Annotated in this window: 54 protein-coding genes, 1 tRNA gene and 5 pseudogenes (2 of these 60 running past the window's edge); 29 read left to right on the top strand and 31 right to left on the bottom strand. The window is 35.1% G+C overall.

Annotation, left to right across the window (positions count from 1 at the left end; all coding sequences use genetic code 11):
• The 4 genes from BW942_RS12760 to BW942_RS12745 form a co-directional block, all read right to left on the bottom strand.
• Nucleotides 1-481 carry the 5' portion of a biotin--[acetyl-CoA-carboxylase] ligase gene (locus BW942_RS12760; protein WP_001181792.1) on the bottom strand. It extends 278 nt beyond the left edge of the window, so only the first 481 of its 759 coding nucleotides appear in the window; its start codon is at nt 479-481; its stop codon lies beyond the left edge, outside the window.
• Nucleotides 482-1,580: 1,099 nt separating this feature from the next.
• Nucleotides 1,581-2,096, bottom strand: a complete 516-nt coding sequence (locus BW942_RS12755; protein WP_000468132.1) for a hypothetical protein — start codon at nt 2,094-2,096, stop codon at nt 1,581-1,583.
• Between the two features lie 95 nt (nt 2,097-2,191).
• The gene (locus BW942_RS12750; protein WP_000778965.1) at nt 2,192-3,517 is read right to left on the bottom strand and encodes a thiolase family protein; all 1,326 of its coding nucleotides are present in this window, start codon (nt 3,515-3,517) and stop codon (nt 2,192-2,194) included.
• A gap of 36 nt (nt 3,518-3,553) precedes the next feature.
• Entirely contained in the window at nt 3,554-4,414 is an 861-nt protein-coding gene (locus tag BW942_RS12745) for an acyl-CoA thioesterase (RefSeq protein ID WP_000559672.1), read from the bottom strand.
• 77 nt (nt 4,415-4,491) lie between these two features.
• Here BW942_RS12745 and BW942_RS12740 point away from each other — a divergent pair, with 77 nt between their 5' ends.
• Nucleotides 4,492-4,692: a hypothetical protein gene (locus BW942_RS12740; protein WP_000885367.1), complete on the top strand. Its 201-nt coding sequence runs from the start codon at nt 4,492-4,494 to the stop codon at nt 4,690-4,692.
• Entirely contained in the window at nt 4,673-5,287 is a 615-nt protein-coding gene (locus BW942_RS12735; protein ID WP_000856975.1) for a TetR/AcrR family transcriptional regulator, read from the top strand. Before BW942_RS12740 ends, BW942_RS12735 begins: the two co-directional genes overlap by 20 nt.
• Here the strand turns inward: BW942_RS12735 and BW942_RS22130 are convergent.
• Nucleotides 5,283-5,348: pseudogene (locus tag BW942_RS22130) on the bottom strand (pilus assembly protein); the annotation flags it as partial. The gene BW942_RS12735 and the pseudogene BW942_RS22130 sit on opposite strands and share 5 nt — an antisense overlap.
• A 1,071-nt stretch (nt 5,349-6,419) precedes the next feature.
• Between BW942_RS22130 and msrB the strand changes: the two are divergent.
• Together msrB and BW942_RS12715 are read left to right on the top strand one after the other, a co-directional pair.
• Complete coding sequence (msrB, locus tag BW942_RS12720) at nt 6,420-6,815, top strand: peptide-methionine (R)-S-oxide reductase MsrB (RefSeq protein ID WP_002070109.1); 396 nt, start codon at nt 6,420-6,422, stop codon at nt 6,813-6,815.
• A 115-nt stretch (nt 6,816-6,930) separates the two neighbouring features.
• Nucleotides 6,931-7,842: an esterase/lipase family protein gene (locus tag BW942_RS12715; RefSeq protein WP_000997772.1), complete on the top strand. Its 912-nt coding sequence runs from the start codon at nt 6,931-6,933 to the stop codon at nt 7,840-7,842.
• A 725-nt stretch (nt 7,843-8,567) separates the two neighbouring features.
• Here the strand turns inward: BW942_RS12715 and BW942_RS12710 are convergent.
• From BW942_RS12710 to BW942_RS12700, 3 genes are read right to left on the bottom strand one after another with little or no spacing between them, the layout of a single operon-like run.
• Nucleotides 8,568-9,134, bottom strand: a complete 567-nt coding sequence (locus tag BW942_RS12710; RefSeq protein WP_000698127.1) for an RsmD family RNA methyltransferase — start codon at nt 9,132-9,134, stop codon at nt 8,568-8,570.
• A complete protein-coding gene (locus tag BW942_RS12705; RefSeq protein WP_000799361.1) occupies nt 9,131-9,706 on the bottom strand; it encodes a hypothetical protein in 576 nt (191 codons plus the stop codon). Before BW942_RS12705 ends, BW942_RS12710 begins: the two co-directional genes overlap by 4 nt.
• Nucleotides 9,703-9,903: a hypothetical protein gene (locus BW942_RS12700; RefSeq protein WP_001146757.1), complete on the bottom strand. Its 201-nt coding sequence runs from the start codon at nt 9,901-9,903 to the stop codon at nt 9,703-9,705. Before BW942_RS12700 ends, BW942_RS12705 begins: the two co-directional genes overlap by 4 nt.
• 95 nt (nt 9,904-9,998) lie before the next feature.
• Here BW942_RS12700 and BW942_RS12695 point away from each other — a divergent pair, with 95 nt between their 5' ends.
• The 4 genes from BW942_RS12695 to BW942_RS12680 all read left to right on the top strand — a co-directional run bounded on the left by BW942_RS12695 (nt 9,999) and on the right by BW942_RS12680 (nt 14,649).
• Nucleotides 9,999-11,006, top strand: a complete 1,008-nt coding sequence (locus BW942_RS12695) for a hypothetical protein (protein ID WP_000966831.1) — start codon at nt 9,999-10,001, stop codon at nt 11,004-11,006.
• Nucleotides 11,007-11,029: 23 nt separating this feature from the next.
• Complete coding sequence (locus BW942_RS12690; RefSeq protein WP_000931449.1) at nt 11,030-11,452, top strand: LIC12806 family lipoprotein; 423 nt, start codon at nt 11,030-11,032, stop codon at nt 11,450-11,452.
• A gap of 659 nt (nt 11,453-12,111) precedes the next feature.
• Nucleotides 12,112-12,813, top strand: coding sequence for a response regulator (locus BW942_RS12685; RefSeq protein WP_000244073.1), 702 nt, complete (start codon nt 12,112-12,114; stop codon nt 12,811-12,813).
• Nucleotides 12,814-14,649, top strand: coding sequence for a sensor histidine kinase (locus tag BW942_RS12680; RefSeq protein ID WP_000458679.1), 1,836 nt, complete (start codon nt 12,814-12,816; stop codon nt 14,647-14,649).
• Nucleotides 14,650-14,828: 179 nt separating this feature from the next.
• Here BW942_RS12680 and BW942_RS12670 read toward each other — a convergent pair whose 3' ends face one another.
• The 6 genes and pseudogenes from BW942_RS12670 to BW942_RS12645 all read right to left on the bottom strand — a co-directional run bounded on the left by BW942_RS12670 (nt 14,829) and on the right by BW942_RS12645 (nt 19,137).
• Nucleotides 14,829-15,074, bottom strand: a complete 246-nt coding sequence (locus tag BW942_RS12670; protein ID WP_000498075.1) for a hypothetical protein — start codon at nt 15,072-15,074, stop codon at nt 14,829-14,831.
• Nucleotides 15,044-15,211, bottom strand: a pseudogene (locus BW942_RS12665) (PIN domain-containing protein); the annotation flags it as partial. The pseudogene BW942_RS12665 and the gene BW942_RS12670, both read right to left, overlap by 31 nt.
• The gene (locus tag BW942_RS12660; protein WP_000361891.1) at nt 15,208-16,125 is read right to left on the bottom strand and encodes an energy transducer TonB; all 918 of its coding nucleotides are present in this window, start codon (nt 16,123-16,125) and stop codon (nt 15,208-15,210) included. The gene BW942_RS12660 and the pseudogene BW942_RS12665, both read right to left, overlap by 4 nt.
• A complete protein-coding gene (gene ruvB, locus BW942_RS12655) occupies nt 16,100-17,125 on the bottom strand; it encodes a Holliday junction branch migration DNA helicase RuvB (RefSeq protein ID WP_001129835.1) in 1,026 nt (341 codons plus the stop codon). The genes BW942_RS12660 and ruvB overlap by 26 nt, the downstream gene beginning before the upstream one ends.
• Nucleotides 17,126-18,292 (bottom strand): S1C family serine protease, encoded by a 1,167-nt coding sequence (locus BW942_RS12650; RefSeq protein ID WP_000798837.1) that lies wholly within the window; start codon nt 18,290-18,292, stop codon nt 17,126-17,128.
• A 221-nt stretch (nt 18,293-18,513) separates the two neighbouring features.
• A complete protein-coding gene (locus BW942_RS12645) occupies nt 18,514-19,137 on the bottom strand; it encodes a trypsin-like peptidase domain-containing protein (protein WP_001055381.1) in 624 nt (207 codons plus the stop codon).
• 109 nt (nt 19,138-19,246) lie between these two features.
• Here BW942_RS12645 and tmk point away from each other — a divergent pair, with 109 nt between their 5' ends.
• Nucleotides 19,247-19,861: a dTMP kinase gene (gene tmk, locus BW942_RS12640; RefSeq protein WP_000791380.1), complete on the top strand. Its 615-nt coding sequence runs from the start codon at nt 19,247-19,249 to the stop codon at nt 19,859-19,861.
• A 472-nt stretch (nt 19,862-20,333) separates the two neighbouring features.
• Nucleotides 20,334-21,053, top strand: coding sequence for a hypothetical protein (locus BW942_RS12630; RefSeq protein WP_001163268.1), 720 nt, complete (start codon nt 20,334-20,336; stop codon nt 21,051-21,053).
• A 146-nt stretch (nt 21,054-21,199) separates the two neighbouring features.
• Here BW942_RS12630 and BW942_RS12625 read toward each other — a convergent pair whose 3' ends face one another.
• The gene (locus BW942_RS12625) at nt 21,200-21,586 is read right to left on the bottom strand and encodes an LIC10421/LIC12816 family protein (protein WP_000868567.1); all 387 of its coding nucleotides are present in this window, start codon (nt 21,584-21,586) and stop codon (nt 21,200-21,202) included.
• 118 nt (nt 21,587-21,704) lie between these two features.
• Here BW942_RS12625 and BW942_RS12620 point away from each other — a divergent pair.
• Nucleotides 21,705-21,776: transfer RNA gene (locus BW942_RS12620), tRNA-Arg, on the top strand.
• Between the two features lie 469 nt (nt 21,777-22,245).
• Here the strand turns inward: BW942_RS12620 and BW942_RS12615 are convergent.
• The 5 genes from BW942_RS12615 to BW942_RS12595 form a co-directional block, all read right to left on the bottom strand.
• Complete coding sequence (locus BW942_RS12615) at nt 22,246-22,746, bottom strand: tetratricopeptide repeat protein (RefSeq protein WP_001068364.1); 501 nt, start codon at nt 22,744-22,746, stop codon at nt 22,246-22,248.
• An 18-nt stretch (nt 22,747-22,764) separates the two neighbouring features.
• Entirely contained in the window at nt 22,765-23,208 is a 444-nt protein-coding gene (locus BW942_RS12610) for a hypothetical protein (RefSeq protein WP_001118066.1), read from the bottom strand.
• Between the two features lie 43 nt (nt 23,209-23,251).
• Nucleotides 23,252-24,310 (bottom strand): PdxA family dehydrogenase, encoded by a 1,059-nt coding sequence (locus tag BW942_RS12605; protein WP_001079897.1) that lies wholly within the window; start codon nt 24,308-24,310, stop codon nt 23,252-23,254.
• A 57-nt stretch (nt 24,311-24,367) separates the two neighbouring features.
• Nucleotides 24,368-24,808, bottom strand: coding sequence for a bactofilin family protein (locus tag BW942_RS12600; protein WP_002969642.1), 441 nt, complete (start codon nt 24,806-24,808; stop codon nt 24,368-24,370).
• 119 nt (nt 24,809-24,927) lie between these two features.
• Nucleotides 24,928-25,695 carry a hypothetical protein gene (locus BW942_RS12595; RefSeq protein ID WP_001008019.1) on the bottom strand — a complete coding sequence of 256 codons (768 nt, stop codon included), beginning with the start codon at nt 25,693-25,695 and terminating at the stop codon, nt 24,928-24,930.
• 550 nt (nt 25,696-26,245) lie between these two features.
• On the opposite strand from BW942_RS12595, the pseudogene BW942_RS21800 reads away from it, so the two are divergent.
• Nucleotides 26,246-26,350: pseudogene (locus BW942_RS21800) on the top strand (VapC toxin family PIN domain ribonuclease); the annotation flags it as partial.
• A 129-nt stretch (nt 26,351-26,479) separates the two neighbouring features.
• Here BW942_RS21800 and BW942_RS12590 read toward each other — a convergent pair.
• Nucleotides 26,480-27,124, bottom strand: coding sequence for a hypothetical protein (locus tag BW942_RS12590; RefSeq protein ID WP_000720585.1), 645 nt, complete (start codon nt 27,122-27,124; stop codon nt 26,480-26,482).
• 243 nt (nt 27,125-27,367) lie between these two features.
• Nucleotides 27,368-27,913, bottom strand: coding sequence for a GNAT family N-acetyltransferase (locus tag BW942_RS12585; protein ID WP_000977284.1), 546 nt, complete (start codon nt 27,911-27,913; stop codon nt 27,368-27,370).
• Between the two features lie 195 nt (nt 27,914-28,108).
• Here BW942_RS12585 and BW942_RS12580 point away from each other — a divergent pair, with 195 nt between their 5' ends.
• The gene (locus BW942_RS12580) at nt 28,109-28,642 is read left to right on the top strand and encodes a DUF1564 domain-containing protein (RefSeq protein ID WP_002082509.1); all 534 of its coding nucleotides are present in this window, start codon (nt 28,109-28,111) and stop codon (nt 28,640-28,642) included.
• A gap of 328 nt (nt 28,643-28,970) precedes the next feature.
• Here the strand turns inward: BW942_RS12580 and BW942_RS12575 are convergent, their stop codons facing one another.
• Nucleotides 28,971-30,284: a hypothetical protein gene (locus BW942_RS12575; protein ID WP_002969629.1), complete on the bottom strand. Its 1,314-nt coding sequence runs from the start codon at nt 30,282-30,284 to the stop codon at nt 28,971-28,973.
• Between the two features lie 57 nt (nt 30,285-30,341).
• On the opposite strand from BW942_RS12575, the gene BW942_RS12570 reads away from it, so the two are divergent.
• The 7 genes and pseudogenes from BW942_RS12570 to BW942_RS12545 all read left to right on the top strand — a co-directional run bounded on the left by BW942_RS12570 (nt 30,342) and on the right by BW942_RS12545 (nt 38,517).
• Complete coding sequence (locus tag BW942_RS12570) at nt 30,342-32,591, top strand: lytic transglycosylase domain-containing protein (protein ID WP_000712694.1); 2,250 nt, start codon at nt 30,342-30,344, stop codon at nt 32,589-32,591.
• Between the two features lie 111 nt (nt 32,592-32,702).
• Nucleotides 32,703-33,992: a citrate synthase gene (locus BW942_RS12565; protein WP_000852462.1), complete on the top strand. Its 1,290-nt coding sequence runs from the start codon at nt 32,703-32,705 to the stop codon at nt 33,990-33,992.
• A 38-nt stretch (nt 33,993-34,030) separates the two neighbouring features.
• Nucleotides 34,031-34,615: pseudogene (locus tag BW942_RS22240) on the top strand (class I SAM-dependent methyltransferase); the annotation flags it as partial.
• A gap of 366 nt (nt 34,616-34,981) precedes the next feature.
• Nucleotides 34,982-35,650 (top strand): annotated as a pseudogene (locus BW942_RS22235) (class I SAM-dependent methyltransferase); the annotation flags it as partial.
• Nucleotides 35,628-36,575, top strand: coding sequence for a class I SAM-dependent methyltransferase (locus tag BW942_RS12555; RefSeq protein WP_000844813.1), 948 nt, complete (start codon nt 35,628-35,630; stop codon nt 36,573-36,575). The pseudogene BW942_RS22235 and the gene BW942_RS12555, both read left to right, overlap by 23 nt.
• Nucleotides 36,542-37,396 (top strand): RNA methyltransferase, encoded by an 855-nt coding sequence (locus BW942_RS12550; protein ID WP_000280345.1) that lies wholly within the window; start codon nt 36,542-36,544, stop codon nt 37,394-37,396. Before BW942_RS12555 ends, BW942_RS12550 begins: the two co-directional genes overlap by 34 nt.
• Nucleotides 37,393-38,517: a hypothetical protein gene (locus BW942_RS12545; RefSeq protein WP_000706058.1), complete on the top strand. Its 1,125-nt coding sequence runs from the start codon at nt 37,393-37,395 to the stop codon at nt 38,515-38,517. Before BW942_RS12550 ends, BW942_RS12545 begins: the two co-directional genes overlap by 4 nt.
• Nucleotides 38,518-38,735: 218 nt before the next feature.
• On the opposite strand, the gene BW942_RS12540 is transcribed toward BW942_RS12545, so the two are convergent.
• Both BW942_RS12540 and BW942_RS12535 read right to left on the bottom strand, forming a co-directional pair.
• A complete protein-coding gene (locus BW942_RS12540) occupies nt 38,736-39,779 on the bottom strand; it encodes an MBL fold metallo-hydrolase (RefSeq protein ID WP_000680449.1) in 1,044 nt (347 codons plus the stop codon).
• 412 nt (nt 39,780-40,191) lie between these two features.
• Nucleotides 40,192-40,710, bottom strand: coding sequence for a DUF5063 domain-containing protein (locus tag BW942_RS12535; RefSeq protein ID WP_002082510.1), 519 nt, complete (start codon nt 40,708-40,710; stop codon nt 40,192-40,194).
• Between the two features lie 640 nt (nt 40,711-41,350).
• Here BW942_RS12535 and BW942_RS12530 point away from each other — a divergent pair.
• The 6 genes from BW942_RS12530 (at nt 41,351) to BW942_RS12505 (ending at nt 46,035) form a co-directional block, all read left to right on the top strand.
• Nucleotides 41,351-41,671, top strand: a complete 321-nt coding sequence (locus BW942_RS12530; RefSeq protein ID WP_000999362.1) for a TM2 domain-containing protein — start codon at nt 41,351-41,353, stop codon at nt 41,669-41,671.
• Between the two features lie 60 nt (nt 41,672-41,731).
• The gene (locus BW942_RS12525) at nt 41,732-42,040 is read left to right on the top strand and encodes a DUF2752 domain-containing protein (protein WP_000911426.1); all 309 of its coding nucleotides are present in this window, start codon (nt 41,732-41,734) and stop codon (nt 42,038-42,040) included.
• A 356-nt stretch (nt 42,041-42,396) separates the two neighbouring features.
• Nucleotides 42,397-43,491, top strand: coding sequence for a fatty acid desaturase family protein (locus BW942_RS12520; protein WP_000075934.1), 1,095 nt, complete (start codon nt 42,397-42,399; stop codon nt 43,489-43,491).
• A 36-nt stretch (nt 43,492-43,527) separates the two neighbouring features.
• Entirely contained in the window at nt 43,528-44,454 is a 927-nt protein-coding gene (pyrB, locus tag BW942_RS12515; protein WP_001982280.1) for an aspartate carbamoyltransferase, read from the top strand.
• A 5-nt stretch (nt 44,455-44,459) separates the two neighbouring features.
• The gene (locus tag BW942_RS12510) at nt 44,460-44,825 is read left to right on the top strand and encodes a DUF2203 domain-containing protein (RefSeq protein WP_000440098.1); all 366 of its coding nucleotides are present in this window, start codon (nt 44,460-44,462) and stop codon (nt 44,823-44,825) included.
• Nucleotides 44,809-46,035 (top strand): LL-diaminopimelate aminotransferase, encoded by a 1,227-nt coding sequence (locus tag BW942_RS12505; protein ID WP_001284168.1) that lies wholly within the window; start codon nt 44,809-44,811, stop codon nt 46,033-46,035. Before BW942_RS12510 ends, BW942_RS12505 begins: the two co-directional genes overlap by 17 nt.
• A 1,793-nt stretch (nt 46,036-47,828) precedes the next feature.
• Here the strand turns inward: BW942_RS12505 and BW942_RS22230 are convergent.
• The gene (locus BW942_RS22230) at nt 47,829-47,966 is read right to left on the bottom strand and encodes a hypothetical protein (RefSeq protein ID WP_016689569.1); all 138 of its coding nucleotides are present in this window, start codon (nt 47,964-47,966) and stop codon (nt 47,829-47,831) included.
• Between the two features lie 551 nt (nt 47,967-48,517).
• Between BW942_RS22230 and BW942_RS12485 the strand changes: the two genes are divergently transcribed.
• From BW942_RS12485 to BW942_RS12465, 3 genes are all read left to right on the top strand, one after another.
• Nucleotides 48,518-49,663: an acyltransferase family protein gene (locus BW942_RS12485; protein WP_000428415.1), complete on the top strand. Its 1,146-nt coding sequence runs from the start codon at nt 48,518-48,520 to the stop codon at nt 49,661-49,663.
• 1,354 nt (nt 49,664-51,017) lie between these two features.
• Entirely contained in the window at nt 51,018-51,263 is a 246-nt protein-coding gene (locus BW942_RS12475; RefSeq protein WP_000575926.1) for a hypothetical protein, read from the top strand.
• 444 nt (nt 51,264-51,707) lie between these two features.
• Nucleotides 51,708-53,615 carry a DUF1561 domain-containing protein gene (locus tag BW942_RS12465; protein ID WP_001216424.1) on the top strand — a complete coding sequence of 636 codons (1,908 nt, stop codon included), beginning with the start codon at nt 51,708-51,710 and terminating at the stop codon, nt 53,613-53,615.
• 1,286 nt (nt 53,616-54,901) lie between these two features.
• On the opposite strand, the gene rplQ is transcribed toward BW942_RS12465, so the two are convergent.
• The 5 genes in view from rplQ to rpsM are tightly spaced (at most 22 nt apart) and all read right to left on the bottom strand, a layout consistent with a single transcriptional unit that may run on beyond the window.
• Nucleotides 54,902-55,417: a 50S ribosomal protein L17 gene (rplQ, locus tag BW942_RS12455; protein ID WP_001042619.1), complete on the bottom strand. Its 516-nt coding sequence runs from the start codon at nt 55,415-55,417 to the stop codon at nt 54,902-54,904.
• 1 nt (nt 55,418) lies between these two features.
• Nucleotides 55,419-56,396 (bottom strand): DNA-directed RNA polymerase subunit alpha, encoded by a 978-nt coding sequence (locus BW942_RS12450; protein WP_000054108.1) that lies wholly within the window; start codon nt 56,394-56,396, stop codon nt 55,419-55,421.
• A 22-nt stretch (nt 56,397-56,418) separates the two neighbouring features.
• Complete coding sequence (gene rpsD, locus BW942_RS12445; RefSeq protein WP_000135260.1) at nt 56,419-57,042, bottom strand: 30S ribosomal protein S4; 624 nt, start codon at nt 57,040-57,042, stop codon at nt 56,419-56,421.
• A gap of 11 nt (nt 57,043-57,053) precedes the next feature.
• Nucleotides 57,054-57,464 (bottom strand): 30S ribosomal protein S11, encoded by a 411-nt coding sequence (rpsK, locus tag BW942_RS12440; protein WP_000752686.1) that lies wholly within the window; start codon nt 57,462-57,464, stop codon nt 57,054-57,056.
• 2 nt (nt 57,465-57,466) lie between these two features.
• On the bottom strand, nt 57,467-57,671 hold the 3' portion of the coding sequence (rpsM, locus tag BW942_RS12435; protein WP_000090769.1) for a 30S ribosomal protein S13. The gene runs 173 nt beyond the window's last position; only the last 205 of its 378 coding nucleotides appear in the window; the start codon falls outside the window, past its right edge — the gene reads right to left on this strand; it ends in the stop codon at nt 57,467-57,469.

Genomic DNA, 57,671 nt, shown 5'->3' with positions numbered 1-57,671 from the left:
GATTTGGATTCGTATTTAAAAAACCCGCATCAGTAAGATGATTCGGAATCGATTCGTTTTTCCCATATAGGTTCAATCCAACTCCAATGATTAAAGTCATAAAAGAACCTTCGATTTCAGATTCTATTAGAATTCCTGCAACTTTTTTGTTGCCTCTATATAAATCGTTCGGCCATTTAATTTTAATTTCGCGAGTTAGTTCAGGATATACCGAAAGAATCGTTTTACAAACTGCAGTTCCTATAAAAAGAGAAAGTCCTGGTCCCGCGTCAAAATTCTCCAAACCAATTTTTCCAGAAAAGATCAAAGATTCTTCTCCAAAAACTTCCCAGGTTCGATCCTTCCTTCCTCTTCCAGCGGTTTGTTCTTCCGCTACAATCCAAGTCCCATGAGGAAATTCCTTACCTTTGATAACGGTGTTTGTAGAAGTTACGGAATCTAAAAAGATTCCTTTTTCAGGTTGAAGCAATACATTCTGCATGGCCAATACCTTTGTAGTAGCTTTGGATTGCGCAAGTAGAAAATCACTCTTATTTAAATCGTTATCTACAAAATGATAATTAGGTTGAAAACTTTGATTCTTTGAAAATTGTTTTTCATTTTGATTTTAAAACAAAGATTTTTGAAACACAAACGATTAGAGATACATATATTTCTAAAAAATTGAAGAACTACTTTCAATGAACTGATTCAATTGAATCAAAAGCTTTTTATAAATAAAGAATTCCTATTGAATCGAAAATAACAATCAATTATTTAAAATTCTATTTCAAACACGATCCTTAGAGAGCGTTCTGCTGAGTTTCAAACGTATCGATCCCTTTCGCGTTAACTCACGTTTATCTTATTTCTATTTCATAAAAACGGTTAATTGAAGCAGTTTTGTTAATCTGAACTTTTTCAACAATTCTATTTCCTAAGTTGATTTTTTCTAAACCTGTCTCAAAAACTTAAAAGAAATCTTATAATCATTTTAGTAAATTCATTATAAAACGTGGTAGTTCCCACAGAAACGGTTAATTGGCGATTTATGAATATCCGAACAGTTTTTCATGATTCTTAAACTCATAGGAGTTCCTAGAATCTTATGAACTAAAACAACACTGCTTCTATAGATCGCAATGTTAGGCTCTCAACATTTCACTCCCAGAACTCAGCATAACGCTTTCTATAATAGAGTTGTTGAAAATTTCTATAGTGGAGTTTAACAAAACTACTTCAATCGACAGTTTCCATACAACGGAAATCGATGGCGAATTAATTTTTCAACAACTCTAATGCTTATAAGATATTGATTTGGAGTTTTGGAACGGATCTAAAGTTTTGAGAGAGATCTTTTAATTAATTAACCTAAGTTCGGCGTAAAAAAAACGAGAAAGAATTTTCTAAAAGTATGAGTTCTTACAATTTTAGAATTTGTTCGTAAAATCGTGATTGGTGGTAGTTCCCACATTTTAGAAACCAAGATCACAACTTTTTTTAGAAAAATGAAGCATGGATTTCCTTACGTCGAGCCCATGTTAATTAGAAAAATAAAATGTACGAGTTCCGACTTTGAAAAATATGGGAGTTCCCACACTTTAAGTGTCACTATAAAATCTCAAAGTTTGCAGCAGCTCAAATCCTTGGACCTGATTGTAGTATCGTTTGACCACAATGGAACGTGAGTTTGGAACAAGACCGCATACATATGTCCATAACATTTCTGGAACACCAACTTCCACATCATCGAGATGAAAGTTGATACCAAGTGCAAGCTTACGCTGCTCCGTAGCCAAAAAAATACCTACGGGATACTGCTGCACATCAATTACCTCAAATATAACATGAATCGCACCTACCCGAAAAGGGTGAGAAATTATTCCGAACGTGCGTAGTTGGACTCCCGTTTGATCGTGATAGTCTCCTTCAATCACAATATCGTTTGCAGAACACATTCGTCGCAGGAACTTCTTATGCACGTCTACGTGCAATTGAAAGAATCCTACGTCAAATGAAAAAACAACCGTGTCGGTTAGCTCAAGCTCTTCGGCATCGAGTTGAACGAACACACGAAACACGTCCTGCAATTCATATTCAAGAAACACGCCAAACATGTGATCATACATTTTCGTTGTACTCCTCGCCGCCTTGTTTCATAAAATTCAGAGGCGAGGAGGGATTCACTTATTAGAATATTCTAAAAAACGAATTAACCCTTGTATCTTTCAATCAACATGGAACCAGCAATTCCACCGTGAGCACAAGCAGTAATCAGTACCTTATTTGCGGAAGAATCTTCTTTTAAATCCATAATCGCATTTGCAATCAAACGAATTCCAGTTGCTCCAAACGGATGACCAATTGCGATAGAACCACCATTCGGATTGATCTTCTTAGCATCAAAAGATTTTTCCCAATCCCAACCGGTATCCATTTTGATTTGTTCAAGTGCACCTACCGCAGTTGCGGCAAAAGCCTCATGAATTTCAACATAGTCAACGTCTTGAATTTTAATTCCAGTTTCGTCTAACAAAGCCTTGGTGGCAACAGCCTGTCCGATACCCATGTTATTTGGATGAACCCCTTTCATGTGCCAGCCGGAAACCACCGCTTCGATCGTAAGTCCGAGTTCTTTTGCTTTTTCAACAGTAGTAACGATAACACCTGCAGCTCCGTCGGAACGAGGACTAGCATTGAAGATAGAAACCGTAGGGCCATGAGACTTTTTAAGATCCTTGGAATATTTCGTTTTAAATTCTTCAAACTTCATACCAGGGTTATCGAACATAAGCATCGCTCTTCCCATACGAGTCGGGTTTTCTACCAGACCTTCACGAAGGCCAACAGCCTCGTCGATCGTAAGTTCGTTCCCTTCGTCGTCTTTCATAGGAATGATATATGGAGAGTATTTACCTGCTTTAGAAGCTTCTAATGCTCTTTTGAAAGACTCAAACGCAAGTTTATCTTGGATCTCACGAGAAAGACCATAATTCTGAGCAACAATTTCTGCGGTTACCTGCATACCGTAAGAAGTTTCTCCGTCACCAAGTCCGTCTTCCAATGTATCTCTGAGTTCAACTCCCTCGGGAAGATTATCCGGAAGAAGTTTCTTCAACTTATCCAAAGATCCCGCTTTTTTGTTCAAGCGAGCATTTTTAACAACAAAAGGCATAGAAGTTTGAGATTCTTCTCCGATCGCAAGAAAAACTTCTCCTTCACCTAACACGATTCTACGAGCCGCTTCCGCAACCGCTTCCATACCGGAAACACAATTGTTCGCAACGGTGATACAAGCGATTTCATCCCTCATTCCGACCAGGTTTGCAATCACTCTCGCAGAATTAGGAGCATTGCTAAATCCTTCTCCTACTACAACTCCATCGATTTGAGACGGCTTAAGTTTGCTTTTAGCAAGAATATCTTCTGCGACTATTTTTCCCAGGTGATGTCCAGGATAAGGTCCGAGAGCTTTCGCGATCTGAGCAAAAGGAGTTCTTCTTGGTGTACAAATTGCCAAAGGTTTTGTTAATTTCATTTTTTTTCTCCAAACTTAAAATTCTTAATCATAAATTCATTTTTTAGAATATTCAAAATTCTCCACATAGTCCCCTACCAGTTGTTGAAACTCATCAGGAGCTTTTTTAGGTCGAGACTTGGTAAGAGAAACTACTAACTGCTCATCCTGAACCGCAAAATATCTTAAACCAGTTTCAATGTCTGTAACCTCGTGTCTCATATAACTTCGAATCTTTTCAAAGGAATGAATCCAAGTACTTACTTTAATTTTTCTTCCCGCAGGAACCGGATGAAAAAATCGAAATACACCGCCCATAAAAAATAAAGTTGTATCCATTTCTACAAAACGGTCCAAGGTCAAACCGGTTTCTGTGGAAAAAAACCATCTGGAATCTTCCACTATCCTCCAAAGATAAGCCGGATTATACTCTCCAAATATATTTCTTTCGCTATAGAGAGTGATCATGGAAGTATCCACAGTTTTACAAGTTCCTCTAAAATCAGGAATCTGTGGAAATTGATCAAAACCGCTCATCTCCGTTTTCTCTAAAGGAAGAAGATCAATTGGATGCCCGTCCTTTTCTGAAAAGGTAAGAGTTTTAATTTCGGCCGCAATCGTTCCAGTATCCGATAAAACTTTTTGATCCCAAAAAATCTTACCATCTTTCAGAGGAAAAGCTTTCGTTTCCGTTTTTAAACTGGCTCCTTCCATTTGTTGAGCCAGAAATCGAATTTGAGACTCTAAAGGATGAATTTTTATCCCTTGAGATAGAATCTCCCGAATCGAAAAACCATTTTTTTCAAGAGTTCGAAATCTACCTTCCAGACAAAAATTCTCATAAGTCCTGCTGGTAACGTGTCTCTGAGTATCCAAATCGGAAATCCGAGTCACGAGTTGGATTTCATCCGCAATCATATCGGCCTCCGTATTCTTTAGGAGATTCTGACCCTATTTCGCGACCCGTAGGGAGCGAAATAGCGAAATGGAGCGAAATGGCATTTCCTCACATTTGCCTTTGGGGAGATTCTGGCCCTAGTTTAGACGAAGCCAAATTTAGATCAAACAAAAAAAACAGAACGTTCGTTCTGTTTTTTTACATCAATTATCCAAAGTCATTGACAGAAGATTTTTCCGATGGAAAAATGAACCTTAAGAAATCGGTTACGTTCCTCTATGAAAACTCAACCGCGTAAAAAGAAAGAATCCGGAACTGGAGTTCGGGAAAGAATTTTAGATACCGCTACTTCTCTTTTTTACAAACAAGGTTTTTCCAGTACAGGTATGAGGCAAATCATTCAGGAATCCAATTCTGTTGCTGCAAGTCTCTACGATCACTACCCTTCTAAAAAAGAGTTGGGACTTGCGTATCTAGCTCGTCAGGAAGAAAAAACTCTTAGCGATCTTCAAAGTTTGATGGATCGTTATCCAGACCTAGGAGAATTTTTAAGAGCCTGGGTGATTCTCAAAGAAAAACAAATCCGTCACGGAGAATTTGTAGGTTGTCCTTTTGCTGGTTTTGCAAGTCAAGTAATGGACTCCGATCCTGAATATACTGAATTTTTAAAAGACATCGTAAACAAATGGATTCGTATGATCAGCGATTATCTGCAAAAGGCGATCGGATCGGGACAACTCAAAAGAAACATGGACATTCAATACGTGGCGAGAAGAATTTTAATGGCATACCACGGTTCAATTACAATGTGGAGAATGACTCAAGAACTTCGTTTTATTCGTGAGATGGACGATTCTCTTCGTGAAATTGTAGAAGAATATAGAATCCTTTAAATAAATTGCGTAAAAACTTTCCTTTTAAAGTTTTATAAATAGAAAAATTCTTATCTATATTAGAGTTGTTGAAAAATTTCATAGTGGCGATTAACAAAACTGCTTCAATTGCCGATTTCCATAAAATAGAAACAGATGGAGAATTAATTTTTCAACAATTCTATTGATAATTCGTTCTATTTTTCTCTTTTAGCAATACACATCCCGTTAAATCCATTAGTAAATTTGAATATTTTTTTGTATCTTATTGTTAATTGGAACTATGCATAACTAACCGATTGAATTTATAATATATTCTTTAAATAAACCAAAAGTCCTGGGACAATCTCTAAACTTTAAGATCTTTCCCAAATATTTGAATCAATTATTTCAGTATATATTTATGAATCAGATATAAAAAAGGAATCGGCAAATTAAGAATTGAAGATACCAACACTAACATTTGACTACTACCATCGTTTGACGGGTGATAAATATCATAGATAAAATTACCCATAAACAAACAATCCACCATCAATATTGGATATAAGAATGATAATTTGGCGTACCATTTATCAAACATATTCAATTTGACAAGTATTAGAAGTATTATAGATGGAAAGTAAAACGGTAAAAGTAAAAAACTAAATCCAATTGCTTCGAGTTTCGAAGTAATAACAAATGTGATTATCAAAATTAATATTTGAGATAATAGAGATAAAACTAAAAATTGAATAATATTTGATCTCGTAAAATATTTGCTGAACGAATATCTACTTAACATGTTTATACTTGATTATTACCTAAAAAGCTACTACTGTTTTCATTATATTGCTTAGGGAAAAGTATTTTCAAATGGAAGTTTAAAAAACTTATCTTTATTTTTCCTTTCTAAGGAATTCAAGAAAAGGGCTTTTTTATAATTTTAGGACATATAAATTCTTTGTAAAAACTTTCCTTTTAAAGCTTTATAAATAGAAAAATTCTTATCTATACTGATAATTCATTTTTCAGGTAACCAATTCAAAATAAAAACGAATTTTTCATTATGAAAAACAAGATTTTACTCTCAATTATCGTGATATGTTTTGGATTTATTAGTTGTTTAAAGACAAATGGAGATTCAAATCAAACAAACTCTAAAGGAGGAATGATGAATTACGAAGTCAACAAATCTGATGAGGATTGGAAAAAAGAACTCACTCCAGAACAATATAGAATTTTAAGACAAAAGGGAACCGAGATGGCTTTTACCGGAGCTCTGTATAAAAATCAAGATAAAGGCACCTATGTTTGTGCGGCCTGCGGCGCCGTTTTATTTTCTTCTGACACTAAGTATGAATCCGGTTCCGGCTGGCCTTCTTTTTATCAGCCTGTTAAAGACGGGGTAGTCGACAAACAAAAAGATAGTAGCCATGGAATGGAGAGAACGGAAATTCTTTGTTCTAAATGCGGAGGACATCTAGGTCACGTTTTCAATGATGGACCAAGACCTACTGGATTGCGTTATTGTATCAATTCCGCTTCCTTAAAGTTTCAGAAAGAATAAAATCAATATAACTTCCTTAGATTCTCGGAAAAGTTTCTACTTTCTTTTTTTGATTTTCAAGTTGTGGTGATAAGGAAAATCATACCTAAATCCGGATTCAACCGGGAGCAACTTCATGAATGATCACCTCGCCTATGTTTCCGACAATCGTTCCGTTCGTAATCCAATTCTTCAATTTTTAGCAGAGAAATGGTATACGGTTCTTTATTTTTGGCATTCAATCATTGGAATTTTCATTCGATTAGAAGATTCTCCGGAAGGTGATAAACGTCCAGTTGTTCTGGTTCCAGGATTTTTAGGCAGAACCCTTTCTTGGAAATCGATGTATAAACATCTTTCTGCAAATGGACATCCTGTATATACGGTTCCTCTCGGATTTCAAGTGGGTAACATCCGAAAAAAAAGCAAACTTTTAGAAACTTTTCTAATCGAAAAGAATATTCAAAATTGTTATATCGTCGGTCACTCGACCGGAGGTCTGATCGCAGCGGGTCTTACTTATAAAGGAAGAGATAGAGTTAAGAAACTTTTTATTACAGGAACCCCTGTAAAAGGAACTTATCTGGCTTACTTTACTCCTATATTTATTTCGAGCTGGCAGTCCATGCCTGATTCTAAGTTTATTCGGGAAATTGGCGAAGTATTTGAAAAGTTGCCTAACGTTCAATCCGTTTTTACTAGAAAAGATCAGTTTATCCTACCTTCCGAAAACTCCCGTTTAGGTCATTTTGACGACGTAGAACTTCCAGAAGCGGGTCATCTTAACCTTTTTATGGGTCCACTTGGTATCGAGTGTTTGTTCGATTTGATCACCGCGGAGGAAAACAAAGATCCAAAGCCAATCATTAGAAAAGTAGAATCTTCTAAAATAGATCAAAAAACGATCGAATCTTCCGTTACACATTCTAAATCTTTTGCCGTCGCCCAAAAAACAAACTTAAAAACGAGTCATTCAAAAAAGACGGCGAAATCAAAACAAATCCCCAAGAAAAAATCGGCCCCCGCGAAGAAAAAAAAGAAAAAATAACATTCCCATTTTAGAATATACAAAAAATCAGATATATACCTTTGTAATTTGACGAGAGTTATCCATTTTTAAAATAAAAAAACATAGGGAAATATTTTTCTAAGTTCATTGGCGCCTCCTTTCGATCTACGATCAAAAGGACCGCGCTCTGCCGCGACTCCATTTCATTCCGGTCACGTTTTCATCAAAAACGTGACCGCGTTCCGCGTCGCTTAGATCGCTGGCGCTTGTAAAGCAACTCAGAGCTTGCCCCAAAACCTCAAAAAATTTTACACGATCATTCTTTAGCAATTTTTAATAAAATATAGTTGTTGAAAAATTAACTCGCCATCGATTTCCATTGTATGGAAACTGTCGATTGAAGTAGTTTTGTTAAACTCCACTATAGAATTTTTCAACAACTCTAATGTAGTAGTTCCTACAAATTAAGTCGCATTTGGCAACTTTCAAACAGTTCAATTTTATATGAGTTCCCACATTGGACGATTTTGAAATAAGCTCTTAATTTCATAACGTGAGATTGGCATAATTCATTTTTCTGAAAAAAATTGGAATTTGAACTTTACAGATCGATTCTTTAAATGTGGGAACTATTACAAATTACGATTTTACAGTTCAATCCTGAAAATGTAGGAACTACCACAAATTATGATTGTACGAACAAATTCTAAAATTGTAGAAGCCTATACTTTTAGAAAATCTTTTCTCGTTTTCTTATGCAGAATTTACGTTATTTTGATTTGAAAAGTTAAAAAATTTTTTCCAAATCTTCTAGTTTCAAAACCAGACCAGCCTGGATTTACAGGAGATTGAACAAAAACGGCTACGGTAGTGTCTTCACTTAACAAAAGATCAGAAATGGTCCGAATTTTTTCATCCTTCTTATCCCAAAAAGAATAAGGAGGATCTAAAAAAAAGATTCTAGACATTTCGGGAATATCGAGTTTATCATAAAAACGGAATACATCCTTTCTGTAAACTTGACAGTTATTTCCAAATTTAGAAAAAAGTTTTCTAAGGTTATCTGATCTTTCCCAAGCCAATTCGTATAAAACGACTCTTGCAAATCCTCGACTTACCGCCTCCAGACCCATCTGTCCGGAACCCGCAAAAAAATCCACAAACGCAGATTCTTCCTCTATCAATCTACCCTTTAAAACTAGAGAACCGATTATATCAAAAACAGATTTTTTTAATATTGCAGGAGTAAAATTAGTGTTTCCAGCAATCGCGGGAGGAGTTTCGATCGATTTGCCTTTAAATTTTCCAGTTTGTACTTTAAGTATCTTCAAGTTTGTGGTTCCATTTTTTTTTCGATACTGAGTTCCAAAATTCTAATCTTCTTTACGAGTTTTTGGATAGTTCCAAATTCTTTGAGTTTAACAAGAATTTGTTTTGCTTCGGAAAAATTCCCAGCCTCGTATAGAATACACGCGTAGGTATATAGCCCCTCCGCATAACGCACAGAAGACGACCCTTTTTCAGTAAAAATTTTTCCCCAATAGATTCCCGATAATTCGTCCCCCAATACCAGACAACGTTCCAAAAACAAAAACACGGAATTGTAAAAAATTCCAGGATGTGATTCCTTTTTCTCATAAATACTTCTCAGAGTTTTATCAATTTCTTCCGGATCCTTTTCGGAAGCGGTATATAAAAGTAGAATTTTATAATCTACTTCTTCCCTACGCAGCGCAACCCGAGAGACCTTTACTAAAGTATCATAATTTCCTTTTTTGTAAAAATCATATACGTCGCTGAAGTCGGTAGAAAAAACCCTTTGAGAAAAAAATAGAAAGGGTACAAATACGAACCCGAAAAGCCGGTTTTTTACAAATCGCCAAACCGGCCGGGTATTTTTCAAAGTTCGATCACTGCAGAGGAGCCACACATAGGACAAATCGGCCCTTCAGGTCCATAGTCTTCTGCTTCATAAGCATCCTCTTCCCAACGATGATCACAATCTTCACAGGCAAACGTTAACACCTCTTCGCCGGTAACATCTTCATCGTAATCAGTCTCAACTTCAAAATCTTCGTCAAAATCGTAATTGTAAGGCATAGAAATCCACGGAATCAGGGGAGTCCTCTATGTCAAGTTTTAGGGAATTAAAAAATACGTGAACCCAGAATGGGCCTGTAAAAAATCGACGAAGTATGTTGTATCAATCCGGTCTGAAAAGCTACAAAAAGAAAACCAGTTATAAACCCTATATTTTTATTGCCCTTTTGCTGATTTTAAGCGGGACTGGATTTTTTTTTCGCCAAGGGATTAAAAATCTATTTGCAGGTGATAGAAAAATTCTTCTCGAAAAAGAAAGAAAAAACATCCAACAACAGATTCGCTCCGGAGCTCTGGAAGAAACCTCTGTAAAAAATTTTCAAAACGCCGCCAAAGATTATATTCACGCCAATCCTTCGGACGAATTAGGATATTTTTATATCGCATTAGGAAATTATAATTCGTTTTTACTCAACGGATTTTCATTCGATTCCGGAACTCTAATAAAACTCGCCTATTCTGGGTTCAACGACTTTCTCAAAGAAGACGAGTCGTATCTTCCCATTTTAGAAGAAATGTATCGCAATGCACTTCGCGCAAAAGCAATTGATCCCTCTATGAATGAAAATCCGGACAACGAAGTGATGATTGCGTTTGGAGAGACGGTCAAACAACATCTTTCTAGAAAATCTCTCACACAACTTTTGAACTCTATTCCATACGATAAAATTAGCGCCGAATTCAAAACGACTTATATCTGGATTTCTATTTTAGGAGCATCTCTTTCAGGAGATACAGATTTTTTAAAACGAAATTTGGCAAGTCCAGAATCCAGCCAATCGATTCTTCTCACAGAAAGAGAGGCAAACTTTTTAACCGGACTTTCCGAATTCCGTGCAGGCCAGTATGTTTCTTCACTCAATTTAATTCGTAAGGTCAGAAACGAAAACGAAGATTTTATCACAACTGGGTCCTGGATTTTAGAGGCGAAAATTTTCAGACTTCAAAATTTACATCTTAAATCGATCGCCATTTTAGAAGAGTTGTATCCAAAATCGGAAGATAGAAGAGAAGAGATCGTAAAACTGGCAAAAGAAATTATAGAGGAAAAACCTACTCTCAAAACAAAACTCAACTTGGAATTGACTACTACCGATCAGTAAAAATTCCTAAAAATTTTAATTAAATGTTAAACGAAGTGAAATTTTTTTCTCTCCAAAAAATTTTAAAAATTTTTTTCCAAATTATTTTTGCATTTCTACTTTTTTCCTGCGGACTCAAACCAGTTCCTCCTCCAGAAGGTAAGTTCTGCGACGTTTGGCACAAACCAATAGAATGTATAGAATTGGATTTCAGAAAGGGAATCGGAAATCTAGGTCAAGGGATTTTTCCAATGCGCATGAAAAGTATAGTTCTATATAACATCGAAATTGAAAACCTACAAAACGTTTCTGTAGAAGTACTTCACGAACATAGGGTGAGAATTACTTTTCCTGGAAAAGAGCCAAGACTTTATCTAAAGATCAAAGACAAACAAGATCGTGCAAAAAGATGGGAAAAAGCAAAAGAAGAATGGAACGAATTTTTCAGATCGAACGACACACCTTAGGGAAATTATAATAGAGTTGTTGAAAAATGAATTCTCCATCTTGTTTCCGTTTCATGAAATAATCGATTAAAACAGTTCTGTTGATCGCCGCTATGGGATTTTTTTAACAACTCTAATGTTTATAATACTTAAATATTATAATTTCAAAAAACCATTATATAAGTAATACAAAGAATCTTTTTTAATGTAAGTCCGTTTTAAGAATTGTATAAATATAAACAATTTCTGATATTTCTCAATGCTTAAGTAATTTAAAATTTTTATGATAAGCGAAAATTCGATTTAAAGTTTATAATACTTTATTCTATAGACATCAGTAATTAACATTATTCGATAAAAAATTCATCGGGTAGAGTTTCTCAAAATGTAAATTTATAAAAGTTCACATTTCTTAGGGGCTATAAATCGCACCTTATTATTAACATCGTAAAATTCTAAATAAAATCCCTAAAAATGATAAGTCATTAAATAAAATATATTTTATATTTAAAAAATCATTTTATAATATTAAAAATCCTTTTTGAGAAGTTTTCTAATACATGAAAACTCCGCAAATCAAAATTCAACAAGTAAACTGGGGCCAATTTAAAATTTTGAATTCCCGTTCATTATATAGAAAAATTATTTACCAATCGAAATAAATTCGTATAATCAAAACGATGGTACTACAAAAGATTTCCACAACGACTAAATCTAATTATTCAGTTTCCATCGTGGAAGATAACCCACACACCGCACTTAATCTTCAAGAACTTCTTTCCAAGTCTAATGAATTTAAATTTCTAGAACACTATCCAAATTCTCACAAAGCGATTGAAAAAATCCCTCTCAATATTCCCGATATAGTAATTTTGGATATAGGACTTCCAGAAAAGAGCGGATTAGAATGTTTGAAAGAACTCAAAGAAAAAACACCTAACACTAAATATGTGATATTTACAGTTTTTGAAGACGAAGAAAAAATCGTAGAAGCGATACAAGAGGGGGCATCCGGTTATCTTTTAAAAGATACTTCTCCTGAACTGTTTTTGGCGGAACTCAAAGTAATTGTATTAGGAGGAGCTCCTCTTACTCCTAGAATTGCGGATAAAATCATTCGAAAATTCACCAAAAAAGAAGAATCTAAAAATCAACCGATTCAAAATACTTTAGGACTTACAAAAAGAAAACTTCAAATTCTTAATTTTATCGCGCTTGGAATGACCGTTTCCGATATCGCTGACGAACTAGATATATCCAGTCATACCGTTAGCAGACATATAGAAAAGATTTATAAAAAAATGGAAGTCCATTCTAAATCAGAGGCAATTATACGCGGAAGAAGGATGGGAATCATCCAAGACATTCCCGGATACCCTTAGATGTTTTGCATAAGGACATTCGTATTTTTTAATTTTCTTATATTTATTTCATTTTTTACCAATTGCTCTTTTCCACCTGTTTTTCAACAAACTGCAAAACAAGGTGTAATCGACCTTCGAAAATTCAACCTAGAAAAAAATACCGTACAACTGGATGGTAATTGGGAGTTCTATTGGAAAGAACTTACACACGGAAATTTTACAACTCCAAAAAATACTTCTTATTTTCCAGTTCCAGGAATTTGGAGAGACTATGATCCGAACTTCACTCCAGAAGGTTATGCGACTTATCGTCTGCGCGTGTTATGCGAATGTATAAATAAAAATTTTAAAATTAGAATTCCTAGACTTCCGGGTGTTTATGAAGTCTATTTAGACAATCAAAAAGTATATTCAAACGGTTTTGTAGGAACCAATTCTGTAGAAACTTTATTTTTAGCTCATCCTTTAATTACAAACATCCCCGTATCCTCCGGAGATTTTTACATCACGGTAAACGTTTCTACCTTCAAAGGTAATTATCTCAAAGGAGGAATTAGAAAACCTTTTTTGATTGGTAACAGCAATACAATAGACTTCGATCAGAAAAAAGAAGAATGGAGAGAAATCATTCTGATAGTAGTTATTTTTTCTTTCGGAATTTATCATATCGTATTCTTTTTTTCTTATAAACAAGATTCAATTCCTCTCTACTTTGCAGTGTTTTGTTTTTTAGTTTCCGGATATTCATTTATTACTTCAGAATTTCAATTTACGGCCCTTCCCGGGCTTTCTTTAGATTTGAGATTGCGGATCAAATTTTTTTGCGAAGTTGCGTTTTTTCCCACTTCTTTCTGGATGTTACAAAAAATGTTTCCGGTTCAGTTTAGTCGGAAATGGATACAAATTTCTATCGGAACTAACACAGTTTTCCTTTTAGGAATTTTTACATTCAACGAACGTAATATAATTTCTTTTTATTCTTGGTTTATGTATTTTCCTCCGTTTTATGCTTTAGTTTTGATTTTAGGTACAGCGACTGCTGCCTTTAAAGCCAAAGAACTTTTTACTGGTTTTGTTTTTGCGTTTACTATGATGAACGATGGAATCTATGGTTTATACGAAATTTACACCTTATATCCTTATAGTTTTCCTCTGGGACTTGTGGCCTTTGTCGCATTAAATTCTTATATTATATCTTCTAGATTTACAAAAGATTTAGAGAAAACAAAAGAATTTGCACAACTACAAATCAAATACAACAAACAATTAAAACTACAGGCCCAAGAAAGAGAGAGGATTGCCTCTGATATTCACGATTCCATCGGTTCTGAGTTGACTGCGATTCTTTTTGAATTAGAATCCAAAGATAAAAACGATCCTACATTGAAAAAACTCAAAACGGAAGTAAGCCACCTTATCTCGAACGTAAGAGACATCGTTTTTTTAATGCACCATCAGGGAAACAATAAAGAACTAGTAGAAGACGTTATATATAGATACGCGGAAAGAATCGGTGGCACCGGAATTATAAACGTCACAACACAGATAGAAGAAGTTTCAGATTTAATTCATCTCGATCAATGCCTACACATTCAAAAAATTTTTCTGGAAATCATGTCAAACATACTCAGACATTCCGAAGCAAAAAATATTAGAATTTTTTGGTACAAAGAAAATAAAAATTTGGTTTTAAAAGTGTTCGACGACGGAAAAAAATTTAAAATCAATTTAGAAGAACCTTCGGGAATCGGAATGAGCAACATTCAAATGAGATGTAAAAAGTTAGGAGCGAACTACAACTTTCATTCTATGGACTCCGAAAATTTATTTGAATTGAATATTCCAATTTACTAATGCATTAGTTTTTACATTCTAAGTTTGGAAACAAATTGCAAACTCAGAGGAATTTCAAAAGATTCCGAAAATTGGACCGATCATTTTCAGATTATCCATTGAAAGTCAATCCAATCGAGTTTTGGGAAGAATTCATCCAGACGGAACTTTTGAAGATCCACCTGCAAAGAAATAATTTATTACGAAATTCTAAAAACGTTCCTCCAATGAACGTGAATTAGGTGATATTTTTTGTTTTCAACAGGAACTCGTTTTCCTATCTCAAGAAAATAATTATCATGAAATTCGGAAATTCCGATGATCTCCAGTTTTTCTTCCGCAAATTTTATAAGCTCCCTTACCCAATGTTTCACTTCAAAATTTGTTAAAAGACGAAATAATTGATCGAATGTTATCAATTTCGTTTTTTCTCTACGAACGAACAAAGATAAAAATTGAAATCGGATGCAATTTTTCTAATATTTCTATCATATGCACAGATAATAAGTTTCTTTTTCAGGGAATCGGCTATTAACAAAGCGGTGCTTAAATGGATCGAATCTAGAGATTTTAAAAAGGTCAACGAGTACGCATCATAGGAAATATAAAGTTGATTCCGAAAATCAAACCCTGTGCTTTGACTTCATCCGGAACCTTTCCGAAATTTTGTCCTCGGATAGAATCCACACACGCTTGACTCACCACGTCCTGTCCTTGACTGGAAACTAGTCTCGTATCTAAAACCTGGCCACCTTCGCTTAACATAAAAAGTACTTTGACTTGTCCCGGAAGAATTCCTTCTCGAACCACGGTTCCCGCCATATCACGATACGCATAATTACCCCCACCGGGAGGAGCAAAACTTCCTTCGATCTGTTTCAGCATCCGTTTAAAGTATTCGTAACCGGCGAGTTTTTTTCTGGGGATGGAAAGAGCCTGATTTCCGTCCCAACGAAACAGAAAATCCTGTTCAAACCGATAATTAAACGGAATCTTAGTCATCCTTCCGTAGGTTTGAGTACTTTGTTTCGTATTATCAGTGTTAGTTGTTTGAACCGGATCGATCTTATAAATCCCTACTTCAAAAACTTTTTCATCGTTCTTTTCTTTGGTTTCCTGTTTTTGAGTTTCAGAAGGTCTTCTCGCAAGACTTCCCATAATAAATTCTCGAAAAGGACTCGCAGAATGAAACCCTTGTTTTTTTGTGATTCCACCAGCACCCGCCGCGTCCACGTTGGAAAGCGCCTTGTATTCGTCCTTAACGTTTTTATCTACAAAGTCTTGTTCCAAAAGAACCTCGTAGATTTTTTCTTTTTCCTCGTTGCTTTCCATTTTCACCATGGGCTCGCTTCCGAGAATCTTCCATAACATGTTTCTTGTAAGTAAATGTGCGGTAAAAAAAGACGCGAGAGCAAGAACTAGAAAAGAAGCGTAGATCAGTCTCTGATCGTCTTCAGGAATTCCAGAATATTCAGAATAAAGTCGGGTCTTGTCCATGATGTACGGAAAAATCTTCCATTCTTTTCAATTGGCGATAAGCCTTTTCAGTCGCAACTCTACCTGCGGGAGTTCGATTGATAAGCCCAATTCGAACCATAAAAGATTCATAAGTATCTTCGATTGTTTTTTCTTCCTCGCCTACCACAACCGCAATTGCTTTGAGTCCAACCGGACCACCTTTATAACGATCGATCATACAATCTAGAATCTGTCTATCCATACCATCCAGACCCAGATCGTCAATCCCCATCTTTTCAAAAGCCTTCAAACAAAGATTCTTTTTTACAGAAAGATTTCCTTCTACTTCGCTGAAATCACGGATTCTTTTTAAAAGATGATTTGCAATTCTAGGAGTTTTACGGGAACGTTTTCCGATTTCCAAAGCAGCGTCGTCTTCAATCAAAACTCCTAGAATTTTAGAAGAACGTAAAACGATTTGTTTCATTTCTTCATCGTTGTAATAATCTAATCTGAGTTGAATTCCGAAACGACTTTTCAGCGGTTCGCTGATCAAACCGCTTCTAGTCGTAGCTCCCACCAAAGTAAAAGGTTTTAGAGGAATCTGAACCATCTGAGCGGTCACACCTTCTCCGATGACCAGATCGATCATATAGTTTTCCATCGCAGGATATAGAATTTCTTCTAGTTTTTTAGGAAGAGTATGAATCTCGTCTATGAATAAAATTTCATTTTCTCCCATGCTAGTAAGAAGACGGGCAAGATCCGCTCCTTTGGTAATTACGGGAGCCGAAGTAATAGTAAGCCTTGTCCCAAGTTCATTGGAAATGATTCCTGCAAGTGTAGTTTTACCAAGACCGGGAGGACCAGAAATTAAAACATGATCCAGTGCACGTTTGCGATTTTTAGCTGCTTGAACGTAAACGGTAAGATTATTGAGGACTTCTTTTTGACCTATAAATTCGGAAAGAAGAGAAGGGCGAAGGCCCGACTCTTCTTCAAATTCTTCTTCAGGATTCAGAGTATGGGATTTTGCCAATCAGTTCGGTCTTTCCTTAAGTTGGATAGAGATTCTGGAAATGTTCCCTTGACGTACAACGGTAACCGTAATTCTATCCCCTACCTTATTTTTTTTGACTGTACTGACCACTTCCTCGGGAGAATTGATTTTGGTTCCGGAAATTTCAGTGATCACGTCCATCAATTGAATCCCGGCACGGTCAGCGGGAGAATCATTCATAATTTGAACCACAACCGCACCACCTGAAAGATTTAACTTCTTGGCATCATCTTCGTGAAGATAATCTACCCCAACTCCAAGCCAGGCCTGTGCAGGACGTTTAACTTTACCGGTGGTTTTTAATTCTTCCATGATCGCCTTAGCCTCGTTAATCGGAATCGCAAATCCGATTCCAACCGAACCACCACTTTGAGAAGCAATCATACGATTGATACCGATCACACGACCGTTGATATCTAAAAGAGGACCTCCTGAATTTCCTTGATTGATAGAAGCGTCTGTTTGAAGATAATGAACCCCGCTATTATCGATTCCGGTCCTACCAACTGCACTTACAATCCCAGCGGTTAAAGATTGTTCATAACCAAGAGGAGCACCAATCGCAATCGCCCAATCCCCTACTTTTACTGCAGAAGAATCACCGAGTTCAATCGGAACGATTTCTCCTTCCGGTTTGATTTTCAAAAGAGCCAAATCAATAACAGGATCGGAACCGATCAACTCCGCAGTAAACGTCTTACCGGTTTTTAGACGAACGGTGAGTTTATCCATAGAACGAACTACGTGTTCGTTCGTTAAAATATATCCTTGAGTATTGAGGATGATTCCAGAGCCGAGACCGGTTTGTTTTTGTTTCATCACCCTACCACCACCGCCTTGACCTCTACCAAAAAATTGATCAAAGAACGGATCTCCGAAAGGTCCGGGATGAGCTGGAACGTTTTGAATTCTTTCCGTAGCGATGGAAACAACGCTCGGAGAAGCGGTTTGATACACTTCTTCAAATGCTTGTTGAATTGTAATTGCCTGACGAGTTGCAGGGCTCGGTTCCTTATCACCTTTGGCACTTAGAAAGAGAGGACTATTCTGACCGGTTCCACAAAACATCACAGGAGATAAAAAAGCTCCAAGTAGAAGAGAAATGCTTACGATTGCAACATACTTCAATTTTTCCGTATTTTTCATTGAATTCGATCCCTCTGAAAATGAATATCCGCTTGGGTACTAAAAGGATCGACTCGCTTCCGTGACTGTCAAGTTAGATTTAGAAGCGAGTCTTCCCAGAGTACACACATTCGGTTCAAAGAATTAATTAAGACGAAAGAGAGAAGAATTCTTTCGTCTTTAATCGTTAGACCGTAAGCTTAAAAAAGAGTTTCCGTTTTCCTAGTATAAAAACGAGAGAATTATAAAGAAGAACCATGGTGAACTTTCATTTTAACTTTCGGATCTCGATGTTTTTTCATCTGGTTTTTTGCATGGATATATTTACGGATCGCCGCCTCTCCTCTTTGAAGAGTATAGTAGTCCAACTTTTCCACAGGAACTATATCTTCGTCTGGAGTTACTTGCAAAATCGCTAAATCGTTTTTTTTATCCTGACCAATTACAATCGCTTCATAAAATTTACCGGATTTAGATTTTACGAGAAGATGATCATAAGTTCCAATTACGTGAGAGTTCGTTAAAATATAACCTTGCTGATTGAGAACAATCCCATAACCTAAAATCACAAAAGTTTTTTCTAGAAAATGCCCACCCTTAGAAGACAACGATTTAGACTTCAGAATTTTTTCGGTAACAATTGAAACTGAACTTGCAGAAGAAGTAGGATAAACTTCTTCAAAAATATGATGTACTCTAATTTTATCCTTAGATTGAGGGGTGATTAAATCTGCGGAAGAAATTTCCTGTTTGATTTCCGTTTCGGTCGTTTTTATTTGTTGAATTTGAGAAGAACAATCAAAAGAAAAAAATCCTAAATAAACAACCAATCCGAAAAGTTTCAGAATTGAAAAATATAGATTCATAAAGGAATTTTCATTGGATTCCTAATTTCTAAAAAATCCAATGTCTGTAGATATAAGAATGATTTTATACGAATCCATCTTTGTCAAGAATTGAATCGGAACCGTTAGAATGAAGAATAAAAAACCAATCTTTGTAGTTTTTGAAGGAATTGATGGAAGTGGCAAATCTACACTTTGCAAATCGTTAACCGAAAAACTCATTGAACTTGGAATTCCCTCTGCAGCTTTTACCGAACCTACAAATCTGGAAACCGGAAAATATCTTAGAAAGTTTCTCAGAGGAGAAATCGAACTTGGAAAAGAAGAACAAATCGAGGCCTTTTTAAACGATAGAGAAGAATCTTTAAAACAAAATATTCTTCCCGCTTTGAACTCAGACAAAAACGTTTTACTCGATCGTTATATGTATTCTACAGCCGCCTATCAAAGTGGAGACGATTTGTCTCCTGAAATGATTCTTAAAAAAAATCTAAATCGAAATTTCAAAATCCCGGATCTTTTATTTTATTTAGATTTAAGTCCTTCTATAGCCCTTGAAAGACTAAACCGAAGAAAGGAAGGTAAAGAAAGATTTGAAACGTTAGCTCAGCTTGAAAAAATCCGTTCAGCTTACGAGAAAATTCTCCCCAAAGATACGATCCGAATCGACGGCAATAAAAACCAAAATCAAATCGTTCAAGAATGTTTGGAAATTTTTCTCACAAACATCAAAAGTAAATCTTAGAGTCTTTGAGTAACCATAAAACAAGAGGCTAAGCTCCTGCATAAATTCAAAAAATGGAATATTAAAAATTTTCAAATTATTCAATGCAACGTTTTTTGTGCAAACTTCAATATTTATTGAAGATTCAAAAATGATGTTCTAAAGTTTTAGGCAAATTTTTTATAGAATCTAAAAATAATTCACCCAATCAAATTTCCGCACAAAATTGTTGTTTGATGGACGTATTTCTTTAAATAGGAATCAATAAAATGCAAAGTGTTTATTTGTTTGTAGATGAAGAACCATATTTGTATCACGGAGAAAATATAGATATGGAAAATTTAGAATATATAGAAAGTATAACTACTTTGAAAAAACATCAAGGATAATATATAAAGAATTCAAAAGAAAAAAAGATAAAGACTTTGCAATTTCAATACGTCTTTTACATAGTCACTGCTTAGAACACTTTTTCTCCATACTATTCGCCTCGATGCAAGGATATGATGCTATAAATGTATGGTTATTGTTATACACTCCAAAAGATTTAAGGGAATTAATTAGAAAAACCCAATCAGAGATTCCTTTCTTTCGAAAATTTTCAGATGTTAAACCGAACTGGGAATCAATTCTAAACAAAATACACTTTGGTTTAGATTTTTTTAATTCATTTTCAAAAGAAGTTATTCTAAAGACAGTAATCGAACTTGCAGATCGATTTAATTCAGAAACGTATTTCCTCGAATATAATTCCATAAAACATTCTTTACGAAATAAATTTGGATCATTTCAAATTGAAATCGGTCCTTTAGAAAATAAAGTAAAAATTAACGGCGGAGATTACGGCTCAACTTTTAGAAAAATAGAAAGATTATCGAAAAATAACAAATATCACTTATCAACAAGTAAGATTTTTTCTCAGTGGAATCCAGATAGATTATTTAGTGAAATTCAAATTCTATCTTTATTGATATCTAATATTAAGAGTTTCTTGATAGCAATCAATTGTAAAGAACCTCATAAGATTGAATTTAAATTACCAAAGACTGAATTTTTAAAAGACTATCAAAACTTACCGGATCCAGAACTTATATCAGGGAAACTTGAAAGATGGAGTATATCACCTAATTATAAACTTATTGATAAAAATGAACTCCTAAAAATAATCCAGGAAAAATTTCCTGGATTATTTAAACAAGAATACGATATTTAACAATTTTTTATCATTTGAATATCGGACACTCTAAATGGTGACGGTTTTGATCGATCCAATTCTTCCAGACTTTTAATTTTTCGTGATTGGCCTGCTTTTTTCTATAAGCCATTTAGGATTTTCAGATTTCTTATCTTGACGAATCATCAACGACTTTCGATCTGAAATTCCTTGAGAGTAACTTCATGACGATCTGCTTGGCGATCTAATGAATCTGCCATTTTAAATAACTTTTCTTTTCGAACTCTTGCTTGAAGAAATTTTTCTCCTCTGGAAAGTTTTGCCAACTCTCTCAGTTCGCTGGCTCTAGCTCTTTTAGCTACGGCAGTCGCCTTAAGATAATTTGCAATCGCTTGTTTTTGTCCTGGAGTAATTGCACTTTCTACGAGTGCTTTTTCCAAAAGCCTTTCTTCTTCCTCTTCACTGACTGAAAAGATCGGATTGAAAAATCCAAATGCAAAAATCAACATTAAAACGGAAACTAACCCGTGTAAAAAAAGTTCTTTCCATGTATTCAGAAACGAAACCTTCATCTCTAACCTCTATCTTCAGGAAGACGATTTCATACCCGATTCCTTTTTCAAGGACTTTCTGCCCTATTCGGGTTTCCATTTGACAACACAAGACTCTCCACAAAACTCATTTGTAAACGTACCTATAGCTCAACGGATAGAGTACAGGCCTCCGGAGCCTGTGGTCCGGGTTCGAGTCCCGGTAGGTACATACTAAGGATTAGTTAGTGCATTACATAATGTTTATGTAGAACACGGAACTTTTCGTAAAAGCGTTTGTAGCAATCCTTAAAGAGCGTTACAAATACGACATGAGCGCAAAAAACGCCGTGGAACAAGTTTAATAGGATCTCAGACTGCATAGGCAAATACTTATGTAACGCTTCCTATGGGCGCGTTACAGGTACATACTAAGGATTAGTTAGTGCATTACATAATGTTTATGTAGGACTCAAAGCTTTTTCGCAAAAGTATTTGTAGAATCCTTAAAGAGTCGTTTACGAGTACGACATGAGCGCAAAAAACGCCGTGGAACAAGTCAAATAGGATCTCAGATTGCGTGCATAAGATCCATAGGGAAGAACTTGCTGAATTTCCCGGTGGATCCAACAGCACAAGCTGGATTCGCCTAAATTTTCTTACGTTGAACTCACCTTAAAATACAAAGAGCCAAATCTACATCAGTTATAACGGATATAAATTCTCTTCAAGGCAAGATTTGCAGGAGGATAATTTGGCTGAATTTGAATCGCCTTCTCGTATTCCAAGCGAGCCAATTCGATATGACCCAAAATTTCCAAACAGGAACCAGCATTAAAATAAGGATACACTGGGACCTCATAACGAGGAGCCAACTTTGCTTTTTCAAACCAAGAAAGTGCCTCTTGAAAACGTTTTTGCTGAAGTAAATAAACCCCTATATCATTATAAGGATTTCCTAATGTAGGATCCGTTTCAATTGCAATTTTACAAAATTCAATCGCACGATTTAACTTACCAGCAAGAGAATAAGACCAACCTAAAAACGTCCAGGCTTCTGAGGTGGGTTTTGCGGCAATGGACATTCTATAATGTTTAGAAGCCAGTTTGAGATTTCCCTTGGTTTGATAATCGTAAGCGGTCAAAAAATGTTTCTTCGCTTCTTCCGATTCTCCAAAAGATTGTAAGTAAATTGGATTCATCTATACTTTAGACGACGTTCATTTTATGGAAAAGTTTAAGAATTTCAGAAAGGTGGTATTAAAAAAATTATCCACTTCATTTGAAAAATGATTGTAGAGTAAAAATCCACACCAGTAAAACAAAGTCGCACTCACAAGAGTTTTTGCAAGAGATCTACCGATTTGGGGAGAAGCGGAATAAAAAATTCTCAATAAGGCCACAGGCCATAAAAACAAAAGAAAAAAATAAAAACCTTTTCCGATTCCGTAAACCCAAGAAACAATTTCCACAGGATAACTTTGAGTCAGACGTTCATAACTTGTTTTGAGTTCCGGAAAATACTGAAAAAAATAAAAGATAAAAACGAAAACAAAAACGATCTTCCAAACGAATTCAAAATCGGAACGAAACAAAACCAAAGTCAATCCGCAAAACCAAAAAAGGAAAATTGGAAATACGATTTGTTCTAAAAGTCCAGGCATAAAACCTCGTTTCTATTTTTTAACATCGACACTTCTAACTTACCTACAAACGAAACTTTTCTTTGTTAGAACGTTTTGCTTGAAGATCTTTCACAACTTGGTTCAGGCATTCTACAAAACTAGTCGAATCTGCAAGTCCTTTCCCAGCAATGTCAAATGCAGTTCCATGATCCGGAGAAACCCTTATAAATGGAAGGCCCAAAGTTAGATTTACACCCCTTTTTCCCTCCCACATTTTAAAAGGAATCAGCCCCTGATCGTGATAACAGGCTATATGAAGACCAAATTTTTTTCGAGAAGATTCACCAAACATTGAATCAGCGGAAAGGGGCCCTTCTACTTTTAAACCTTTTTTCTTTAAGAATTGAATTATAGGTTCGAGAATCTCGACTTCTTCCTTTCCTATTTTACCACCTTCCCCCGCGTGTGGGTTAAGACCAAGAAACACGATCGGTTTTTTGAGATCGATTTTCTGACAAGAAAAAATAGAATCAGCAAGAGAATCTAAATCTACCTCTTTCAAAAACTCCGGAACTTTTACGAGTGGAACATGAGTCGTTAAAGGAAGAACCTGAAGATCTTTGCCGGACATCAGCATAAATGTCTGAGTACGATATTCTTCCGCGAGAAATTCAGTATGACCTCGAAACGTAGAAGCCCCAGAAGCAATTACCCATTCTTTACTCAACGGAAGAGTGATTAAATCACCACCTCCTTCTTTTTGAAATCTCACTGCAAGAGAAAGAGTAGCCAACGCAGATTTTCCAGACAAAGCGGACGGTTTGCCAAATTTCAAAGCAGAAATTTCCTTTTTAGAAAGTACGTTATGCGAAATCGAGAACAAACCTTTTTTCAAAATTTGGGACGAGGCTTCTGCTATAAGACGCTCTGAAATTTTAGAATTGAAAACCGCATTGATCGACGAAACATCGGCGACGTCCATCGGCATCGAAACAAATTCTTTTGGAAGCGAATATTTACCGGAATGAAAATAGACGATTGGTCTTGTTTTAGAGATTTTTTTTAAAAGGGAAAGTGTATCGAGAAAAATCTCCGGACCGATCCCACAAGGATCTCCTTCTGTAATCAGAATCCGGTTCACTTCTTTGAAGTCTGTTTTGATTCCGAAAATTTTTTTCCGGAAAGAAAACCTTGCGAATTATTCTCTAGCCCCGGATTGTTTTCCGAAGATTTTTTCAACGCTGAGGGAATCTTTAGAATATTCTAAATCGATCAGATCCTTCGCAGAATGTTTGAGATCGTTCGAAATCATACAGCGCCCTTCTAAGATCACTCCATTTTGAATGATCAATTCCGGAGTACGAATATCCCCGAGAATTTTAGAGGTGGGAAGAAGCATTACTCTATTTCTTGCGGTGATATTTCCGATTACAATTCCTTCAATAATAACGCTGGCGGCAGTGATATTGGTTTTTACCTTACCGGTAACACCGATATAAAGTTGTTCGGCTTGTAAGGATTTTCCTTCAAATTTTCCGTCGATCTTAAGAGATCCATTGATAAAGAATTTTCCGCTGAAGTAGGAATTTTCTCCGATGGTGGAGTTCGCAACTTCGGATGAATTTTTAACGAGTGCCATGCGCCTGTGTTTCCTATTTGTCCTTTTCGGAGGGAGTTTAAATCACTAAATGTACAGATCCCACCAAACGGAAAAGGATTTTTCAAGGCTCTGTTTTGAAAATTAGAAAAGAAGAGGTGTCAGCGGATATTAGGAACATTAATTCGATCCAAAGCTTCAGAAGTGAATTCCTGGAACTCCTTAAGTGCGTCCATAATACTTTTCCCTTCTAATTCTGTGGCTCTTTCAAATCTAGGGTTAAAACGAATCGTATCTTCCAGATTCATAATCACACCTCCTACTTCCTTCGCCTCTTTAGTGACTTTATTTAAAAATTCGTTGAATTTTTGAAACATCTCGTAGGCTTCCGCTATGAAGATCCTGGTTTGTTTATTCTTCATTCGACTCAACTGTTCTCTAAACTCCTGCTTTTCTGCGGCATGAAATTCTTCTATGGTTTCAGTGAGAACCTTGACATTTCTTCGAATATTTTCCATATACTTGACCACACCGTCTTTTTCGTTTGTATGAGAAAAATCAAAACGAACGTGAGTTTCATTTAATACAGGCAGATACTCTCTATCCATTACGTTGATCCAAGTCCCAATCTGATTGACCTCTGGATCGTTGGAGTTAGGAGAAATTTTCATGATCGGATATTTAGCAAGTACCCTACCGGCTTCGTTCGGATTTTCCTTATAACGTTTAATCTGTTCCGCAGTCACGTCTAGATTATCCGGAATTCCCTCCGGAGAAATATCCTTCATCTTCGTTTTATATTTTTCTAGATCTCTGGAAACACGATAACGTTGTTCGTCGTTTTTAGATTCTTTGGCTATTTTTTCCAACTGATGAATCATCTTTTGGTATTTCTGTAACTCAAGAATTTGTTCGTGACTGATTGCCATTGGTCTTTACATAGTCTCGCATAAATTGAAAACTTTTGTCAAGGAGTTCTAAAGAAGAAATCGAGTGGAACAAACTTCACATAGAATCCAATTCAGTCAATATAGGAAAAACTTTTTAAGGTTTTGGACAAGTTACAAGTTAACGTGAGTTTGACGTAAAAAAAATTTTTCTAAAAATAAAAGTTACTACAATTTTAGAATTTGTTCTTAAAATCGTGATTTGCAGTAGTTCCCACATCATTTTTACAGACAAACCTAAGTTTTGTAATCGTTCCTACATTTGAATACGACAGATTCAATTGTTATAAACTTCTATTTTATAAATTGTGGGAAGTTCCACATTTTAGGAATCGATTTGTAAGATTCAGATTCCAACTTTTTTCAGAACCAGAAGAATTATAGAAACATTTGGAGAATTGAAATCGACCCTTCAAAACTCTTATCGAAGATTTCGATTTACTACTGATCTCTATAAAATTGAGTTCAGTTAATTTTATCACAAAACGCTGATTCTATGTAAAATATTAGGTACCTTATTATATAGTTATGAGTAATAGGTTCTACTGCTATGTATCTCAATTATACGTTGGTTACAAACAAAGAAAAACACTTTCATAAAATTCCGGATCTAAAAATCGAAAATTGGATAAGGTAATTCGAAAACAAAAGTCATCACAATAGAGTTGTTGAAAAATTCTATAATAGAGATTAGCAAAATTGCTTTAATTGTCCATTTCAATACAACGGAAACAGATGGAGAATTAATTTCCAACAACTCTAATATTTAACAACCTATACATTCGCAGTTTTTTTCTAATGGAGAAGTATCATCTATTTTATATTTTTTTAACATACGATTTAGTTCTTCTTCATATTCCGGCCAAGGCCCGCACTCTTCTCCTACTGCTTCCTGAACGATCTTTTTACAATGTACTTTATAATATAAGTATTTTGTGTATTCGGTATAGAAATATTTTTCATAAACCGTTTTCTGCGATACAATTGGAATCTTCGTCGGGTCAATATTATCTACCGTTTCTAATCGATCCCATTGATATATTTTTTTTAAGTATTTAAGAACCTCAGTCTTTTTAGCTCCTTTTCGAATCAGGTTTAGATTTGCATTCAATTGTCTGTATATATAACTTACAGAAGGATCATAATAAACATAGTCCGTCTTATTTTCTTCTTTATAACTATCTGTCTCTTCCTCTTTTTTAAATTGAAGAGCTACTTTCAATCGATCTAAATATCCGATCTGTATTTCATTTAGTTTATGGAGTTTTTTTTCTATCGATCGGATTTGTCTCAAAACCTGGGGAGCAGGTAAATCCGCAATCTGTTCTTCAGTTAAGATCTTCGTATTTAATTCGTCTGCATTTAAAATTGAAATTGATATAAGACAGAATAGTAGAATGATTTTTTTCATTAGAGTCGTTGAAAATTTCATATCGAACATTAGCAAAACAGCATTATTCATTCGCTTTATTTAAAAAGAAACAAAAAATTAATTTTCAAAAACTCTATTATAAATTACCGATTCTTTTGTGAAAATATATTAGAGTTGTTGAAAAATTCTATAGTGGAGTTTAACAAAACTACTTCAATCGACAGTTTCCATACAACGGAAATCGATGGCGAATTAATTTTTCAACAACTCTATTCATTATTTTTAGAGTTTATATGTCATAACGTTCCTTCTAGTTCCAGCTTTTTTAACAAATGTAAATCCTATTTTTTTAAACATGGAAGTAAAACCCATAAATTTATAACTGGGAGAATTTTTTTCAACAGGATAGGCTTCTAAATATTTTGCTCCATTTTTTTTTGCATAATCTTTTGCATTCTCTATAATAGTTGTCGCCACTCCTCTTCCTTGATATTCTTTTTTTACGAAAAAACAAACGATCGACCATACACTTTCTAAATTCTCATCTCCACCGAGTGAACGATACGTTTCTCTAGGAGCAACGGAACACCATGCAATTGCTTCTTCATTCAAATATCCTAAAATTCCTATGGAGATTTTAGACTCCACTCTTTGTTTGATAAATTTTTTTCTGTTTTCGGTGGTGTTATTTTTGCGTTCTTCCCCGGTCATTCGCCATGCCATACACCAACAATAATGAGGTCCTCCTTTGGATTCGAATAATGTTTCAAAATCTCTCCAATTATTTTTATCTACTGGTTTTATGATTACATTCTTATTTTTCATCATTCAACTACCCTAATATAATTGTGATATTGTTTCATCTGTTTTTTGATTCGTATCGTTTGTCGCTCTGACTCGAATTGATTTCTTCTAAAACTTTTTAAATTTCAGTACAGTTATCTAAGATACAATTTATTTGTTTTTTCAAAAATTTTTTCTATAAGTCGTTCCGTTTAAGAAACTCAAGGAACCGCTTTCGGTATGAATATGCTCATATTGGATGATGGTCAAAAAATTGTGTCTGCGTTGGTAGAAAATTCAATTGGAACAGATTCTCTTTTAGTTCCAAATGATTATTGGAATCGTTTGAATTCTCAAGAAAGAAAAGATCTTCGTAAGAAACTTCCTATTTTATTGAGAAAGTATTCTAAGCGGATCGCTTCTATGGAACGTCTTTATCATAAGGCGGGTAAAATCAAATACAATCGGGGCGTTGGCAAGATGAAAAAATTTAGCATTCGTGTGAATACTGGGGTTTGGGCTAACTTGGGTGTGTTGGCTGCGGCTCATGGGGTTTCACGATGTTATCTTTTTAATTATATGCTTTGGCTGGAGGAGCTTGGTGGAAAAGAGGATTTTTTTGTGAAAACTTTAAACCGGGGAGTTCCTAGCTTTCATTGGACTTACAAAATGACTTGGAAGATAAACAGAAGACAAAATCTTATATCGAGAGAATTACAATTCAAACCAAACCCAATGACAAGCCAATACCCATACTCTATTGACAAAAGTTAGCTATTCTAAAATAAAAACGGCTAAACTTACTTTTTCAGAAATTTTTTTTACCCTATCCTAACAGAATAGTAAACAAAGAATCTGTCCCAAAATTCGAGTAGATTCTCTGCAGATTGAATTTTCTGATCAAGAAGGATTAGTTTTGAGGCACGATGAGTATTATTTTCATACACGAGTCAAAAACTTGTCCCGAACGAAAAATTAGATGAGGAGGAACTGCTGGAAATTTTGTAAAGTAAAAATGTAATGGCTACTATCAAAACCCAACAGTTTATTATAAATTTTTAAAGTATTATTATTTATGCTTAAGAAAAGATATAAGTAAAATTCAATTTTTCTTATATCTTTCTAAAACCAAACGAAGATAATCTGCATCCGGAAACTTAATCAAAAGATTTTCCAAAAGTTTAATCCCTTCCTGGGTTCTACCAATTTCAACTAAAGCTGAACCTTGTAAATAAAGCATCTCCGGAGAAAAACGGAAACGACCACAATGTTCCAACGACTTTAAAAACTCTTCGAATTTTTTTTCAAAAAAATAAAGTACCGACTTAGCCCTTTTAGTCAAATAAGAATCCGGAAGTCTTTCTTCCACTCCACCAATTTCCTTTTGAACATTCGAAGATTCGGTGGAATTGAGTAGAATTAAAAGTTCAAAAGGGCTCAAAGTGTAGACTATATGATTTTTTTTCAAGAGCGCATAACGTTTTTCTAGGGATTCGTCCTGACTTTGTAAAATTTTATCCTGTAGAGAACCCAATAAAACAGACCTTCCGTTTTTTTGTTTTTCTCCTTCCAGCCAAGCCTTCCTATATTCCCGAGGATAAATTCTTCTAAGAACGAAATAAGTTTCTAGATAACCGTGTCGAGCCGAATAAGTTTTAAAAAAAGATTCCTTTTCTTCAGAACTCAATGATTCGATCAAAGTAAGAATCCTTCTTTCGATCGGAAACACAGTTCTAAATCCAGTTGTTTCGTGTTTAAAAAGTATCCAAGCAAGTCCAAGCAAACCAGGTTCCTCACCGGTAACCACCAGATCGTAAATCGTTTCCCTATCTTCTAAACTAAGACTTCCCGATTTCCAAAGAATTCCATATTTTTGAAACCTAGAAGAACTTTCTTCCTTTAGAAAATTTGAATATTCAATTTTTCCCATAAGCGCCAAAAAACGTTTTGCTTCCAAGATAAACGGAAGATCCTGATCGTATACTTGGGTCAATTCCAGATATTCATCTAAATTTTGTTCGTGCAAAAGAAAGGATTGTAATACTTGAAACACTTCCGGATCGGCTTGATGTTCCTCAAGTGCTCTTTCCAAAAGTTCCTCAAAGAATATTTTGAGCAAATTCTTTTCTCTTTCCGAAAGACCTTCTTCTTCGAAAGGAGAAGTCGCATCAGTTTGAAAACGAAATTCTCCAAATAAGTCGATTCTCAAACTGGAAAAGGGAGAGTGAACTTCGTTGAGCGCCCCCGAAAAATATTCTAAAATTTTAGATTTGAGCCGTATGATCTCCGGATTTCGCGGAACGAGACCTTCCGATTTTCTTTTTTTGACTAAAATCGTAGGGGCTTTTTCTACATAAGATGAAAGCGTAATTTCGGGCCAAAGATCGTTCGTTTTTTCTTTTTCCAGGATTTGCATGAGAATTTCCTTTTTGCGATTGAATCCTTAGGCCGAAAAGGTAACTAAAGAATACGAATGAAAAAATTCGCCCTGACCAGCCTACTCGTCTTCATTTTCGGCAATATTTACGCAAACGATGATCTCAAATATCTGATCAAATCCTATAGTCTTCAAAAAATCCATCGTATTTTTCAGGAACGACATCCCGGAACTGAATCCGAAGTTTATGCATTAGTTAGATACCACGAAGAACATCCGGACGGACATCATGATAAAAAATTTTACTATCTGGTTTCTATTCTCAAAGGTAAGTTAACTTCCCATCCAACAAGACAAGATCTTCTGGATATTTTACATTCTCCCTTACCATCTAACTCGGTAATTACGAAACTTTCCTTCTGGAAACTCTATGAAGAAGCCTCTCGCAGAAAACTTTTGAATAAAATAGAACTGATCGATTTTTTAAAAAAATTACCGAGAGAAAACGACCCACTCAGTCAAAACGCAATTTCAGAAATTTTTAAGATCTATTACGAAACCGGAATGATTCGAGAATGTCTGGACTTTGCCAAAACTTTTTCAGATCGAGAACGATCCGAAATTTTTTCTCCTATGATTTGGTACCGTTATGCGAAATCTCTCTACAAATCAGGAAATACCGAAAATGCAGAATCCATTTTTTATACTGTTTTAGAAGATCCTTCCGTCCTTTCTTCTGTTAAAAAATTTATCTTGGAAGATCTACAAATCTGGAAAGGAAATTCCTTTTATTCTTCTCTTACTCCGGAAAGGGCGGCTTTGTTTCTTCCTTTTTTAAATCCCTCCGAAAAAAAACATCTGATCGCATCTAAAGATCTTGAAAAAGTTTCTTTTTCTAAAGGAGAAGCGTTTCGTAACACTGCCAGGGCCATTCTTTCTTATGAACCAGAATTACTTCCCGATTTTTTTAGAAGAAATTCAAATCTAGCAAAATACAACCCGGATTTTACTGCGGTTATGTCGAGAGAACTTACCAATCAGAATTTTTCGGGCAAGGCTCTGGATTTGTTAAACGAATCCGGAGTCGAAAAAAACGACGAGGTTCTTTACAGTTACGCCAGGGCTTTTAAAAAACAAGGAAACAAAGATCTATATTTTAGAAATCTAATAGACTCTTTAGAAAAAAATCCGACAAATTTAATCCGACAAGACGAATTAATCGATCTTCTGATCGGCAATCACGAAAACTTTTTAGGTGATGCTTATTGGAAAGACGCTCTTAGAAAAATTCCGGACCTTCCAGTTAAAGGAAGATTGGTGTATTGGTATCTTAGATTCCTTAAAAAAAACGGTAGAACCGAAGAACTCAACTCTTGGCTTAAATCCTATTATAAATTCATTCCTGGTTCTTATTATACAAGAGTAATTCGAGAAGAATTCCAAGAGGAAATTTCAGCCTTCCCTCTTCCTTCTAATCCTACTTCTAATAAAGATAATTTATTTGAATATCTTTCCTTAACTGCAGGAATTCCTGAACTTTCTGGAAAAATTTTAGGAAAAGATTTGGACTTTGCCATTCAGTCCGCAGCGTTTCAGTTAGACGGTAAAATCGATTCCGCTCATTCTAAAATTAAAGGAAATAAAATTCTACAATCTGCAAAAGAATATTTAGAAGTAGGAGAGATGGGTTATGCGCTTTCGTTAGTTCAAAAATACAAATTCCAACAAGGAATTGGAGAAAACGAAAAGGATGAAATTCTAGCTGCTCTTGGAGAACAAACTGGAACTACTTATCTCACCGTCTTTCATACTAGAGCTCTGATGAAAAAAGAAAAAATCAGCGACGACGTGATTCTACTTCCCTCGAAACTTGCGGCTAGAATTTATCCTAGACCACATAGAGGACTTGTAACTTCCATTTCTCAAAAACTTGGAATCGAAGAAGACATCATATACGCAATCATGCGCCAAGAATCTTTTTTTAAAGAGAATGCTGTTTCCGTTTCGAACGCAAGGGGTTTGATGCAGATCATGGGTCCTACTGGTAAAGAAATCGCCAAAGGAATGAATCTAAATTCTTACTCACTTTTTGATCCAGAAGTTTCTATCGAAATGGGTGCGAGGTTTTTACGCTATCTTGTTGCTTCTCATGGAAACCTTCAATGGGCTTCGATCGCTTATAACGGAGGTCCTGGAAATCTGCGTAAATGGAAACGAAACCATTATCGTGGAGACTTCAATCATTTCTTAGAAGAACTTCCTCTTAAAGAACCAAGAGACTATTGTAGAATCGTTAGTTCTAACTATTATAATTATCAGAATTTACGAAAGTATAAGAGACTTTAAATTTTTTAGATTGTCTCTCTGATAGAAAGAATAGGATAGGAATCTGAAACAATTGAAGCGCAATTTTTGAACGCCACCGCAAAAACGACAAACATTTATTAGGAGAATAACATGGCAGAGGTAGCAATTCTGAAAATCGATGGGAAAGAATACGAACTCCCGATCGTAATAGGCACCGAAAAAGAAAAAGCAATCGATATTTCTAAACTCCGTCAACAGACCGGATATGTAACCTTGGACAACGGATATTTAAATACTGGAGCCTGCACAAGCGCGGTGACTTTTTTAGACGGAGAACTAGGTATTTTAAGATACAGAGGAATTCCGATCGAACAACTCGCCGAAAATTCCACATTTACTGAAGTCGCCTATTTACTGATATACGGAAAAATTCCTTCAGACTCAGAATTGAAAAAATGGAACGACGAACTTACGATGCACACGTTGATCCACGAGGATCTTAAACGTCTTTATAATGGATTTCCAAAAGACGGTCACCCAATGGCGATCATGTCTTCTATGATCGGATCTCTTTCCACTTATTATCAAGATTCTTACGATCCGGAAAATGCAGAACACAGACATATTTCTATGATTCGTCTTCTCGCTAAGTTTCCTACAATCGCCGCATTCGCTTATAAGAAATCCATTGGACAACCTACAATTCATCCTTTGAACAGTTTGGATTATTGCGCAAACTTTATGAACATGATGTTCTCCGTTCCAAGCGAGGATTATAAAATTGATCCAGAAATCGTAAAAGCGTTGAACTTATTATTGATTCTTCATGCGGACCACGAACAAAACTGTTCTACGTCTACGGTGCGTTTGGTGGGATCTTCTCTCGCAAACTTATACGGCGCGATCTCTGCTGGAATTTGTGCTCTTTGGGGACCTAGACACGGAGGAGCCAATCAAGAAGTATTAGAAATGTTGCAAGAGATTCAGGCAAGCGGTTTGCCCGTAAAAAAAATCGTAGAAAAAGCAAAAGATAAAAATGACTCTTTCCGTCTTTCCGGATTCGGTCACAGGGTCTATAAAAATTTTGATCCACGTGCAAAGATCATCAAAAAGGCGTGCGACTCCGTATTAAAAAGATTAGGCGTTCAAGATTCTTTATTAGATATTGCTAAAGAACTAGAAGAAACAGCTCTTCATGATCCTTACTTTGTGGAAAGAAAACTCTATCCAAACGTAGACTTTTATTCCGGAATTATCTACCGAGCCCTCGGAATTCCAGTAAATATGTTTACGGTAATGTTTGCTATGGGACGTCTTCCAGGTTGGATCGCTCAGTGGAAAGAAATGATAGAATCTCCGGATATGAAAATTGGTCGTCCAAGACAAATCTACACCGGTTCTACAGAAACTTCCTACAAAGAAGCCAAGAAAAAAGCCTGAACTCTCATTCTACAAACTTCCGGTTTCATAGATACCAATTGAACCGGAAGAGCGAAATTTCCATTCGACGCGGACATCCCTGGATCTTTGGCGGCAATCTTTCTTCTGCGACTTCTCATTTTGTTAACGGGCAATGGTTGAATTTAGTATCAACAACTAACGTTCCTTTGGCGACCGGAATTTATTCTACAACAGGCTTAATCCGAATACGGGTCATTCAATTTTTACCTTCTTTTTCAAAAGAAAAAATGAGAGAAAACTTAATTTATGCTCTCAAAAAAAGAAACGAACTTAGAAAAATCACAAATGCATACAGAATTTTACACGGAGAAAACGATTTTTTTCCGGGAATTACAATCGATCGATTAAATACTACCTGGGTGGTTCGTATTTATTCCTCTTCTTTACTTGTATACGGAAGATGGTTGGTCTGGAATTTATTTGATATATGCAAAAATTCTAAATTAGGGGAACCTCAACCAAAACGGATTTTATTTGATCCCCCCGAAAAAACCGGCGAAGACAAAATCGGTTTTAAAAAAAAAGATCCTGCCGATCATTCTCAAACGTTTACCCCCTCCAAATTGGATAAATCTAATTTTAACCAAAACTTGACTTCCAAAAAATCAAATTTTAAAAAAATCTCTTCCTCAGAAACATTAGAAAAAAAAATTTTAGATAATTTTAATTTAGAAAATGATCTTTCGACTTTTTCACAAAACACTAACCTATCGGATAACGATTCCAAAGAAATTTTAAAGTATCCTAAGCAAAACTCGAACTTATCAAATTCAGATCTTTTCAAAACATCACAAGAGAATATATTCTATAATTCTATTTTAAAAAAACAGAATTTAGAATCTACAATCAACTTGATCCATGAAAGATTATGGAGAGGAAATCGGCAATCAACCAGAAACAGAAGTAATTTTACAAAAGAAAAAACAAAACATTCCATACAAAAGGAAATCTATCATTCAGATAAATATAAAATTAGAGAAACGATCCGACTGTATGAAGTAAATTTTCCGATCGAACTTCCAGGTCAAAAAGGAGGAATTTTTTTAGATCTCAGAAATTTACGTAGATTTCTTCTCGAAAAAAAAGAACTGAGCAAAAATAAAAATTGTCTTCATCTGTTTTCTCATACTGGACTCACTTCTATTTGTATGGAAATAGCAGGAGCCTCTTCCGTTATTTCGGTAGACGGTTCCAAAGAAGCCTTGGATTCGTTTCAAAGAGTTTTGAGTCTAAATAAAAATAAAGGAAATTGTAAACATAGATTTTTACGGAAAAATATTTTTAAAGAATTAGAAGAAATTCTACAAAACAAATCATTTGGATTAATCGTAATCGATCCTCCCAATCTCACTCCGGATGAAAAATCTAAATCAAACGCTCTTAAATCCTATTCCTATCTTTTTGCAAATAGTCTTTCTTCTTTGGAAGAATCGGGAACGATCATACTTTGTTCTTGTTCAGGTAGAATTAAAACCCAAGAATTAGAATCTCTTGCAAAGAACATTCTTCAATCGAAAGGATGGAAGTTTGAACGTTTTACGAGTTTAAAACCGGAGGTCGATCATCCGATCAGAAAGAATTTTCCGGAAGGAAATTACTTTAAGGTGCATATCTATGAAAACTGCAAAAAAAATTGAATCATCAAAAACAAATTCGCAAAAAAAATCTACTTCTGTAGAAAGATTTTCAGAAACAAACGCAAAAGTGATTGAAACGGGTTCTTATAAATTAATTGACTCCGGAAATTTTCGAAAGTTAGAACAAATCGGGCCTTATACGATCATCCGCCCTTCTCCCGTCTCCGCTTGGCCGGCCACAAAACCAAATCTATGGAACAATGTATATGGAGAATACGTACGTTCAGATAAAGGAGGAGGCTCCTGGAATTGGCATAAAAAAACAGAAGAAGAATTCTATATTCGAATTTTAGAATATTCTATTAAAATAAAATTTACTCCGTTCGGTCATCTTGGAATTTTTGCCGAGCAATTAGAAAACTGGAAAAAAATCCGTAAACTTTCTTCTCAACTTAAAAAAGAAGACGAAGTTTTGAACCTTTTCGCTTATTCGGGAATTTCTACCTTGGCAGTGTTAGACGGAGGGGCATCCGTTTGTCATCTAGATTCTTCCAAAGGGATGGTGGACTGGGCCCGAGATAACGCAAACGCCTCCGGTCTTGCACACAAAAAAGTCCGTTGGATGGTAGAAGACGTATTGAAATTTTTAAAACGGGAAATCAAACGAGGAAAAGACTATCGAGGTTTTATCCTAGACCCTCCTACGTTTGGAAGAGGTGCAAGTGGAGAAGTATTTAAGATAGAAAAAGACCTTCCAGAACTTATGGATCTTCTGATGGAGCTCTCCGGAAATAAACCAGATTTTATAGTACTTACCTGCCACTCTACTGGTTTTAGCCCTCTGGCCCTACAAAGAATTTTAGACGGAAGAATCAACAACAAAGGAAGTTTTCATATAGGTGAACTTTCCATTCCAGAAACAAGCGGAAGACTTTACCCCGCAGGCTCTAATTGTATTTATGTATCGGAGAAACTTTCGCTTTGAACGACATTCAATTTTTGGAAATTACCAGTTTTTCAAACGAAAAGTTGAAGACAATTTCCAATCTCAAAGAAAAAAAACACAGAGAAACTTCGGGCCTTTTTTTTATAGAAGGGTATCGTGAAATTTTAAGAGCACAAAAATCTGGAAAGATAAAGTTTCAAAACATACTTTTTTCTCCGGAATGTTTTTTAGGAGAAAACGAATTTTCACTTATTCGTTCGATCGGAACCAAAAACATCAAAGTTCCTAAAAAGATTTTTGAAAAAGTTTCTTATAGAGACAGACCTGACGGACTGATCGCAACCGCATTTTTTTTTGAAACAGGACTAGATACCTTTCAAAACAAATCTAATATATTCAAAAATTTGAAACCGATTTTAGTGATCGAAGGCGTGGAAAAACCTGGAAACCTAGGAACAATTCTGAGAACCGCGGAAGGAGCAGGGTTTCATACTGTACTTGTAGCCGATCCTAAACTGGATCTTTTTAATCCGAACGTAATCCGTGCTTCTACAGGAGCTCTTTTTACTTTAGAAGTTTATCTTGGAGAAATAAAACTGATTTATGAAATTTTAAAAAAGAACCAGTATAGAACATTAGCCGTCACACCAGAAGCTACAAAACATTACTATAATGCGGATTTAAAGGGCAAAATAGCGCTCGTCTTCGGCTCGGAACAATACGGTCTTTCTACTTATGCAAGAAACAATTCCGATGAATACGTTTCACTTCCTATGTTCGGAGAATCGGATTCACTCAACTTAGCAATGTCTGCTGGAATCGTTATGTACGAAGTCATTAGACAAGTTTCCGTTTTATGAAAATCACTTATTACGTTAGCGGTCATGGATTTGGTCATATCAGCCGGTCCATGGAAATCATTCTTTATTTACTTAGAAGTTTTCCAGATTTAACAATCGATCTCGTAACCGTTCGAGAAAAATTTCTAGATACTCTTTTCCTTTCGGAAGAAGATACCAAAAATCTAAGGCGTCTGCAAATTCGTAAAAGGTCCTTGGACGTGGGTATGATCCAAAAAGATTCTCTTTCCATAGATACTGTCGCCACAGAAGCAGCTATCGAAGAATTCAATTTACAAAAATCATATATTCAAATTTCTGAAATTGAGTCTTGTCTGGACTTTGGAACGGAATTAATCATTTCCGATTCGGCATCTCTTCCGTTTAAAATCGCGGACAAACTCAAAATCCCGTCCCTATTTATAGGAAACTTTACCTGGGATTTTATCTACTCTGGTTATGCAAAAGAATCTTCAATTTTTGAAAAAGCGACTCGGTCAATTTACGAGGAGTACTATCACGCTACATTCGGCCTACTTCTTCCTTTCAATTGTCCTGCGAATTCCCTAGCGGAACAAAAACAAATTGGTCTTGTAGGAAGAAAACCGTTTTTAAACAAAAACGAGGCTAAAGAATTTTTTAAACTTCCAAAAGATAAAATTCATCTTTTATTCTCGTTTGGAGCTTATGGAGTAGAAACGTCTCGGTTTGACTGGGAAAAATTTGATCCGGAAAAATACACGATCGTACTTTCAGGAACAGATTTCGATCTATTAAAAATTCCTAATAAACAAAAAAATGGAATTATACAACTTTCCAATCTCCATTACCCGGATCTTTTGACCGCCTGCGATTTTGTAATTACAAAACCTGGTTATGGAATTTTAAGCGAAGCCGTTTACGCAAAAACTCCCGTTCTTTATACCGATCGGGGAAACTTTCCGGAAGTTCCCTATCTTCACAAAAGTTTAACAGAAGAAATTCCATCCTCGTATATCTCTAATGAAGATTTATTTTTATTTCGATTGGATAAACCATTACAAAAAGCGAATGTATGGAAAGGAAAATCTTCTACTCTTTTTGAAAGAGATGGGAGAGAAGACGTAAAATACGCAGTTGCAGTTTTTCTAAAATTGATTTAGAAACGAATTCTGATTTATCGTAGTGACACGAAAAAGAATAAAAAGTAAATTTTCGTAAAAATACTATACGTCACGAACTTGTTTCAAAAATTAGAATGTGAGATCTACTTCAAAAAACAACAATCCTGAGTTAGACACAATTTCTGACATCTTTTATAAAATTAATCGTTTGTTTTTAATATTATTTTTCATACGCCGAGTAGTAAAACCGGAATCGTTCACAAATCTACAATTTCACCCATCGTCCAAACTCGTAGAGCCGGTAACTTATCTTTTTTCTCAGAATGTAATTTTTTAAGATAAAGTGGAGCCTCCGAAGGAAGGTCGTCTCCAAGCGCGAATGTCCCCCAATGAACCGGAAGGATCAAAGAAGAATGAAGAATAGAACTTGCCTCTAATGCTTCCTTGGGTCCTATATGAGCAGGTTCCATAAACCATCTAGGTTTAAACGCTCCTATGGGAAGTATGGTCGCTGAAAATCCCTGGGCAAAACGTTTCCCAATTTCCGAAAAGTGTTTTGAAAATCCAGTATCACCACCAAAGTATATTCTAATATTCTCAAATTCGAATGCGTAACTTCCCCAATGATATTGATTCATATCGGTAAGTCCCATTCTGCTCCAATGTTTTGCGGGAAGAAAGTGAATTTTGGTTCCCGCATATTCTGTAATCGTCCACCACTCTTGTATTACCGCATTTTCAAGTCCTTCGTCCCTTGCAAATTCACCCATTCCAGAAGGAAGATGAACTGTAACTTCCGGAAATAACTTTTGTATCTTTTGAATCGAATCTATATCCAAATGATCTCTGTGCGCGTGGCTAATCACTACAATGTCCACTCCGGGAAGATTTTCTGGTTCGATCGGAAGTTTAGTAAGTCGCTTAACAAAAGGAGGAACTCCAGTAAATATCGGATCTGTAAGAATGTGCATTCTTTTACCGTGAAAATGAGAAGCGATCCATACCGTTGCATGTCCAAGCCAGACAATTCTCACTTTACCCTCGGGAGCAAGTAAATCCTCTTTTTTTATAGGGATTACATCCGGAATTTTTTCCAGATCTCCCTCTACTGTAGGCGGATCCTTAGGTCCTAAAATTTTCCAACGTAAGACCGAAAAAAAATTTTTATTCAGTCTTACATCTTCTTCAATATTGTGATACTTTCCATCCTGAAAATGAGAAGAACGAATTCTCTCTGGATCGATTGGAAAACAGGTTTCAAAAAGAAATAATAAAATAATAAAAAGGAAAATATGTTTCATAAAGTAAATCCAGAATGACTTTCAATTTATATCGATTTGTTATTTTGAATAATCAAAGTGTAATTGTTTTTAGGTGAATCCAGCTTTGTATCGAATCGCGTTTGAACCCAATGTTCTGATCAACAAATTGATCGATCACTTAAGAATGTCCTTTTTCTAGTCATCCAATTTTTGATCCGAAACACTACTCATATTTCACTAAGTTCACCGCGATCTATAAAAATGCTCTGCTAAATTCAACTTTATTCGCTTTCTCATTGAATCATTCATTTCAAACTTTAAAAAAATGTAGTTTGAAATAAATCATAAAGTAAAATCTTGAACTTGCTATAAATCGTTCAACTCTAATTTTCTCAAAGAAAACCTTTTATAAGATTTAGAAAAAACGAAGATAGTATAAAAATCTACACGATCAAACATATTGATCAAAAAGAAGAAAATGAATATGTTGCAAAGCATTTGTAAGATGTTCACCCCAATGGGTTTCGAAACCAAATTTCCAACTCCATAAAGAATGTTCTACATAAGAGAGTTCTCTCCTATCAAAACAATCTAAAGCACTTTTCAGGTCAGAATAAAGTTCACCTAAATCATCAGATAAGGCACCTATTGCTAACTCAGGTTGAGTCAAATCTAAAGGCGCCAAAGATATATTATAAAAATTGTAACTACCGAGTAAAGATGATAAGGACTTTTCATATTCGCCAGATTTAGAAATGACTTTGGTAAATTTGTACTGCAGTGAAATTTTTGGAAGATCGAACGCACACGTATAGAGATGAGCAATTGACGCCGCAACCTGACGCAAAAAAATACACAATTCTTTTTGATTATCAATCGATTCAATCATTTTACAATACTGCCTGACTGCTTCAACGAAACTTTTAATTTCAGGAAGATGACTGGTTGATGAATCCACAATAATGCTCATAAAATATAATCGAATTTAATAATATATATTATAATGAATCTTAGTATAGTTATAAATAAATTGACAAGATAAAAATATTAAATTTAACTCAATATTTGATTATTTTATAAAGTTTACATTAGAGTTATTGAAAGATTAATCCTCCATCTTGTTTTTATTTCATGAAATGGTCGATTGAAGTAAAGCAGTTTCGTTAGTTGCCGTCATGGAATCTTTCAAAAACTCTATTACTAAAAATTTTATTTAGTAAATCTTTTGCATTTTAATTACTCCAAATGATATTATATTCAATAGAATTTATCACAAAATTATATTTTTAGATTTACTCAAAAAGAACCTCATACATACTTTACTTTCAAAATGCCAAATTTAGAAATCAAAAAATAAAAGCTTTATTGATCATTTTGACTGGCTCAAAATTAGAATCAATTTTGGATTCGTCGGGTTGATTCAAAATAGCAAAATAATTGCATTTTACAAAAATGATTTTGAATACAGAAACGCATTATTATAATAAGATATTTGAATCTGCCTTATAAAAATTACGAGGAATGTAGATCATCAAATCCTATCAGTTTTATTTTCACATCAAAGAATAGATTGAATCGGTTTATAATTTTAATACAAAAGGAGAGATAACTTGAACGATAACATTTCCAAAGGTATGGATGAGGTTTTTTGTAGTTCCTGCGGTTCGATTATAAAAAAGGCCGCCGAAATTTGTCCTAAATGTGGAGTCCGTCAAAAAGGAAGCGCATCTGACAATTGGTTAATTACATTTCTATTATGTTTATTTTTAGGAGTATTAGGTGTACATAGGTTTTATACAGGTAAAATTGGCACCGGAATTCTTATGTTAATCACGGGCGGCGGTTGTGGAATTTGGGCCCTAATCGATTTGATTATGATTTTACTTGGAAATTATAAAGACTCCCAAGGGAATCCAATTACAAGAAACTAATAGAATCAGTTCACCTTATGTTGTTATCAAATTCTTAATTAAACGGTATAAGGTGATCTCATGCTAAAATTCCAAAAAAAGATTAAATTCGCATTCGTTTCTTTTGGAGCTTTTATATTTTATAATATTCCTATCGAATATATGACCGGTCGTTATACCGTTTGTCTTTTTAAACTTATATTAGAACGGGAATGTATTGGCTGCGGAACCGTCCGAGGTTTTTGGTGTATTCTACATTTACAATTTGAGGAAGCGTTTCGGTTTAATCAGACGATCTTTATTACATTTCCTTTATTTATTTTCTGTATTTTATATTGGACATTTAATATGGATTTTCGTAAATTCAAAAGAAATCTTTTGGGGATTTAAAATAAGTTATTCAATTAATATATCCATAATATTCAAAATTCAAGTTATACAGAGAAACAAAAGAAATTCATTTTTAGCAATTCTGTCCTAAAGTGAGTTCAATACAAAAAGAATTGATGCAAGGAACTCAGCAAAACGTTCTTTCAAACTAAAACGTCTCGCTTTTATAACAAATTGAATTCAGGAAAAGATTTGTTTTTAAACAAACCTCAATTTGTTGATCGGAGCAGAGAACCCGGACTCGTGGCAGTCGGATTCATCCAGATTTTCAACGGCTAAATTCCGATTCAATTAAAATTCAAGGTATCTAAAAAACTCATTTCTTAATAAAGTGGAAAAATCTATTTTGAAATCTGATGTCCCAAGCACCACGTAGAAATCTTCCGGAAAAAACAAACCGAACGATTGCGACTTTACTATGTGTATTTTTTATTTCCATATACTTTTGGAATCTAATTTCTATTAGATCCTTTAATATATTCTATACTTTGGATATACTTGACTCGGTGTCGAATCGGATTCAAACTTTTTCTTTCTTAGAACTTTTAAGTCATAGATTCGAAAATCGTTTTCAATACGATATTCCAAAATGGATTTATGTTTTGAACATTTTCAAATTTATAGAATCGTTCTTCATTCCAGTGTTTTTATTTCTTTTTTCTACGATTTTTTCTTACACTCTGTGGGCCTTAATTCACGAATGTGTTCACGGAAATTTTTCAAATTCTAGAAACGAAAACCGTTTTTGGGGAAGATTCCTTTGTATTCTTTTTGGGACTCCATTTCAAGTTGTTAAAACGGCTCATTTGGTTCATCATAAATTTAATCGTTCCCAAGGAGAGCGAATCGAATATATAGAAAAAAACGCTGGTCCGATTTTATTTCAAAAACTTCTATATTACGTCAGACTTTTTATGGGAACGTATTTCTTAGAAGTATTAGGAGGTTTTCTTTTAAGTTTACCTCTTTCTTTTACCTCGCCAATTACCGAAAAATATTTTTCTAAGTTTCCAGTATATAAGACTTTCTTTAAACAAATTCAAAAGCCTGAAATTGTTCAGGAATTAAGAATCGATTCTATACTGATTCTTATTTTATTTGGATGTGCTTTTTATCTTTGTGGTCCAAACACAGTTTTTTTAATTTCAGTCTTAATTCTTAGAGGATGGATCGTTTCTTTTTTAGATCATTCTTATCATTATGGAAAAGAATTAGAAGATGTAAATTCAGCTTACAATTTATATTTGCCAAAATTTTTCTCTTACCTATTTCTCAACTTCAACTATCACAGAGTACATCATCGTTTTCCGGGTTGTTCTTGGAACCGACTTCCAATTCAATTTAAAAATTCCAACGATAGTATGGATCTTTCTTTATGGATACAATCCATTCGACAACTTTCAGGACTTTTAATCCTTCCAGAAAAATCGGATCCTCATAAATCAATTTGATTGTCAAAAGGGAGTTTTTTTACATTCTGTCGTTTAATGTACTATAATCATAAAAATGTATTAGATACGGAACAGTTCTCAAAACCAGATCTTGATTTTCTCATTGGGAAAATTAGAGTCATGGAACGTCTTGTAGAACAGAACAAGGCATTTGGAATTCTTACCGGCAAACTTTTAGCATCTCTTTTTTTTGAAGCCTCTACAAGAACCAGACTTTCTTTCGAAGCGGCTATGGAACGTTTAGGAGGAAGAGTAATCTCCACGGTGGGATTTCAATTTTCTTCCATTTCCAAAGGAGAAACGTTATACGACACTATGAAGATGGTGGAAGCTTACGCAGATATTGCTGTCATTAGACATCCTGTAGAAGGTTCTTCCAGAATCGCAGCAGGAGCGGTAAAAATCCCAGTCATCAACGCTGGAGACGGAGCGGGACAACATCCCACTCAAGCAATTTTAGATCTTTACACGATCATTTCCGAAAAAGGAACGTTAGACGGTTTGAAGGTTGCGTTTATAGGTGACTTAAAATACGGAAGAACGATCCATTCTCTTATCAATTTACTCAGACACTATAAGGTTCGTTTATTTCTGATTTCTCCTCCTGAACTCGCTTTACCAGAATCTTATAAAAAAGCTTTACAAGGTTATTCTCTTACTCTGGAAGAAACGACAGACATCAAAGCAGTTTGGGATTGTGACGTAGCTTATGTGACTAGAATTCAAGAAGAAAGATTTCCAGATCATAAAGAATACGAAAGACTTAAGGATCTTTTTAAGATTAACAAAGAATTAATTCTTGCTTCCAAAAAAGAAACTACAGTTCTCCATCCTCTTCCTAGGGTGAACGAACTTTCCACGGACGTAGATGATCTACCGAACGCGGCTTATTTTAGACAAGCAAGATACGGTGTTGTAAGTCGTATGACTCTTCTTTGTCTTTCTTTAGGACAGGATTTCTAATTTTCTTGGAACGGAAACTCTGGACATATCAAGAAGCTCGTAAAATCCTACCTATAGTTAAAGAAATTACGGAAAAATATTATTCTTATGTATCGGAATTAGCCGTTCAACTTCGGGATAAAATTCTTCCCGAAAACGAAATGGAAAACAAAGAAGAAGAAATTCGAAAGTTGATCTTAGAATGGTCTTCTAAAATCCAAGAATTTGGAATCGAAGTCAAGGGTCTTTGGCTGATCGACTTCGACAATGGAAACGGATATTATTGTTGGCACTTAGGAGAGGAAGACCTTCTTTACGAACACGGCTACGAAGAAGGTTTTGCCGGAAGAAAACAAATCGACAAGGATCAAAAAGATGGCGAACATCAATGAAAATTATTTAAAACTAAAAGCGGGATATTTATTTCCAGAAATTTCGAAACGAGTCAAGATTTACTCCGAAAAAAATCCTTCGGCAAAAATCATTCGACTGGGTATCGGAGATGTGACTCTTCCGATCGTTCCTTCGGTTGTGGATGCAATGGTAGAGGCTTCTAAAGAGATGGGAACCGTTGGGGGTTTTCACGGTTATGGTCCCGAACAAGGATATTCATTTTTGCTAAAGTCGATTGCGGATCATGACTACGGTTCACTTGGAATCAAAATAGACGAAAGCGAAATATTTGTCTCAGACGGATCTAAATGCGATTGTGGTAATATTCAAGAAATCTTTTCTACGGATTCTAAAATCGCGGTCGCAGATCCGGTTTATCCAGTTTACGTAGATACAAACGTAATGGCGGGTAGAACCGGCGAAATCGGTCCTGACGGCAGATACTCCAATTTGATCTATATGCCCGCCACGAAAGAAAACGGTTTTCAACCGGAAATTCCGAAAGAAAAAGCGGACATCGTTTATCTTTGTTATCCGAACAATCCTACCGGAACCGTAACCACAAAAGAATCCTTAAAAGCTTGGGTAGAATATGCTAAAAAAAATAACTCTATCATTCTTTATGATTCCGCTTACGAAGCTTTTATCAGCGAACCTGGAGTTCCTCGTTCTATCTATGAAGTAGAAGGCGCGAAGGAAGTAGCGATCGAATTCCGTTCTTTTTCAAAAACTGCGGGTTTTACAGGTTTAAGATGTGCTTATATAGTTATCCCTAAAGAACTCAAAGGAAGAACACGTTCCGGCGAAGAAGTCAGTCTCAATTCTCTTTGGAATAGAAGACATACCACTAAGTTCAACGGAGTTTCTTATGTGACTCAAAAAGGTGCAGAAGCTTGTTATTCCCCTCAAGGAAAAAAAGAAATCCAAACTTCCATCGCTTATTATATGGCAAACGCTTCTAAAATTCGAGATGGTTTAAAAAAAGCTGGTTATGAAGTTTTCGGCGGGGTTAACGCTCCTTACATCTGGTTAAAAACTTCGGATAATCTTTCTTCTTGGGATTTTTTTGATAAACTTTTAAATAAAGCTCAAGTGGTCGGAACTCCGGGCTCCGGTTTTGGTCCAGCGGGCGAAGGTTATTTCCGTCTCAGTGCTTTTGGTAAAAAAGAAGACGTAGAAGAAGCAATCGCAAGGATTACATCTCTTTAAAAGTAGGAGTTCCCACATTTTAGAAACAATTTTACAGTAAAGTTTTGTCGTGCAGTAGTTCCCACAAATTAAGTCGCATTTGGCAATTTACGAACTTTCAAACAGTTCTAATGTCGTTAAATTTTCGTAGTAGTTCCCACATCTGCAGAAAAGTCTTAGTTTCAAAATCAAACTCCATTTTCGGAATTTGTGGGAACTACTCCATTGTTCTAAATGATTTTAGGATTGAAGAGCCTTACTAAGATTCTTATGTCGGGAACTTACAAAAAGTTCTCAAACTTTATGACATCGCATAAATATTGAGAACTTCGTCATTTTATTAGAAGTTTCTAAAATAGAATGATTGATACTTTTTTTCTAAGGTTTGACACAAACCATTAATTATAATTACATAATAGAGTATCTAAAGTCCTTTCTTCAAAACGAAACATCCTTTCAAAAGTTATGATACTCTAATATACAGATATGAGTAGTAGTTCCTATGTTATATAGTGACTGACTGATAGGAACAATGATTTCTAAACTTTATGGGAGTTCCCGCAGTTTAGGAAATTAGAATATTTTGTATTAGTGTAGGAACTACCATAGGTTTTGTATTTTTCTAAGAACGTGTCCCAAAACCTCAAAGAATTTGCGCGATAATTCTTTAGAAATTTTTAATAAAATACAGTAGTTCCTACAAAAACCGTCACATTTGATAATTTGTGAACTTTCAAGTAATTCTAATATTGTTAAATTTTTGTGAGAGTTCCCACATTGGACGGTTTTGGGACATGTTCTAAATATAAGAATTACCTGTTTCTATTGAATATGAGTTCGATGTAAGAGAAATTAGGAAAAAATTTTTCTAAAAATAACATTCCTAAAATTTTAGAATTTGTTACTGATCTCTATAAAATTGAGTACCGTTAATTTTATCACAAAACACTGATTCCATACAAAATATTAAGTACTTTATTATATAGTTATGAGTAGTAGAATCGTGATTTGTAGCGTCCCTATACTTCCAGAATTTATCGAGAGTGACGGAGTATTTTCTTATGAAAGTAAAAACCCCGTTTACTAACCGGATGCATGAAAATAGTACCAAAAACCAACCCCACAAGTTGAATAGGATTTTAGAATCGAAAGCTCAAAAAGGCACATTTTTCAAGTGTTCCGACAAGAATGAGTCTTTTTACTTGCAAAAAGTATGTTTTTCTGATAGAGAAAAATTTTCCGAACCACCCAAAAATAGGGAAAACTCAGCACAACACTCTCTATGAATCGCGTTGTGGGGTGGGAACTAAGTTTTACAGAGGATTTGTCGTAATTCCGACAGATTTATATTGAGATCAAATACTTGTGGGGTTGGTTATGACTCTCCATGGCCGTTCGACGGATCGCGTTCTACAATAGAGTTGCCGAAAAATTCCATAGCAGCAGCGGCGACTAACAAAACTGCTTCAATCGACCATTTCATGAAACAAAAACAAGATGGAGAATTAATTATTCAACAACTCTAATAAATTGAAATTAAAAACAGTACATTGCATAACGTTTCCCGCATTTAATTTATTAACCAGAGCTAAAAGCCCGATCCACGCTGCCAGATTTAGTAAGATTCTCTTACACCAAACTCATGTTAAATTAAGAAACAATCAACGATCAGCACAACTGAGTGCAATGAGAAAATTACTATATAGACTTACGATAAGCTAAAATTGGCATAAGAAAAACAAAATAGAATATCTACAAACCCAAATGCAATCAAAAAGAAAAATTGAGTTCCCAGTTTAGAGCTGTCCCAAAACCTAAACACCGACCCATAGGGAGGTGTTTGCTGAGTTTCCACCGACCTGCAGAGCAACCATAGAAGATACATTGAGTTCAGGGAGGTGTTTGCTGAGTTCCCAGCTTAGAGCTGTCCCAAAACCTAAACACCGACCCATAGGGAGGTGTTTGCTGAGTTTCCACCGACCTACAGAGCAACCATAGAAGATACATTGAGTTTAGGGAGGTGTTTGCTGAGTTTCCAGCGACCTGCAGAGCGACCATAGAAGATACATTGAGTTTAGGGAGGTGTTTGCTGAGTTTCCACCGACCTGCAGAGCGACCATAGAAGATACATTGAGTTCAGGGAGTGAAATTGAGTTTCACAAAAATGTGAGAGCTACTATGAAAATTTAACGACATTAGAATCGCTTAAAAGTTCACAAATTGTGAAATACAACCTAATTTGAAGGAACTATTACATTTGATTAAAAATTACTAAAGAATGATTGTGTAAAATTTTTTGAGGTTTTAGGACAAGCTCTTAGTTTAGATTCGATATCAAAATAAGCAATTTACTCACAAAATTTCTTAAAAAGTTGGCATACAACTTGATTGTATGGTCACACGAGAAGCTGCTTGAACAACTCTAAGAAATAAAAATACTGGATTAATGTTTCGATCCACATAACTTCATAATTCGGAAAATAAAAAATTCAAAGGTTATCATTTGGAAAATAAATTAAATCAAAATCGAATTTTATCCTTGGACTTATTCCGAGGAATGACCGTAGCCGGAATGATACTAGTAAACAATCCCGGTTCTTGGTCTTTTATCTATTCTCCATTGAAACACGCAAGATGGAACGGCTGCACACCGACGGACTTAGTTTTTCCTTTTTTTCTATTTGCGGTGGGAATATCCATTCATTTTTCAGTATATTCAAAAAACAAAATTTATTTAAGTAAAACTTGGCTCGGAATTTGTATACGAAGTATCACACTGATTTTAATTGGTCTATTTTTGAATTTTTTTGGCGAATGGTCTTTCTCAGAACTTAGGATTCCAGGAGTACTCCAAAGGATCGGATTTGTTTATTGGGTAGTCGCTTCTTTATATCTTATACTTCCCAAAAGAGCAATATTAATTTCCTGGATTCCGATTCTAATTGTTCATACTTGGATCTTGATTCAGCTCCCGCCACCCGGAGAATCGATCGTCTACTTAGAACCAGGAAAAGACATTGGAGCTTGGATCGATCGAAACGTTTTCGGAGAAAATCATCTATGGAAATTTTCTAAAACCTGGGACCCGGAAGGGTTTTTCAGTGGAATTTCATCAATAACAACTTCTTTATTAGGCGTTTTTTGCGGGTCTATACTTTCTTCAAAAACAAATGAAACTAAAAAACAAATTTTAAGCATTTTCGGATTTGGAACCTTATTTGTGTTAGTTGGTCTGTTATGGAACCAAAATCTTCCAATGAACAAAAGTCTCTGGACCGGAAGTTATGTAATTTATACTGCAGGTCTAGCATTTTTATCGATAGGCTTTTTTGAATTTTTAAATCTTTTACTGCAGACAAAAAAATGGAATCGATTGAGATTAGAAACTATTTTCCAACCCTTTCTTGTATTTGGTAAAAACGCAATTTTAGTCTTTGTAGGTTCCGGGCTTCTTGCAAGAATACTTAATCTTTGGACTATTGCCTCAGGAAACGGAAAATCGATTAGCATCAAAACTTTATTTTATTCTAAACTTATTTTTATAGGAAACTCGCATTTAGAATCACTTATATACGCAATTATTAATTTATTTTTCTGGTGGATAATTTTAAGTATCTTAGATAAGAAAAAAATTTATATTAAGGTTTAAAATTGAACAATCTCGTTTTTATAAAAAAATTATATCTTAGATTGAATATTAAAACGGAATAGAGTTGTTGAAAAATCAATTCTCTATCTGCTTTCATTGTATCGAATGAGCGTTTGAAGTAATTTTGCAAATCTCCACTATGGAATTTTGAACAACTCTAACGATTAAAATATAGAATACAACTACGATAAAACGCCGTTAACTTTGAGCCACCTTGAAACTTAAAGATTATGAAGATTTGATCATGAAAGAACTATCGAAAAGCTCACAAACATCCAGATATGGCAGCTTCCATGAGAACCGCTACAATGTATTATAAATTTCTAAAATAGAATCATACCCCTTGAAATATTGGGTCAACTCTTTATATCTAAAAGAATTAGATTTTTACAAAAATTAAAACTCTGATTTAGCATGAATCTGGTAGAACGCAAAATGAATCAATGCAAGGAAAACTCAACAGAACGCCCTTTCAAATTTAGCGTCTCACTTTCATAATAAATTGAAATTAAAGAGAATTGTTGTATAATACTTCCTGTATACAATTTATTAACTAGAGTCGAGAGCCTAGCTTGCCTATGGTGGCCGAATTCACCCAGATTTTCTTACGTCGAACTTACGTTAAATTGAAACTACTTATTTCTATGAAAGTAAGCACATAACAGCCTGCTTTTAAAGCTACTCGTATTTGATTTCAATTTTCCTAAATTAGATTTTATTTTTTAATCATTTTTGTAGAAATGATTAATCTTCATAAAATAGAATCCCAGATACTCTAATTCTATAGCTTCGAATAAAAATTAACAAGCCAATTTTCTTACTTTAAAAATGATTAATTAAAAACAGAGTAAGTATATTATATTTTTTGAAATTAACTTTCTCTTGTTTTTCATAAAAACGAATGAGCAAATAATCGTTTCATTAACAATATCTACAAGTTGAGTACCGCAAACTTTTATCCAAAAATGTGTTTCAGATAAAAAGCTGGCGTTCTGTTATATAATTCTGAGCAACAATTGGAAACTGCTATAAAATCTCAAAAAATGATTATCCAATCAAATTTTTACAAAAAATCTTCATTTGCAACCCTCACAAAAATTAAAGATCGATTTCATAGAAGCCCTTTTAGCGATCTCTATAAAATTGAGTACCGTTAATTTTATCACAAAACACTGATTCCATGCAAAATATTAGGTACTTTATTATATAGTTATGAGTATTATAAGCCCAAGTAACCAAAACTATATATATGAACTTTGCGATCTTGAAAAAATTATAGATTACATATAATTCATATATACACATAAAATAAATAGATTATAATTTCATTTCATTAGAATATTTCAAATAACCAATGATATTTTTTTATTCAGAAACAATAAAGGCGAAAATGATGAATAAATTTTTGATAATTTTTATCAATTCCTTTTTATTAAAAATTTTAGACAGTTTATATACATTATGCAAGAACATAGTCGTAATGTTTAATAAAGAAAAGTTTAGAAATGTTACTTCTTGGCTTGAACTTGTAGAACAAATTGGATTTTTGTATATACCGCAGTATTTGTTTCTTTGTGTAAAAACAAAAAATATAATTTAAAGCAGGTATTTTCAACGCGGATTGAAAACAAAATATCAACTCTTACAATTTTTAAAATTCTTATTTTTCAGACTTTTAAACTTTAAAAAATGAAACTTTCACTAAGAAGCCTCATGATAAAAGGCCCATTTAAAAATTGAATAAGAAATACAATTTGCATTATATAACTTCATCATAAAAAATGAATGTTTAAATAGAAATTAATTTAATAATATTAAAAACGTTTTGCTTAAAAAATTTTAATACAGTTCGAAACTCAGGGCAAAGATCGAAAACAAGATGTAATTGATTCAGTATTTCTCTCATTCGCTTATTTGATTGCGTCTTACCCATAACATATAATAGAGAGTCTAGTATTTTGCGGCCAAACAAGACTTTGCAATAAAAATTCATGATACTCAATTTTATTAAGATCAGTAATTTTTCAGAAAAGTGGAGGCAAACATGAGACATTCGATAGTTTTCATAGTAGTTTTATTGGTCTTAGTAACAACTAGCTTTGAATACAGTATAAATAATATACATATCCACGCTTCATCGAATACGAGTAATTCAATCATTCAAAAACCTACCGATCAGCCAAAAGATAAACCAATTAAGATCGTGATTCATGATGGAGGAAAGTTTTGTTACGGCCCTGTCTTTAGCGGCGGTGAAAGTTATATTATAATTGAACAGTGTTGGCAAATGCACGTTATGAATGCAAGATACGACGTGTTTCAAAGAATTTCGTATAACATCAATAATACGTGGTTATGTATCACTGCTCCAGAAACAGTCGTTTATGCAAAGGAAAACTGGGACTACGTTCACCTTAGACCTTGTACGATCAATGATCCTTTACAGAGATGGGTCATAAAAGATAATTCCTTTTGGACTGCAAATGAACGTTATCAATTAAAAGATACAAATTGGTATGTTTATATCTCTAAAAATTCTGGTGATAGATACAACCATACCTTAGATTCTTCCATGAACGATTGGTTGAATACAATAGCTACTCCTGGAAATATCAGTATTCAAACTTCTATCGCTTGGGATTTGCAAACTACTGAGGGACAGGAACGTTATTTTATTCGCAGGAGAGGTTCGAATAAAAATACAACTCCTCTCTACTACAATCCTGAAAGTGGACATCTTGCTCAGTATGATCCAGTAAGTGGTTCTCTTTATTGTATGTATTCTCAAGTAGATGATAATCAATGGAATTGGGTGACGTGGACACTGTGTAGTGACATACCTATCAGTAAAGATAATCCTGCTTTTTGGAATGTCTTTTTTGAAGCTGATCAAGGAGGAATCATCACAGATTATAAAGGCAACCTACTCAGAGTAACCAGATATGGAAGCAATTGGGGAGTTGCTTATGCAGCTAAGCCTGATTTTGTCAAAACGGATACTAAGAATAGTCCCACTTCTTTGTTCGTAGTTGATAAAAGCTTACTGGATTGGACACGTTATACGTATTCTAATCTTGGAAAGACAGATCAGTATTGCCCAGCTGGTAATAAAGAAAATATTCTACATAAAAGAGCCAAAAGAACCTTACCACCTGGCTTTCAACTAACTGAGGATTGGGTTCGGAGACTTTATGCGATAGCGACTTCAACTATACCTGAAGCTCAAAGCAGTGGAATATGCGCCACTTGTTTACTTCATAGTTTTCAAATGTTAGCAGAGCTACAAGAGTATCATTCTCAAAGACCTCTTCAAAGTGGAGGTTACTTCTTCAATACAGCTCCTAATACAGATCCTTTTATATCGTTTAGGCAACGTTATCCGCTATTGGACATGTTACTATCAGATGTACCTACAGTGTATAGCTCCGCTGGTAGAACAACCAGACAATTAGGCTTAGTATCTGCAAGAACTGTACTTCCTCAATACAATTGGATTGCCTCTTCTGAATTCATTACTCGATCTGAAATACGATCTCATATTACCTCACTTATAGCTTCTCCCTCTGGAAGTATTTGGTTAGCGATATTAAGACTTCGTCGTACGGATGGAGTTAGTGGTTGGCATGCAGTTCCAATTCTTAGAACCTCTCAGGGGTTAGTAGTAATTCGAACAAGGGCCTCTTTGACGTCGCTTGACAATTACAGACAATCTTTAACTCCTACCATGGATCCTGATTTGGTAATCGACAATTACCTGGAAAGACCAGACCTGTCTCTAGAAAGACTTACAACGATACAGCTAGGAGAAGTTTATCATAATACTTTTGACTTCATCATCTCCAACAGAAATTGTACGGGAGAAGGAGACGACAGAAGAGGTACTGGAGAATACCCAACGAGTGCGTCCGTAAATCAATGTTCGAGTAGAAGAAATAGGTGTGCATTGCAGTAAAGCAATTCAAGAGAAAAGAAAAAATCTATTGATACCAAGTAACCATCGACTAACTCAACTCAATAAACAGATTTAGAAATTACAGAAAATAAATTGAATAAAAATCAATCCTAAATTTCAAAAAAACCGTGATCCGATCCAACACCGATTCAATATAACCAATGCAAAAGCGATTAATAGAGTTGTTGAAAAATTCCATAGCGATAGTTAACAAAACTGCTTCAATCGATTATTTCATAAAACAAAAACAAGATGGAGAATTAATTTTTCAACAATTCTAATATGTAGGAGTTCATACCTTAAAAAATTCTTTCTCATTTTCTTACGCCGAATTCGCGTTGAGTTTAACATGAGTTCGGCGTAAGAAATCCGTTTTCGTTCTGTCAATTTTTTCGTAAAAAAATAAATGTGGGAACTCTCATAAATCGTGAATTTACCGGTTAAACTTTGGAAATTGTGGGAAGTACTAGGAAATACAAAAAGAATCATCGTTCAATTAGATTTTTGCACAAAACCGCTGTTTTGCGGCCATCATCAAAATTTAAATCCTATTTAACGTGCGTTTGGCTGAGAAAGAATTTTCTAAAAGTATGAGTTTACATTCATTTTACAGACAAACCTAAATTTTATGGTAGTTCCCACATTTAAGGAATCAGTCTGTAAAGTTCAACTTTTTTCAGAATCATGAGCTCCTTCCTTACGCCAAACTCATGTTAGTTGAGGGAACGTTTTTCATTGAGTCAAATTTCGAAGGCATTGAAACGTTTACCGCAATCGATAGAAAGCAGTATTGAATTTCTTATTCGATAAAATCTTCTTATACCCAATTTGCATTTTTACTTAGTGTTTGTTTCAAAACCTGTCGAGCGCTTAAAATGTGACCCGAAAACTCACAGCGAATGCACTTTCTAAGGGTCGGGCTTCGGGAAACGTTTTATTGAACCCAAGAAGTGAAGCGCTGGGTTTTTCGAACGACTCATGAGATTAAGTTTCACAAAAATGTGGGACTACTACGAAAATTTAACGAGAATTAGAACTGCTCAAAAGTTCACAAATTATCAAACACAACCTAATTTGTAGGAACTACTGCATTTGATTAAAAATTTTTAAAGAATTATCGAGTAAAATTTCTTTGAGGTTCTGGAGGACAATCTCTGGGTGTTCACAACAAAACGAAGGAGTTCCTACAAATTAAAACAGTCCGTTCAATTTGAGAAGTTTATAAACTTTTGGATAGTTTCAAAAGTTGTAAGAATTCCCACATTTTTAAGTTTTGAGACAAACTTTTATTTCTTTTTAGAAGTTGTTTCTTTGCTTACGGGAGCCGAATTTGATTTTCTCGTTGCTCTTTTTTCTTCTCTCGCCTTTGTTTGAATCTCGCGTTTTTCAATTCTTTCTTTCAAAAGAGTTGATCTTTCTTTTCTGGAAGTCAGTTCTAAAATTCCGACTTCAGAATTATCGGAAATTCTATTTACGAGTTTTAAAACACGAGTATAGCCACCATTTTTTGTTTCAAAACGTTTAGCAATATCTTCGAAAAGTTTCACTACCACTTCACGATCTTTGATTCTCTTCATCACTTCACGTTTGTTGTGAAGTTGAACTTCCGGCTTCAAATCGGTAACAAGATTCTTTTTAGCTCTTGTAATCAGCTTCTCTGCATGAGAGCGAACCACCTTCAATTTTGCTTGAGTAGATTCAATTCTCTCATATTTAAAAAGGCTAGTGATCATATTATTGATCAACGCATCTCTGTGACCTTTATTCCGGTTTAAATGTTTTACTTTATTTCTTTTATTCATGTTAAAAATCCCTCATTCCGAAAGAGAGACCTAAAGTAGAAAGTTTTACTTTCAACTCTTGGAGACACTGATCGCTATAGTGTTTGGACTTAGACATTTCTTCTTCGGATCTCTTTACAAGATCACCAATAAAATCGATTTCCAAACTTCTCAGAACGTTGAGAGAACGAACGGAAAGCTCCAATTCTTCCACGTGTTTCGATAAAGAAGCTTTAAGTTTTTCATCGGCTTCATCCAATTCGTCATCTTCTTCTTCCAATTCTTCTTCGAAATTGATAAATACCGTAAGATGTTCTTTTAAGATTTTCGCAGCCTGAGCTACCGCGTCGTCCGGAGAAACAGAACCATCCGTCCAAACTTCTAAAGTCAGTTTTTCATAATCAGATCTTTGTGCTACACGGGTTTCGGAAACTTCAAAAACTACTTTCTGAACCGGAGAAAAAATAGAGTCCACAGGAATGGTTCCAAGAACTTCTATGTCTTTTTTCTTTTCTTCCGCAGGAACATACCCTCTTCCTCTTTGAATTTCCAAATCCATAACCAGATTTGCATCTTCATTGAGAGTAGCGATATGAAGATCCGGATTCATGATCTCAATGGAAGAATCCACGGCAAGATCACCCGCTCTAAAATAACCAGCACCTTTCAATTCGAGATGAATGATTTTGCTCTGATCTTTTTCTTCTGGCTCGTATTTAATGCGAACTTGTTTTAAGTTCAGAATGATTCTCGTTACGTCCTCTGCAACTCCTTCGATAAAGGAAAACTCATGGTTTACACCTTCGATCCGAATGGCAGAAATCGCAGCTCCCTCAATCGAGGACATCAAAGTCCTTCTGAGAGAGTTACCGATAGTTGTCGCAAAACCCCTTTCAAATGGCTCTGCAACGAACTTCCCATAATTGGGAGTGTTCGCTTCCGTGTTGAATTCAATCTTCTTAGGACGTTTAAATCCTTTGAGTAAGCTTTTGAGAGACAATTTGAGACCCTTCTATCAGATTTTATTTAGAGTAAAGCTCTACGATTACCTGTTCTTTCACCGGTAAATCGATATGATGACGCTCAGGCAATGCAGTCACATCCCCGCCAAAGTTAGTATAATCAGCAGATAACCAAGACGGAATTCCCTGCAAAGATTGAGATAATTTGATATTATCAGCAATGAAGGAAGAAGTTTTGAACTTCTCACGAATTTCCACCTTATCTCCTACATTGAGTCTATAGGAAGGAATATCCACTCTTTCTCCATTCACAAGAATATGTCTATGAGCAATAAAGTTTCTCGCTTGGCGACGGGTAATTGCAAAACCAAGACGATAAACTACATTATCCAATCTTCTTTCTAAAAGCTGAAGAAGAATCTCACCGGTCACACCGTGTGCATGAGACGCTTCTTCATAATATCTACGAAATTGTTTTTCTAAAAGTCCATAAGCCCTTTTGAGCTTTTGCTTTTCACGGAGCTGAGCGCCATACTCGGACACCTTCCCCTTACGTTTCGTAGGCATTCCAGGGGGCCCTTTACGATGGAATTTATCCTTATTAAAAGTATAACTCGACTTAAGGAAGAGATCGACTCCCTCCCTTCTCATGATTTTTACAACCGGTCCTCTATATCTTGCCATCTGAATCTTCCTTAGACCCTTCTTCTCTTACGTGGACGACAACCGTTATGAGGAAGCGGAGTTACGTCCTTAATCATTTTAATGTTCAATCCTCTGGCGACCAAAGAGCGAATCGCAGATTCGCGGCCAATTCCTGGTCCAGAAACCATTACATCTACTTCCTGCAACCCAGCAGAATCCATTGCTTTTTCAGCGGCGTTTCCAGCTGCAATTTGCGCCGCGTAAGGAGTAGATTTTTTAGATCCACGAAATCCCATCGCGCCCGAAGTAGACCAAGAGATAGTATTTCCCGCCATATCTGTGATCGTAACAATCGTATTGTTGAAGGAGGCGGTGATATAAACCTTCCCACGAGGAACGATTTTCTTCTCTTTCTTTTTAACTTTCTTTTCTTTCTTTACGGATTTCTTATCGTCAGCCATGATTACTTAGTCACCTTTTTCTTATTCGCAACGGTTTTCTTGCCACCTTTTCTGGTTCTGGCGTTGGTTCTGGTTCTTTGACCATTTACCGGAAGTCCTCTTCTATGTCTAAGTCCTCTGTAACAACCGATGTCCATCAGACGTTTGATGTTCAATTGAATTTCGGAGCGTAAATCTCCTTCCACTTTTGCAGTTTCTTCCAACGTT

This window comes from Leptospira interrogans (assembly GCF_900156205.1).
GTDB classification, from domain to species: Bacteria; Spirochaetota; Leptospiria; order Leptospirales; family Leptospiraceae; genus Leptospira; species Leptospira interrogans.
Note: the sequence above shows the minus strand (reverse complement) of the source record. Positions and strands in the feature narration are given on the sequence as shown.

Coding starts and splice junctions, on each gene's coding strand:
- BW942_RS12755 (WP_000468132.1), bottom strand. CDS start 2,096: ATGTTTGGCGTGTTTCTTGAATATGAATTGCAGGACGTGTTTCGTGTG.
- BW942_RS12750 (WP_000778965.1), bottom strand. CDS start 3,517: ATGAAATTAACAAAACCTTTGGCAATTTGTACACCAAGAAGAACTCCT.
- BW942_RS12745 (WP_000559672.1), bottom strand. CDS start 4,414: ATGATTGCGGATGAAATCCAACTCGTGACTCGGATTTCCGATTTGGAT.
- BW942_RS12740 (WP_000885367.1), top strand. CDS start 4,492: ATGGCATTTCCTCACATTTGCCTTTGGGGAGATTCTGGCCCTAGTTTA.
- BW942_RS12735 (WP_000856975.1), top strand. CDS start 4,673: ATGAAAACTCAACCGCGTAAAAAGAAAGAATCCGGAACTGGAGTTCGG.
- msrB (WP_002070109.1), top strand. CDS start 6,420: ATGAATTACGAAGTCAACAAATCTGATGAGGATTGGAAAAAAGAACTC.
- BW942_RS12715 (WP_000997772.1), top strand. CDS start 6,931: ATGAATGATCACCTCGCCTATGTTTCCGACAATCGTTCCGTTCGTAAT.
- BW942_RS12700 (WP_001146757.1), bottom strand. CDS start 9,903: ATGCCTTACAATTACGATTTTGACGAAGATTTTGAAGTTGAGACTGAT.
- BW942_RS12695 (WP_000966831.1), top strand. CDS start 9,999: ATGTTGTATCAATCCGGTCTGAAAAGCTACAAAAAGAAAACCAGTTAT.
- BW942_RS12690 (WP_000931449.1), top strand. CDS start 11,030: ATGTTAAACGAAGTGAAATTTTTTTCTCTCCAAAAAATTTTAAAAATT.
- BW942_RS12685 (WP_000244073.1), top strand. CDS start 12,112: ATGGTACTACAAAAGATTTCCACAACGACTAAATCTAATTATTCAGTT.
- BW942_RS12680 (WP_000458679.1), top strand. CDS start 12,814: ATGTTTTGCATAAGGACATTCGTATTTTTTAATTTTCTTATATTTATT.
- BW942_RS12660 (WP_000361891.1), bottom strand. CDS start 16,125: ATGGACAAGACCCGACTTTATTCTGAATATTCTGGAATTCCTGAAGAC.
- BW942_RS12650 (WP_000798837.1), bottom strand. CDS start 18,292: ATGAAAAATACGGAAAAATTGAAGTATGTTGCAATCGTAAGCATTTCT.
- BW942_RS12645 (WP_001055381.1), bottom strand. CDS start 19,137: ATGAATCTATATTTTTCAATTCTGAAACTTTTCGGATTGGTTGTTTAT.
- tmk (WP_000791380.1), top strand. CDS start 19,247: ATGAAGAATAAAAAACCAATCTTTGTAGTTTTTGAAGGAATTGATGGA.
- BW942_RS12630 (WP_001163268.1), top strand. CDS start 20,334: ATGCAAGGATATGATGCTATAAATGTATGGTTATTGTTATACACTCCA.
- BW942_RS12625 (WP_000868567.1), bottom strand. CDS start 21,586: ATGAAGGTTTCGTTTCTGAATACATGGAAAGAACTTTTTTTACACGGG.
- BW942_RS12615 (WP_001068364.1), bottom strand. CDS start 22,746: ATGAATCCAATTTACTTACAATCTTTTGGAGAATCGGAAGAAGCGAAG.
- BW942_RS12610 (WP_001118066.1), bottom strand. CDS start 23,208: ATGCCTGGACTTTTAGAACAAATCGTATTTCCAATTTTCCTTTTTTGG.
- BW942_RS12600 (WP_002969642.1), bottom strand. CDS start 24,808: ATGGCACTCGTTAAAAATTCATCCGAAGTTGCGAACTCCACCATCGGA.
- BW942_RS12595 (WP_001008019.1), bottom strand. CDS start 25,695: ATGGCAATCAGTCACGAACAAATTCTTGAGTTACAGAAATACCAAAAG.
- BW942_RS12590 (WP_000720585.1), bottom strand. CDS start 27,124: ATGAAAAAAATCATTCTACTATTCTGTCTTATATCAATTTCAATTTTA.
- BW942_RS12585 (WP_000977284.1), bottom strand. CDS start 27,913: ATGATGAAAAATAAGAATGTAATCATAAAACCAGTAGATAAAAATAAT.
- BW942_RS12580 (WP_002082509.1), top strand. CDS start 28,109: ATGAATATGCTCATATTGGATGATGGTCAAAAAATTGTGTCTGCGTTG.
- BW942_RS12575 (WP_002969629.1), bottom strand. CDS start 30,284: ATGCAAATCCTGGAAAAAGAAAAAACGAACGATCTTTGGCCCGAAATT.
- BW942_RS12570 (WP_000712694.1), top strand. CDS start 30,342: ATGAAAAAATTCGCCCTGACCAGCCTACTCGTCTTCATTTTCGGCAAT.
- BW942_RS12565 (WP_000852462.1), top strand. CDS start 32,703: ATGGCAGAGGTAGCAATTCTGAAAATCGATGGGAAAGAATACGAACTC.
- BW942_RS12555 (WP_000844813.1), top strand. CDS start 35,628: ATGAAAACTGCAAAAAAAATTGAATCATCAAAAACAAATTCGCAAAAA.
- BW942_RS12545 (WP_000706058.1), top strand. CDS start 37,393: ATGAAAATCACTTATTACGTTAGCGGTCATGGATTTGGTCATATCAGC.
- BW942_RS12540 (WP_000680449.1), bottom strand. CDS start 39,779: ATGAAACATATTTTCCTTTTTATTATTTTATTATTTCTTTTTGAAACC.
- BW942_RS12535 (WP_002082510.1), bottom strand. CDS start 40,710: ATGAGCATTATTGTGGATTCATCAACCAGTCATCTTCCTGAAATTAAA.
- BW942_RS12525 (WP_000911426.1), top strand. CDS start 41,732: ATGCTAAAATTCCAAAAAAAGATTAAATTCGCATTCGTTTCTTTTGGA.
- BW942_RS12520 (WP_000075934.1), top strand. CDS start 42,397: ATGTCCCAAGCACCACGTAGAAATCTTCCGGAAAAAACAAACCGAACG.
- pyrB (WP_001982280.1), top strand. CDS start 43,528: ATGTACTATAATCATAAAAATGTATTAGATACGGAACAGTTCTCAAAA.
- BW942_RS12505 (WP_001284168.1), top strand. CDS start 44,809: ATGGCGAACATCAATGAAAATTATTTAAAACTAAAAGCGGGATATTTA.
- BW942_RS22230 (WP_016689569.1), bottom strand. CDS start 47,966: ATGGGTCGGTGTTTAGGTTTTGGGACAGCTCTAAGCTGGGAACTCAGC.
- BW942_RS12475 (WP_000575926.1), top strand. CDS start 51,018: ATGATATTTTTTTATTCAGAAACAATAAAGGCGAAAATGATGAATAAA.
- BW942_RS12465 (WP_001216424.1), top strand. CDS start 51,708: ATGAGACATTCGATAGTTTTCATAGTAGTTTTATTGGTCTTAGTAACA.
- rplQ (WP_001042619.1), bottom strand. CDS start 55,417: ATGAATAAAAGAAATAAAGTAAAACATTTAAACCGGAATAAAGGTCAC.
- rpsD (WP_000135260.1), bottom strand. CDS start 57,042: ATGGCAAGATATAGAGGACCGGTTGTAAAAATCATGAGAAGGGAGGGA.
- rpsK (WP_000752686.1), bottom strand. CDS start 57,464: ATGGCTGACGATAAGAAATCCGTAAAGAAAGAAAAGAAAGTTAAAAAG.